Below are 56184 nucleotides of genomic sequence, written 5' to 3' on the forward strand. Positions count from 1 at the left end.
GTTGAACATCGAAAACGGCGCGGCGTTGATCGTGCCGTCAGGCCCGAGCGTCGTGACGAGCGCGATCGGACGCGGCACGATGAGGCTCGCCATCAGCTTGTAGCGCTGGTATTCGGTGATCGCCGCGAAATCAATTTCCATGTCGGTCCGCCTGGTTCGTGGCCGCTTGTCCAATGATGCCGAGCAATTGGCCGAGACTCTTCTCGCCACGCATGCGCGACGTTTCAATGCGCTCTTCGAGATCGCGCAGATGCGCTTCCATATGCGCGATCGCACCTGCCGCGTCGCGCGCCTCGATGCAATCGACGATGGCCGCATGCTCGGCATGCTCGCACGGCGCATGCCCCGGCGGTTCGTACACACCGACGATCAGCGAACAACGCGACACCAGTTCCTTCAGATAGTTTTGCAGGATCGAGTTGCCCGCCAGCGCGGCGATGCGCATATGAAAGCCGCTCGCGAGCGTCGCCCACGACGGCTGGTCGAACCGATGCATCGCGTCGTGCTCGCTCGCGAGTTGCTGGCGCAGCGCCTTGATATCCCGCGCGCTCGCACGCTGCACGGCAAGCTCGACGAGCATCCGTTCGACCGAGCGCCGCGCCTCGAAAATCTCGCGGGTTTCCTCGGGCGTCGGCTCGGCGATCACTGCGCCCTTGTTCGGCCGCAATACGACGATGCCGTCATAAGCGAGTTTTTCCAGCACGCGACGCACGACCGCGCGGCCCACGCCGAACAGCTGGCACAGCTCGGGCTCGGGCAGCTTCGTACCGGGCGTCAAACGATGATTGAGCACGCCATCGAAAATCGACTGGTAGATGCGCGCATCGATGTCGGCCTCTTCGCCACGAGCCTTTTTCGCGGTGGCCGCGCCGTCTCGCGCGCTCATGCCGTAGCGGGGCGCACGATGCCGTCCCGCTCCAGATCGTCCATATGATTCGCGATCGCGCCCGGTGTGGTGATCCATACGTCGCCTCGCGCACGCGCCGCGGCGATATGTTCGAGCGCGCGGCGCAGATGCCGCAACCTGTACGGCTGCCCGACCAGATACGGATGCAGCGCGATGCCCATCACCAGAGCCTGCGGTTGCGAACCGCGATTGGCCTGTTCGAGCATCTCGTCGAACTGGTCGACGATCATGTCGGCGAACGCGCGGCCGTCCATGTGCCGTCCGACCATCATCGGCAGATCGTTGAGTTCCTGCGGATACGGAATCGACCAGAGCGGCGCGGCGCGCGTGGCCATGCGCACGGGGCGGTCGTCGTGACACCAGTTCAGCGTGTAGCGATAACCCGTCTCGGCCAGCAGATCGGGCGTCAGATGCGATTCCGAAATCCATGGCGAGAGCCAGCCTTGCGGCGGTGCACCGGACTCTTCAGCGATCCGTTCACGGCAATGCAGAAGCAGGTCGCGCTCACCGATTTCGTCGAGGTCACTCTGCCGGTGGGCATTCGTGTGGCCATGGCCAATCAGTTCATCGCCACGCGCGACGCAAGCCGCGATCAGTTCAGGACAGTGATCGTAGAGCGCGGTGTTGATGAGCGTGCCGGCGGGCAACGCGAGTTGATCGAACAGTTCGATGCAGCGCCACGCCCCGACGCGATTGCCGTACTCGCGCCAGCTATGGTTCAGCACGTCCGGCTGCGGTGAAAGCGGCCCGAGCGCCGCACCGAGTCCTTCACCGAACGCAAAGTGCTCGATGTTGAAGCCGAGATAGACCGCGAGTCCCGCTCCGCCTGGCCAGCGGAACGCGTCGCTATCCGTGATCGGCCTGTATGCAAAACGTCCATGCGTGGCGAGCGATTGACGCGCGCGGTTCTCTGTTGCGGGCGTGTGCCGTGTGTCGTTCATGAGAAGAAACCGTGGATGACGAAAAACGCCGCGTCACGTCATGGATGAACCGGATTGGCCGGTTCATGCCCCGAGACGGACCGCTGACGCACAGTGATCGCGCAAATCCGTCCTGCTGATCGCTAACGATCGTCGCTGCAGATCGTTTGCAATATGTGCGCCAACTCGTAGACGTTAGGCCCAACGGTACGTCGGCATTGCGCGAGCGCCGCGATGCGATGGATGGCACATGTCTTGCATTTGCATCGCATCGCATAGGTGGCGTAGCTGATTTGGCGCGTGCCCCACTGTTCGCCGTTCACGAGGACACTTCCTTCATGATTCAGCCTGCTTCAACGGTGCTCGACACTCAAGCCGCCGATATCGAACTGGTCCACGTCTCGAAGCAATACGGCGATTCGCTGGCCGTCGACGCGATCGACCTGCGCATCGCCGGTGGTCAATACTGCTGCCTGCTCGGACCATCGGGCTGCGGCAAGACCTCCACCCTGCGCATGATCGCCGGTCATGAATCCGTCTCCGACGGTGACATTCTGATCGCGGGCCGTAACGTCACGCGCGCCGAACCCGCCGCGCGCGGCACCGCGATGGTATTTCAGAACTATGCGCTATTCCCGCACCTGAGCGCACTCGACAATGTCGCGTTCAGCCTGAAGATGCGCGGCATCGCGAAGGACGTACGGCGCAAGCGCGCCGCCGAACTGCTCGAACTCGTCGCCATGTCCGCGTATGCCGCGCGCAAGCCGGCACAACTCTCCGGCGGCCAGCAGCAACGCGTCGCGCTCGCGCGTGCCTTGCTGAATCAGCCGGGCTGCCTGCTGCTCGACGAACCGCTCTCCGCGCTCGACCCGTTCCTGCGCGTGCAGATGCGCGCCGAACTCAAGCGCTGGCAAAAAGAACTCGGCATCACCTTCGTCCACGTCACGCACTCGCAGGAAGAAGCGATGGCGCTCGCCGATCTCGTCGTGGTGATGAGTCACGGCCGCATCGAACAGAGCGGCACGCCGCATGAAGTCTTCAACCGGCCACGTACCGAGTTCGTCGCGCGCTTTCTCGGCGGTCATAACGTCTTCAACACGAACGGGCGCTCGTTTACCGTGCGCGCGGATCATCTGCGCGTGGTGCCGCATGGCGTCACGCCCGTGCACAACGCCGGTGGCGAGAGCGGCCTGCCCCGCATCGGCGGTGTGCCCTGCAAGGTCCGTGAAGCCGAGTATCAGGGCACGCATTTGCGCATGACGCTCGATCCGCTCGACGGCTCGCCCGAACTGATCTCGCTCGTGAGCGACGGCGATTACGACGCGACGCGGCTCGGCCCCGAGGCGCGCGTGGTGGTCTGGTGGAACGAGCAGGACGCGCATCCGCTCGCGGCCTGAGCGTTTGAACGCGGCCAGCGCGGCGCAGCGAACAAAAAATCGAATGAGCGTCAATCGAACGTCAACTGAGGAGAAAGCAATGAACGAAACGAACGGGAGTCCGGCAGCGGCAGCAGTGGACGCAACGGATGTCAAGGAAAAAGGCCTGTCGCGCCGCACGTTCATCAAGGGTGCGGTGGCGGCGGCCGGCATTGCCGGTTTTCCGTATGTGCATGCGCAGGAAAAGATCACGTTGCGCTACCTCGGCACGGCGGTCAATCAGAGCGCCGACATCGCGAAGAAATTCAAGGAAGACACCGGCATCGAGATTCAATACGTGCCGGTGACCACCGACGACGTCGCCAAGCGCATCATCACGCAACCCAACTCGTTCGATATCGTCGACACCGAATATTTCGCGCTGAAGAAACTGATTCCGGCCGGCACGCTCGCGGGCATGGACGCCAAACGCATCAAGCTCGCCGACAAGATCACGCCGGTGCTCACGCGCGGCGAAGTCAACGGCAAGAAGATCGGCGACCAGGGCACCGCGCCGAAAAAGGTGATGTTCCTCACGGGCCCGCGCTCGACCCAGTTCTCGGCGACGCCGACCGAATGGATGACGCTGATTCCCACCACCTACAATGCGGACACGCTCGGCATTCGTCCCGATCTGATCAAGCGGCCGGTGGACAGCTGGGCGGAGCTGCTCAATCCGCAGTTCAAGGGCAAGGCCGCGCTGCTGAACATTCCCGCGATCGGCATCATGGATTCGGCGATGGCGATCGAGGCGATGGGCCACATGAAGTACGGCGACAAAGGCAACATGACGAAGGCCGAGATCGACCAGACCATCAAGATCCTGATCGAGGCCAAGCATGCCGGCCAGTTCCGCGCGTTCTGGAAGGACTTCAACGAGAGCGTGAATCTGATGGCGTCGGGCGAAGTCGTGATCCAGTCGATGTGGTCGCCCGCGGTGACGAAGGTGCGCACGATGGGTATCGCATGCAAGTTCCAGCCGCTCAAGGAAGGCTATCGTTCGTGGGCTTCGGGCTTCGGCTTTCCGCGCTCGCTGCAAGGCAAGAAGCTCGACGCCGCCTATGAGTTCGTCAACTGGTTCCAGGACGGCTGGGCCGGCGCCTACCTGATGCGCCAGGGCTATTACCCCGGCGTGATCGAAACCGCGAAGACGCACATGCAGCCGTACGAATGGGACTACTGGATCGAAGGCAAGCCCGCCGCGCAGGACATCAAGGCACCGGACGGCCAGTTGCTCGAAAAGGCCGGCGCGGTGCGCGACGGCGGCTCTTACACGCAGCGCATGAGCGCGATTGCGTGCTGGAACGCGGTGATGGACGAGAACATCTACATGGTGCAGAAGTGGAACGAGTTCATCGCAGCGTGATCGAGCGTCACGCCGTGCGTTGTGTTTGCCGGTGCATCACGCGCCGGCGAACACATCGGCAAACACGGCGCCGGTTCGCCGCGTAGAGATTTCTCCGCGCGCGGCACTACAGCCGCGCACGTCAATCGATAGACACACCCGCCCATGGCAACGATCGACCTTCCCTCGCTCACGCAGGACGCGCCCGTCAAACATCGCCGCGCACCGGCATGGTTGCAGGCGACGCCGCTGTCGCTGACGTTCCTGCTATTTTTCATCGTGCCGCTGGTGATCACGCTGATCGTCAGCTTCTGGGACTTCAACGAATATCAGATCATTCCGGCGTTCACTCTGAAGAACTACGCGGCGATTTTCGACGGCTGTTCGTCGATGACCGACGTCTGCGTGACCTTCAAGACCTACTGGTCGACGCTCAAGTTCTGCGCGATCGTGTGGGCCGTGACCTTGCTGCTGGGGTTTTCGATCGCGTACTTTCTCGCGTTCCACGTCCGCACGACGAGCATGCAGACGGTACTGTTCCTCGTCTGTACGATTCCGTTCTGGACTTCCAACGTGATCCGGATGATTTCGTGGATGCCGCTGCTCGGCCGCAACGGCCTCGTGAATCAGGCGCTGCTCGGCGCGCATCTGATCCATCAGCCGCTCGAATGGCTGCTGTATTCGAACTTTTCGGTAGTGCTCGCGTTCGTGCATCTGTACACGTTCTTCATGATCGTGCCGATCTTCAACGCGATGATGCGTATCGACCGCTCGCTGCTCGAAGCCGCGCGCGATGCCGGCGCGAGCGGCTGGCAGGTGGTGCGCGACGTGGTCCTGCCGTTGTCGAAGACCGGCATCGTGATCGGCTCGATCTTCGTGATCACGATCGTGATGGGCGACTTCCTGACCGTCGGCGTGATGGGCGGGCAGCAGATCGCGTCGGTCGGCAAGATCATTCAGGTGCAGACCGGCTACCTGCAATTTCCCGCCGCGGCGGCCAACGCGATCATTCTGCTCGCCGTCGTGCTGATGATCGTGTGGGGTTTGACGCGCGTCGTCGATATTCGCAAGGAGCTGTGAAAATGCAGACCATTCGCGTCAAACATCGTGAACGCCGTCCGGCCAGTTTCTACTGGCTCGCGCTGCTGTTCGGCCTGTTCGTGCTGTTCCTGTACGGACCGGTGATCACGATTTTCATTCTGTCGTTTCAGGGCCCCGAGGGCGGTCTGACGTTCCCGATGCGTGGTGTTTCGCTGCACTGGTTCGCGGTGCTGCGCAACGGCGTCGCCGATATCGACATCTGGGCCGCATTCGGCCGGTCCGTGCGACTCGCTTTGGTGGTCACGGTGCTGACGGTGGTGTTCTCGGTGGCCGCGGGCCTCGCGTTCCGTCGAAAATTTCGCGGCGATACGGCAGTGTTCTATGTGTCGGTGGCAAGTCTGATCATGCCGTCGATCATCGTGTCGCTCGGTATCGGCCTGACGTTCCGGCTGCTGGATAACGGCGTGAAGTACCTCGCGTCGGCGTGGGGCTATCAGTCGTTTGCCGATGGCTATACGACCTCGATGGGCCTCTTCACGTCCGCGCTCGGCGCGCATCTGACGTGGACGCTGCCGTTCGGCTTGCTGGTGATGTTCGCGGTGTTCAACCGCTTCAATCCGGCTTACGAGGAGGCGTCGCGCGATCTGGGCGCGACACCGTGGCAGAGCTTCCGGCATGTCGTGCTGCCGATCATCGGGCCTTCGGTGGTCGGCGTGGCGATGTTCGGCTTCACGCTGTCATGGGACGAGATCGCCCGCACCTCGCAGGCAATCGGCGACCAGAACACACTGCCGCTCGAACTGCAGGGCCTCACGACGTCGGTGACGACGCCGGTCATCTACGCGCTCGGCACGATGACGACCGTGTTGTCGTTCACGGTGATGGGCACCTGTCTGCTTGCGGTGAAGCTGCTGGCGCGCCGGCGTACGGCGGCGGCGCTCAAATAAAAGCAGCGCGGCCGTGCATGCGAGATCCATTGCATGCGCTGTGCTAAGAATCGGCGAAATACTTCGTTGCTGGCGCCCTGCGTCCTCCCGTACCGTACTCCGATTGCGCCGCGTACGCGCTTCATTTCGGAGAACACATGTCAGCCGTTCAGTCGCAACACAGCCCGCTTCACCCCGTCGCCGACGCCGCTCAACTGTTCGGCGACGACCCGCTGACCCGCCGCTTCGCGCCGGTCTTCGCGCGCATCGCCGAAGGCGCGGTGCAGCGCGAGCAACATCGCGAACTTGCCTACGAACCGGTGGAATGGCTGCGTGAAGCCGGTTACACGCGGCTGCGCGTGCCGCAACAATACGGCGGCGAAGGCGTCTCGCTCGCGCAGTTCTTCGCGCTGGTCACGCGCCTCGGCGAAGCCGACTCGAATCTGCCGCAAATCTTGCGCGTGCATGGCGGCTTTATCGAATCGCTGCTGGAATACGGCGACGCGGCGCTGCGCGACCGATGGCTCACGCGCGTGGCCCAAGGGCAGATTGTCGGCGGCGCGGTGTCCGAGCGCACCGGCGTGACCAACAACAGCGTGCGTCTCACGCAGACCGACGGTGCGTGGCATCTCGACGGCGAGAAGTACTACACCACCGGCACGCTCTACGCCGACTGGGTGGACGTCACCGCGCACGACGGTCAGAGCGACGTGCGCGTGCTCGTCAAGGCCGATACGCCGGGCGTCGAGCGTATCGACGACTGGGACGGCTTCGGCCAGCGGCTGACCGGCAGCGGGACCGCGCGTTTCGAGCGCGTGCCTGTTTCACCCGACAATCTGTACCGCCGCTACCATGCGTGCGAACCACGCCGCAACAGCCTGCTGACCGCGTACTATCAGGCGCTGCACGTCGCCAACCTCGCGGGTATCAGCCGGGCGGCGCTGCGCGACGCAGTGACCTTCACGCAGGCCAGAACCAGAACCTTCGGGATCCCAGGCGAATCGAGCCCGCGCGACAATCCGCTCGTGCATCGCGTGGTCGGCCGCCTTGCGAGTCTCGCTTACTCGACGCAGAGCATCAGCGCAGCGCTTGCGCGTGCAATCGACGAGGTTTCAGTGGCGCGTGCCGAGGGCCGCACCGATGAGCAAACCTATATCCGCCTCGACATCCAGACCTTTCAGGCGCAGCAGATCGTCATCGAGCAAACGCTGCAAGCGGCCACGCTGCTGTTCGAAGTGGGCGGCGCATCGGCCACCAGCGAATCGCGCCGCTTCGACCGCTACTGGCGCAATGCGCGGGTGCTCGCGTCGCACAATCCGGCGATCATTCGCGAAGCCGCGATCGGTGACTTCTATCTGAACGGGAAGGCGCACAACGAACGGTTCGGCGTCGCGCGTGAAGGCTCGCCCGCTTGATGCGCTCGACTGAGTGACCCGCGTGCACTGTTCGGCACAGGACTGTGCCGGACAATGCCTTGCTTACTTCGCCGGCGGCGTCCAGATCCGGATGTCGGTCGCCTTCAGTGCAGCGGGGATAAGTCCGGCTGCGCGATACGTATCCGCGATACGCTGTTGTTCCGCCAACTGATCGCGCTGCACCGGCACGATGTCATAGCTGCGGCGGCTATTGGCGAGTTCGACCGTCGGCGCGGGAATGTTCCCCCACATCGGACCGAGAATCTGCGCGGCGTCCTGCGGATGCGCCTTGACCCATTTGCCGGTCGTGTTCAGTTCGTCGAATACGACGCGCAGCACGTCCGGATGCTTGTCCGCGAACGAGGTGGTCGCCATATAGAAGCGGTTGTATTGCGCCACCCCGCTGGAGCCGTCGGCGATCACGCGCACATGCGTATCACGCTGCTGCGCGGCGAGGAACGGGTCCCAGATCGCCCATGCGTCGATGTTGCCGCCGCGAAACGCGGCGAGCGCGTCGGGCGCTTCCAGATAGCGCACCTGAACGTCGTTGATCGTCATTCCCGCTTTGGCCAAGGTGCTCAGCAACAGGTAATTGCAACCCGAGCCTTTCGCCACCGCGACGCGTTTGCCCTTCAGGTCCGCCACCGAGCGGATCGGCGAATCCGGCGGCACGATGATCGCTTGGGCCGTCGGCGCCGCGGTTTCCTCTGCGTAGTAAGTCAGCGGCGCGTTGGCGGCCTGCGTGAAAAGCGCGAACGCATCGGCAACGTCCGCATGCAGATCCACACTGCCCGCGTTCAGCGATTGCAGCAGGCCCGTCGAGAACTCGTGCCAGCTCACGTCATAGCCGAGCGGTTTGAGCTTTTTCTCTAATGCACCGGTGCGCTTGAGCAGAATGAACAGCGTCGACGAACGCTGATAGCTGATCGAGACCGTTTCGTTGGCTTGCACGAGGCCGGCGGACAGCACCCCGCCGATCAACGTCAATGACACGCAAGCGTGCCGCAGGCGGCGAGAGCCGGAGAAAGTGAAATGCATGGATCGAATTCCCGGGAAGTTAGACGCAATCGGCGAATATATAAAAGTTCGCAGCATGTCCATAGACCGATTTCATCGAACGATATAGACAGAAATTGGAACGCGTGGCGGCGGCATCGCGCATCATTCAATGCTTTGATGCGAGTCGCAACGAATCGCAAGTCCCGCTTTTCCGTGGAGATTTCTGCTTTATGTCGACACTGCCTCCGCGCTTCGGCGTCTGGGCGCTGGTTCATGGCAGCCGCGCCGCACTGCAGGATCCCGATGAACCGTACGACGCGTCATGGGCGCGCAACAAAGCGCTCGTGCTCGAAGCCGAGCGCCTTGGCTACGACTCGGTGCTCATCGCCCAACATACGATCAATCCGCACAATCCCGACTTCGATCAGCTCGAAGCGTGGACCGCGTCGGCCGCGCTCGCGGCGTTGACCGAACGCATCGAAATCATCGCGGCCATCAAGCCTTACCTGTATCACCCGGTGGTATTGGCGAAAATGGCGCAGCAGATCGAGCACATCAGCGGCGGGCGCTTCGCAATCAATCTCGTCAATGCGTGGAATCGCCCGGAGCTGGAGCGTGCCGGCATCGGTTTCGCGGAGCACGACGCGCGTTATGCGTATGGGCGCGAGTGGATCACGGTGGTCGACGCGTTGCTGCGTGGCGAACGCACGCGTTTTCACGGCGAACACTTTAATGTGGATGACTATCTATTGCGCCCTGCCGATCCGTATCGCGAACGACCGCTCATCTACGTGGGCGGCGAATCGGAGCCGGCGCGCCAGCTGGTCGCCGACAAAGGCGACGTGTGGTTCATCAACGGTCAGCCGTTGGCGGACGTCGAAGCGCTGATCGCCGAGCTGCGCGCCCGCCGACGGCCCACCGCACATGCACCGTTGCGTTTCGGCCTGTCGGCATTCGTGATCGCGCGTGAAACCGACGACGACGCAACCCGGCACCTCGACCATCTGTTCGCACTGGCCACCAAGGATGCGCCACTGCGCGCGCAGCAGAAATCGAACATCGACCCGAAGGCGGTGATGTTCCAGACCTTCGCGCAAACGCCGCGCGTCGGCTCGAACGGCGGCACGGCGGCGGGACTGGTCGGCAGCTATGACACGGTCGCCGAGCGCATGGCCCGCTTTCACCGCGCCGGGATCGAATTGTTCATGCTGCAATTCCAGCCGTTCGAGCACGACATGCGCCGCTTTGCGGAAGAAGTAGCGCCGCGCGTGCGGCGCCTGACTCGGTGAGCGGCCGACCGGCCGCTACGGTAACGCGCGATGTCCGGCTTGATGCTTCGATGTGGCACAGTATCGTCTGCGCACGCGTAGTGCTTGCGCAGACGAACCGCCCCGACAAGCACCATGACGACACTGCCCGCCTACGAGCCCCCGGTCGACGAAAACCAGCTTCTGCTGAAATGGATTCGCCGCGCGCGCGAATCCCAGATGAGCCACTACGACATGGCCGATCTGCTATCGGCGCGCGACCGCCAGGTCGGCTGGCTGGCGACAGCCCTGACCGCGTTCGTGGGGACCGCCGTGTTCGCGTCGTTCGCGCTGACGGCGGTGTCGTTTGAACAACGGCTCTTCGTTGGGCTCGTGAGCGTCGCGGCCGTCGTCTCCGCCGCGTTGAAACTGTTCCTGCGCTACGCGGAGCGCGCGGAGAAACACCGCGCGGCCGGTGCGCGCTATGGCGCCGTGCGTCGCAGGCTCGAAGCCGTATTCGCCGGCGACGCCGACGCGCGCGACGGCCACTACCTCACCGCGATTCGCGACGAGCTCGACCGGCTTGCCCAGGATTCGCCGAACGTGCCGCCGCGCATCTTTTATCGCACCCAACGCATGCTGTCGACAAACACCCAGCGCAGCCGTGATGCGTGAGCCGTCGGTCTTCAGCCCTCGCCACTGCGGCGCCGGCATGCCGTACTGACGATCGCTTGCGTCGAACGGCCGACTGCGCGATGGTGGTTTTGCAGAAAGACCACGACGCGGCCCCGCTCCAATATTCGCTCAAAGATCGTCGACGCCGATCCCCAATTCCGCCGCCATCCGGCGCACAACTGCCTGAAGCCGCCCCACTTCATCGGCGAGGCGCTTCTGCTCGGCCTTGATCGCTTCGAACGCGGACAACGGCACCGTGTCGTCCTCGCCGCCCGGTTGCGCGATCTCGCTTGCGCTCACCTCGCCGCACAGCAAATGCATCCAGCGATGCTCGCGCTCTCCCGGCGTGCGGGCCAGCTTCACGACGCGCGGCGGCTCGCTGCCGGCCAGCTCATCGAGAAACGCCTCGACCGACGAGATGTCGGCAAAGCCATGGAAACGCGCGCTGTTCAGGCGCAATTCGGCTGCCGTCTGCGGGCCGCGCAGCAGCAAGGTGGTCAGCAAGGCCGCCGACTGGCTCGGCAAACCGAGCACGCGATTCATGTTGTGCTCGAAGCGCGGCACGCGGCTGCTGCTGCCTTCCATCACGAGGCTCAAGCGTTTCAGGCCATCGACGGCGGTCAGCACCTCGGCCTCGGTCGCGTTCATCACCGGCGCGCGGCCGGTTTTCTGATTGCAGCCCAGCGTCAGCGCGTTCAGCGAGAGCGGATAACTGTCCGGCACGGTGTGCTGCTTTTCGACGAGCACGCCGAGCACGCGCCCCTCGAGCAGCGTCAGTTCACGAATCGGGGGACGGGAAGAAGCGTCGGGAGTGGTGTTCATAGATGATGTTGCGGCATGAGTCGCCGGGTCTCGTGGATGATGCGCGTTACCGTTGCATAGCGAGGCGGCGCGTTCTGGTTGGTGGCCACTATGATAAACGCCCGCGAACGCGAAGGCGCACGAATCTCCGTAATGGACGGATGCGCTGCCCGACTCCGCCCGCGAGCCATTTTTTTCCATTGACCGATTTCCATATTCGAGATAATTTCCCTAATATGGAAAATCTGGCCGTCAGTGATACGCTCATCGACCGCCGCATCGCGCAGCGTTTGCGGGCCTTGCGCGCGGAGCGCAACTGGTCTCTCGACGAACTCGCCACGCGCAGCAACGTCAGCCGCGCCACGCTGTCGCGTCTGGAAAATGCGGCCGTGAGTCCCACCGCGAGCGTGCTAGGCCGGCTCTGCGTGGCGTACGGCCTGCCCATGTCGCGCCTGATGCGCATGGTCGAGGAGGACTTCGCGCCCCGAGTGCCACGCACCGCGCAACCGGTCTGGAGCGACGCCAGCGCGGGCTTCCGGCGCCGCTCGGTGTCGCCGCCCGCGCAGGCGCTTGCGGGCGAGGCGCTGGAATGCGAACTCGACGCGGGCGCATGCATCGCGTACGACGCGTCGCCGCGCCCCGGTCTCGAACATCATCTGATCCTGCTCGAAGGGCGGCTGCAGATCACCGTCGACGGCCAGCGCCACGACCTCGTCCCCGGCGACTGCCTGCGTTATCTGCTGTTCGGCCCGAGCGCCTTCGTGACGCCTGCCGATAGTTCGGCCCGCTATCTTCTCTTCATCGTGTGAGCCAGCATGAGCGCGATCACCATTACGTCTTTTTCCGCCGACGACCTCGTACGGCATCTCCCCGAACTCGGCGCGCTGCTGCATGCCTGCGTGCATGACGGCGCGAGCGTCGGCTTCGTGATGCCGTACGGCGTCGCCGATAGCGAAGCGTTCTGGCGCGGCAAAGTGCTGCCCTCGTTGCGCGCGGGCGGACTGATGCTGTTCGTCGCGCGCGAGGGCGACGCGATCGCCGGCACCGTGCAACTGGATTACGACACGATGCCGAATCAGCGTCACCGCGCGGAGGTGCGCAAGCTGCTGGTCCATCCCGCGTTTCGCCGCCGGGGCATCGCACGGGCGTTGATGACGGAGCTGGAGCGCCATGCGCGGCACTTGCGGCGCAGCCTGCTCACGCTGGACACCCGCACCGGCGACCATGCCGAACCGCTTTATGCCACGCTTGGCTATCAAACCGCCGGCGTGATTCCAGGCTATGCCCAAGCTCCGCACGACGAAGGGCGGCTCGACGCCACCACCGTCATGTACAAGGCGCTGTGAATGCGTGCGTGCCGCTTGCGGCAGGCATCGCCATCAGGCCGTCTTCGAATATTTGAAGGTGCCCTGCGCGCTCGCGATCAGCAGCTTGCCGTCTACCCACGCTTCGCCGCGCGAAAAGAAAATCGAGCGGCCCTGGCGTTCCAGAAAGCCCTTCGCCGTCACCGATTCGCCGAGTCCCTTGTCGAGATAGTTGGTGGTCAGCGACAACGTGAATGCATGCCGCGCCGGTTGACCCGCCGGCGCATGCAGACCCGCATAGCCCGCCGCTGCATCGAGCAGCGTGGCGATCGCGCCGCCTTGCAGCACGCCCTGACGATTGAGCTTGCTCGCGTCGATCGCCATGACCAGCTCGGCGTAACCGTCGCGCCATTGGGTCAGTCGCACGCCGAGCGATTCGAGAAACGGGTTGTCGATGGGAAAGTCGTACATGGTCGAAGCCTTTGCTGTTCAGGGTGAGGAAGGTGCGGCGGGCGCGCCGATGATGAGCCGTGAGCATTCAACGGAGCGGAGTCGGGTCCGGCGCGGCCCTAAGCATGGCCGCCCCGCCTGCAAAATTCCACGTATCTGCTAGTGTTGTTCAATTGCCGTTCATTCCGTGGAGAACCCATGTCATCCGCTCGCGCCGCGAAACGCAAGCTGCCTGGCGCACGCTGGGAGACGGGCGAAGGATCCAGCGCCGGCGCTCGCCTGAGCGATGCGCAAATCGCCGCGGAAGCGACCCGGCGCCTGGCCTGGGACTCGGCCGTCCCTGAACATAGCGTCAAGGTGAGAGTCTCACGTGGCCGCATCACGCTGCACGGCGAGCTGCAACCGCAGCAAAAAACCGCCGCGCTGGAAGACGTGGCGCGCCTGTTCGGCGTGACAGGCGTGTTGGATCACACCGTCGTCAAAGCGAAATAAAGCGGACTAAGCGGCAATGGCCTCAGCCGGCCTCGGCTCGCAACAACGCCCGGCAATGCCGCGCGATCTGCTTTTCCTCCTCGGTGTGAAGGGCTCTCACCTTGCCAGCCGCATCGCCTTCCGTCAGCCCCATGAAAGCGAGCCCGTCGCACACGCGCTGGCGAATCGCGGCGCTATGTTCGCCGATCCCGCCGGTAAACACCAGCAGATCGATCCCGCCGAGCAACGCCGCATAGCCGCCAATCGTCTTGCGCACCGCGCCCGCGAACACGTCGAGCGCGAGCGACGCGTTCGCGTCGCCTGCCGCCGCGCGTTTTTCCAGTGCCTGCATATCGCTCTCGCCGTCGGCATAACCGGCGAGGCCACTGTGACGATTGAGCAGCGTCTCCAGTGCATCCGCATCGAGCTTCTCGACCCGCATCAGATACAGCAGCACACCGGGATCGAGATCGCCGCAACGCGTGCTCATCGGCACGCCGCCGGTCGGCGTCAGACCCATCGACGTATCGATCGATTGGCCGTCGCGCAACGCGCACACGCTCGAACCGTTGCCGAGATGCGCGAACACCGCGCGTGAGGACAACTGCGAGCCGAGTTGTGTCACCAGCGATTCGTACGAAAGCCCGTGAAAGCCGTAGCGGATCACGCCGGCCTGCGCATAGCGGCGCGGCAACGCGAGTTGCGCCGCGCGCGGCGGCAGCGTCGTATGGAACGCGGTGTCGAAACAGGCGAAATGCGTCGCGCCGCCGAAAATCTTCGTCGCCTCGTCGATCAGCGCGAGCGCCGGTGGAATATGCAGCGGCGCGAAGTGCACCGCCTCCCGCAAGCGGCGGCGCACCTCGGGCGTGATGCGTTGATGCGCGCGCAGATGCGGCCCGCCATGCACGAGCCGATGCCCGAGCGCCGCCGGCTGCGCATGATGCTGTTGCGCCAGCGCCTGCGAGAGCTTGCGCAACGCATCGGTTTGCGATTCCAGCACATGCTCCTGCTGCACCAGCACGCCGCCGTCGGGCGATCCGATCCGCAAGCTGCCGTCGCGGCGGCCGATCCCTTCGGCGCTGCCCTCCAGCAGTAGGGATTCATCGTCGTCCACGTGTGCGAACAGCCCGAACTTCAGCGACGACGAGCCGCTGTTGAGCACCAGAATCGTTTGCTTCGCCGCGGCGTCCTCGGTGTGCATCGTCGCCCTCGCTCAGCTCTTCCAGGTCCAGTTGCGGATCTCTTCCTTGTCGATACCCTCGGCATGCGCATACGCGAGATGCTCGATGACCTGCCCACGCAGCCATTCCTTCGCATGATCGCCGACGCCGCGCAAGGCAGGCACGCGATCGATCACGTCGATCGCAAGCGAGAAGCGGTCCACCTGGTTGATGATCGCCAGTTCGAGCGGCGTGTTGATGTTGCCTTTCTCGTGATAGCCGTGCACATGGAGATTCTCGTGATTCGCGCGGCTATAGGTGAGCTTGTGCACGAGCGACGCATACGAATGGAAGTTGAAGATCACCGGCTTGCTGGTGGTGAACAGCAAATCGAAATCACGGTCGGACAGTCCGTGGGGATGCGCATGCTCGGGCATCAAGCGGAACAGATCGACCACGTTGACGAAGCGGATCTTCAGCGTGACGAAGCGCTCCTTCAGAATCTGTACGGCGGCGAGCGCTTCCATCGTCGCGATGTCGCCCGCGCAGGCGATCACCACGTCCGGCTCGACACCCTGATCGGTCGACGCCCAGTCCCAGATGCCGATGCCCTTCGTGCAATGCGTGACGGCCGCGTCCATGTCGAGATACTGCAGATGCGGCTGCTTGTCGGACACGATCACGTTGACGTAATCGCGCGAGCGCAGGCAATGATCGGCCACGCTCAACAGGCAGTTGCCATCCGGCGGCAGATAGATGCGCACCACGTCCGGGCTTTTATTGGTGACGACATCGAGAAAGCCTGGGTCCTGATGCGTGAAGCCGTTGTGATCCTGACGCCAGACAAGCGACGTGATCAGCAGGTTGATCGACGGCACCGGCTGGCGCCAGCCCAGCTCGCGCTTGGCTTTCTCGAGCCACTTCGCGTGCTGGTTGAACATCGAGTCGATCACGTGGACGAACGCCTCGTAGGTCGCGAACAGGCCGTGCCGGCCGGTCAACACGTAGCCTTCGAACCAGCCTTCGAGGGTGTGTTCGCTGAGCATTTCCATCACGCGACCGTCGGGTGACAGCTCGCCGCCGTCCGCGTCACCGGGTTCGGTGTCGGCAAGCCAGGTTTTCGGCGACGCCTCATAGACCGCGTTGAGCTTGTTGCTCGCGGTTTCGTCGGGACCGAACAGGCGGAAGTTCGTCATGTTCTTGCGCATCACGTCGCACAGAAACTTGCCCAGCACGCCCGTCGGCGACGTGTACGACGCGGCCGGCTTTTTCACCGTCACGGCGTAGTCGCGAAACGGCGGCATGTCGAGCGCCTTGCACAGCAAGCCGCCGTTCGCATGCGGATTCGCGCTGATGCGGCGTGCGCCCTCGGGCGCGAGTTCGCGCAGTTCCTCGACCAGACGGCCGCCCGTGTCGAACAGCGACTCGGGACCATAGCTGCGCAGCCAGCCCTCGACCAGTTTCAGACTCTTGCCATTGGTGACCGGATCGAGCACCGGCACCTGATGCGCGCGCCACGAGCCTTCCACCTTGTGACCGTCGACTTCCTTCGGGCCGGTCCAGCCTTTCGGCGAGCGCAGCACGATCATCGGCCAGCGCGGCCGCGTCGCGTCGCGATTCGCGCGCGCATGCCGCTGGATCGCGCGGATTTCGCCGATGCACTGTTCGAGCGTGGCAGCCATCTGCTGATGCATCATGTCGGGATCGTCGCCTTCGACGAAATACGGCTTGTGCCCGTAGCCGATCAGCAGCGCTTCGAGTTCCTCGCGGGGAATCCGCGCGAGGATGGTCGGATTGGCGATCTTGTAGCCGTTCAGATGCAGCACCGGCAGCACCGCGCCGTCGCGGATCGGGTTGAGGAATTTGTTCGAATGCCATGAGGTGGCGAGCGGCCCGGTTTCCGCCTCGCCGTCGCCGATCATCACGGTGACGATCAGTTCGGGGTTGTCGAACGCGGCGCCGTAGCCGTGCGACAGGCTGTAGCCGAGTTCGCCGCCTTCGTGAATCGAGCCCGGCGTCTCCGGCGTGCAATGCGAACCGATGCCGCCGGGAAACGAGAACTGCCGGAAGAAACGCCGCATGCCGGCCTCGTCTTCGCTGCGGTCCGGGTAGATTTCCGAGTAGTGGCCTTCGAGGTAACAGTGCGCAAGACTTGCCGGCGCGCCATGTCCGGGGCCGGACAGATAGATCACGTCCAGATCGAGCTTGCGGATCAGCCGGTTCAGATGCACGAGCACGAAGCTCTGCCCCGGGTCCGAGCCCCAGTGGCCGAGCAGCCGGTTCTTGATGTGTTCGGGTTTCAGCGGTTCGCGCAGCAGTGGATTGTCGCGCAGATAGATCATGCCCACCGACAGATAATTGCACGCGCGCCAATAGCGATCCATCTTGCGCAGCGTGTCGGGGTCCAGCGTTTGGGACGGAGCGGGATGCGAGCTTGCTTCAACCATGGCGTCACTCCTTGAAAAGGACTGTCAGGCAGGTTAGCGGGTGCTGCAGCGGGTGTTCGTGATGAGGCGTCGTTGTGCCGATGGCGTCGCTGGCGTCGCTGGCGTCGATGGCGTCGGAAAGGCCCGTGAAAGCGACAGCGAGGCCGCTGCATCATGCGCGGCGCAACTGCCGTGGGCCGCTCTGCGCAACTGCATCAGGCGGAATTCGCGGCTCTTTCCCGGGTGTCGAGTGTCGCCCGCGCTCGTCACGCGAGTGTGACAGACGCCGCACGCCATGGTTCGACGTTTTCGCGAATGCGCCGCAAGCGCCGGTGGAGCGATGCGCGAACGCTGTGTTGCGCTAGACTCCGAACAATCCCGATCGAACCCGGCGAGCTGACTGAACCGGCGCGTTCGTTCGACACCACCCGAACCGAATGCGCAGCGGCGGCAAGCGTCTGACACGTCCCGCCGCCCTCATCTTTGACGAATACGACCGCCATGTCCAAACGCAGCCCCGCCAAAGTGCTCGTGACCCTTGTCCTGTCGATCGTGTTGCTGAGCGCAGGACTGGCTGTCCTGATCGGCCTCTTTGGCGTCCTGGTCAAGCTGTTCGGCGCCGGCTAGCGCACCGCCGGGCGGGCATCCGCGAGACAAAATGTGTATCCTGATTGCTGTCCTGGCGCCGCCGCGGCGCCCTCATCGATAGCAAGGAGATTTCATTGACGGACCCCGCCAATACCGCCCCGCCGTCCGGGGCGCAGATCGATCCCGACCTGCTCGCACTCGCCCAGGAGGTCTTCGACCTCGCGCGGCGCGGCGATGCATCGATGCTCGCCGCAGTGCTCGAAAAAGGCGTGCCGCCCAATCTGCGTAACGACAAGGGCGACAGTCTCGTGATGCTCGCGAGCTACCACGGTCACGCGGATGCGGTGCGCGTGCTGCTCGAACGCGGCGCCGATCCGAATCTGCGCAACGATAACGGCCAAACGCCGATCGCCGGTGCCGCGTTCAAGGGCTTCGACAAGGTGATCGAGACGTTGCTCGCGCACGGCGCGGACGTCGAAGGCGCGTCGCCGGACGGCCGCACCGCGTTGATGGTGGCCGCGATGTTCAACCGCACCGCGATCGTGGACTTGCTGATTGCGCACGGCGCGAACCCGAATGCTCACGATGCGAACGGCGTAAAGGCCAGCGACGCGGCCGCGCGCATGGGAGCCGGCGATGCGCAAGCGCGCCTGAAGGCGTTGGGCGCCTGAGGCGCTGCGTTCTGCGTGTCTGCGCGTCGGTTTGCCTCTCGGTCTGCGTGCGCGCCGCCCGCAGGTCCGTGTCTCTGATGGCGAGGCTCGCGCTGCGCCCAACCGCCTACCCCTGCTCGCCCATCAACGCATCGACGTCGAAATCGGCCAGCTCACCAATCCGCTCGATGCTCACATCCGCGGGCGGATTGCTTGCAATCTCCTTCGGATCGAAAGCATAGTGCCCTTGGCGTGGAAAGACCGTTGTCAGCTTTCCTCCCCAGGCCTTCTTCATGGCCGTGAGAATCCGCAGCTTGTCGTCGATCATCACGTAATGGCGCGCCGGGTAGCATTCCATCACCTGATCGAGCATCAGTTCCTTGTGGATGTAAATGAGCACGCGTCCCTCGACTTCGTCCCACAAACCCGAACGCGCAATCTTGCGCGGCTGGAACACCACGTCGCCGTCGGAGAGAATCACCGTGGGGCCGCGCGTGCCCAGATGCCGTAGCGCATCCAGCGCACCCGGATACAGCCGGTTCGCAAACGGATACCCGATCAGGAACGACGCCATCAACAGCAGCCGCGTGTCGCGCGGATGCTCCAGCCGGTAACGCTGCAGCGCGCCCAGGTAATCGGCATAGCCCAGTTCTGCGCGCAGGTCCTCGAAGATCTCCCAGTAGCGTGTGCTGTTCTCCGCGCCGAATTCCCGGGTCATATGCGCGCGCAAATCCGCCAGCACGTGATCGTTGTCGAGCAGGGTGTTGTCGCAGTCGAACAGAAACACGACGTCGTGCGGCGTAGAGGGGGTGGCTGGCATCGCGGGGTCCTTGGCTGAAAGTGGGAGCGCTTCGGTAACGGTTGCAGTGAACTCTTCGGTGGGCGGCCCACTCAGCCCTTTGGCGCACTGCCCGGCTCGGCCGTTTTTTCGACGTGGCCGCCGAAATCATGCCGCATCGCCGATAGCACGCGGTTCGCGAAGTCCGCTTCGCCGCGCGAACTGAAGCGCGCGAACAACGCCGCGCTGAGCACCGGCGTGGGCACGCCTTCGTCGATCGCGGCCGCCACCGTCCAGCGGCCCTCACCCGAATCGGAGACGCGGCCGGTGTAGTTCTGCAGATCGGCGTCGCTGACGAGCGATCCCGCGATCAGGTCGAGCAGCCACGAGCCGATCACGCTGCCGCGCCGCCAGACTTCAGTGACCTCGGCGAGATTCAGATCGTATTGGTACAGCTCGGGACGGCGCAGCGGCGAGGTTTCCGCGTCGGCTTCGCGCGCGTGCTTGCCGGCGTCGGCGTGGCGCAGAATGTTCAGGCCTTCCGCATAGGCGGCCATGATTCCGTATTCGATGCCGTTGTGGACCATCTTCACGAAGTGCCCCGCGCCTTGCGGTCCGCAATGCAGGAAGCCCTGGTCGGCAGTGCTCCCGCTCGTCGCGGTGCGGCCCGGAGTGGGCGGCGCCGCGGCGGCGCCCGGCGCGAGCGCCGCGAAAATCGGTTCGAGCCGCTTCACGACCTCAGGCTCGCCGCCGATCATCAGGCAGTAGCCACGCTCGCGGCCCGCGACGCCGCCGCTCGTGCCGACGTCCACATAGTGAAGCTGGCGTGCGCCGAGTTCGTTGGCGCGGCGGATGTCGTCGTGATAGTAGGAGTTGCCGCCGTCGATCACGACGTCGCCGGGTTCCAGCAAGGGCACGAGTTTTTCGAGCGTCGCGTCGACGACGGCGGCCGGCACCATCAGCCACACGGCGCGCGGCTTCTCGAGTTGCGCGACGAGGTCCTGCAGCGACGCCGCGCCCGCCACCCCTTCCTGCTTCAGCCGGTCCACCGCCGCGGACTGCACGTCGTAGGCGATGCATTGCTGACCACCTTTGGTCAGGCGTCGCACCATGTCGGCGCCCATGCGCCCTAATCCAATCATGCCTAGCTGCATATCTCGCTCCGGAAGGTGGCTCGTTGCACTGCCCGATGTCGGTTCGGCGTGTTGCGGCGATGCGGTTGTTGCGCCGGGTGTTATGCCGGTGGCGGCTCTGGTGGTTGCTTCGTCGTGACCGGGTTGTTGCCGGGTTGTTGCCTCGGTGATGAATTCAACGGCGAACTCAACGGCGAACTCAGCCGCGAATTGAGCGGTGAAGCAGGCGGCATCGCATGGCCCACGCAAACCACTTTAGTCGCGTCGATGCAAGAATGCAGGACACACCATAGCCGTCTGGTTCATTCCGGCATGCGCAATGCGCATCGCCGCGCGCGTCAAAAGACGATACGCCTCTATGCAGAGACGTGGCGTGACGTAAAGTTCCTCGCGTGTGTGTTATGCACGTATATATGCCTGGCGGGCACCTCCGCGGCTGCCGATGTGCCGCAGCGCGTTCGCGTGCTTCAGCTCACTCGCCACGCGCCGTCACTCGTTGACGCCGCTTCGCCTGCAGCTTGGCATACAGCTCGCGCGCGAAGCGCTTCACCGCACGCCACATCAGCGGATAACGATACCCGGGCACCGCGAACAGCACCAAGGCACACAGCGCCAGCAAGCCGCAGAACAGAAACGTGCCGCGATAGCTGAACGCCTGCACCAGCAGGCCCGACAACACGCCCGACAGAATCGAGCCGACCCGCGCCGCGTTGAAGAACAGCGCGGTGGCGCGCCCGGGCGAGTGCGGCATCAGATCCTGCACATAGGTCATGCCGAGACACGACGTCACGGCGACCACGAACGCATTGAGCATCTGCATCGGGATCAGCACGTTGACGTTGCCCGCCAGCGACATCCCGACGAAATACACCGCATGCACCGCCGCGCACGCGGCAAGCCAGTTCGGCTTGTGCAGCGCCGACGACTTCGCGCCGAGCGCAAGCATCATCGGAATTTCCATCAGCGCGCCGAGGCCGAGCATCACCGATACGTCCAGATGCGAGCCGTTCAGGCCATGCACGATGTAGAGCGGCAGCACGATCATCGTCGCGTTCGCGGCGAGGCCGAGCAGCGTGAGCGCGGCCACCGCGCGGCCGATGTCGTTGGCCGATGCGACGCCGGGCAGGTCTTCGTGCGCGTCTTCGCCCGGCGCGGTCAGCGGCGGCACCGTGATCGACGCCGACGGCTCGGACGCCGTGTCCTCCACCGTGTGGTCGCCCAGATGACCTTGCGGCTCGCGCATCCGCCAGACGATGAATGCGCAGGTCGCGAAGCTCGCCGCCGCGAACAGAAAGAGTCCATAAAAGCTGGTGGCCGCGAGCACCAATGCGCCCACCGATGGCCCGAACACCCACGCCGCCGACAGGATGGTCCGCAACGTCGCGCTCGCGAACACGCGCTCGCCGGGGTCCGGCACCGGCAGCGCCGCGCGGCTGAACGCGAACACCATCGAGATGGCCGAGCCGCCCGCGCCGATGAAGACGATGCCGACCAGCAGCAGCAGCCGGTAATCGCGCACCACGCACAGGCACACATAGCCGAGCGCGGCCGCCACCAGCGCCGCCAGCAGCAAAGGCCGATGCTGTCCGCTCTTATCGGTCCAACGGCCGGCGAGCGTGCTGGCGAGCACCCCGCTCGCGGCAATCAGCGTCATGAAGACGCCGAGCCTGAACGGCGTCATGCCGGCGCGCTCGACGCCGAACAGCGATAGATACGGAGCGGTGAATGACATCGCCACACCGAGCATGAGGGTGGCGGCGGCCAGCGGCTTGAAGCCAGGGATACGCAGCAGGTCGAAAAAACGCGAAGTTTTCAACACGAGGGCGGTGGATCAGATGGAGCGAGCCGGGTCGGCGCAACGTGCGCCGTAAGTTCGGGGCCGGAACGACCGGGGCATTATCGACCTAGCTGGCGGGCGCGTAAACCCGCGCTGCGCCGTCCCACATGCATGTTGCACCGCGTCGTTAGAACGATGGCGGCGCGTTGACGACCGACTGTGCACGCTCGCCGCTACTTGCCGTCGGTTGCGCGCATTTGCTGCGCTTGCGCCTTGTAGTCGTAGGTCGGATAAAACTCGGTGCGATAGCCGCCCCACGCGGTCAACTCGATCGCACGGTTGACTTCGCGCAGCCGGCTCGCGGGCACGCGCAGCGTGACCACCTGGCCGATGCCCATCATCACGTACCACGACACGACTTCGATGCCCGGCGGCGGAAAGGTCTTGAAGAAGCCTTGCGCGCGGAGCTGGTCGTTGATCTTCGGCAGCGGTTTGGATTCGTCGTGGCGCAGAAAGATGGTGAGCAGAAAGGTATCGTCGGCAGCGGATGTCGACGATGCGGCCGAGGGGCCTGGAGCGCCCGCTATGGCGGGCGTGTCAGATGCGCCGGCCGCAGGCGCAGCGGCGGACTGCGCGCCGCACGCCAACGGCGCGGCGGCGAGCGACACCGCCAGCGCCACGCACAGCGCGCCCCGGCGAAACCTCCTGACGCTTCCGATCGATCTGCTTACTGTGGTTGAAAATGCAACGTGCATGAAAAACCTCCCTGAGGTAATCCAATGAAATCACTTCGGCGACTCGCTGCGCATCGCGAAGTCATCGCCCCTTCGCCCCTTCGCCGCGTCATAGCACGACGTAGCCGCGCTTTTCAAGCGTCCAGCGATGCCACCGATTCCCATAAGCGCCACAGGCGACGGCGAACAGAATCGACAGCACGAGTCCGGCCAGGTCGGCCGTTTCGCCCCATAAGCCCATGCCGAACAGGATCAGACTGACGCCCAGCATGACAAAGGCGGCAAACCACATCTTCTTCGATAACGCCCAGATGAAACCCAGCAGACACGCGCCCCAACTGAAGCCGGTCGCGACCGCGACGGTGTCGTCCGTGGCCGGATGTTGCAGATAGATCCTTGCTCCCATTTCCCTTCCCAAACGCGATGACGCGCCGCCTCGTGACGGCGCAGGGAAGATGTTTAACACGTCAACGCGCCACACATGTGAATTCGCGTGCAAACCGCGTGATCGGCCTGGCCGTTGCGGCGCCTGCGCGGCAAGCCGGCCTCGATGACGATCCCAGGCATTGCTGCTACTCTTGGTGAATCCCCGCGCAGGGACCGCCGCACCGGTCAACGTCCCTGCACTGAACAGCATTGGAGCACGCATGGCAACCCAGACAGCCTATTCATCCAAAGCCCCTTCGCGCGCCGAACTCGACGCGCTGCCGGGCGTCACCGTCGTCGAGTTCGGCACCGACTGGTGCGGTTACTGCCAGGGCGCACAGCCATCGATCGTCAAGGCGCTGGCGCCGCATGCCGGCCTTCGTCATCTGAAAATCGAAGATGGTCCGGGACGGCCCCTCGGCCGCTCGTTCAAGGTCAAGCTGTGGCCGACGTTGGTGGTCATGCGTGACGGCGCCGAAGTCGCGCGCGTGGTTCGGCCAACCGGCGCGGCGGAAATCGAGAATGTATTGACGTCGATTTGAAGCTGCGGGCAGCGTGTGACCGGCGCTCGAGTTTGAGTTCGCGCCCACTTGTCTGATTCACGTATTTTCAGATTCACGCGCCCGCCACTGCACCGAAGCCGGAGCGCCTCAAGCGCTTCGCGCCGCCACACGAACCACCTCGCTCACCCATCATGCGACAAGCGATCCATCATCTGAGCATCAAGGCCCGCACGCGCGGCCTCACCGAGTTCACCGACGAAGCGCGCCGCTTTGTCTCCGGCACAGGCATCCACACCGGGCTGCTGACGCTGTTTTGCCGCCATACGTCAGCGTCGCTGCTGATTCAGGAAAACGCCGACCCTTCGGTGCAGCGCGATCTGGAGCGCTACTTCGCGAGCCTCGCGCCCGAGGACGCCGAGCGTTACGAACACGACGCCGAAGGCCTCGACGACATGCCGGCCCATCTGCGCACGGCGCTCACCCAGGTGCAACTGTCGGTGCCGGTCGAGTACGGACGCATGGTGCTCGGCACATGGCAGGGGCTGTATCTGTTCGAACATCGCCGGCAGACGCAGCATCGTGATGTCGTGCTGCATCTGCTGGGTGAGTGAACCCGCGTGAATCGCAGGGCGAAGCGATCCAATCGCAATCGCCGTCAACTAGCGGCAATCGCGAGTCGCCGCGTGAAAGCCAGACCTCCCTGCTTAGCTTGGCGCCCCACCGAACGCCTGCCGCTGCGTCAGCGACACGAACGCCTGCGCGTCGCGCGCCGCCTGCACCACCGCCGCCATCCCGAAGAACTCGTGCGTCGCGCCGCGATAGTTGCGGTACTCGACCGCCACGCCCGCGCTGTGCAGTTTCTGCGCGAGCTTCTCCCCATCGGAGCGCAGCGGATCGATGCCGGCGGTCACGATCGCCGTCGGCGGCAGGCCCGACAGATCGGTGCTGAGCACATCGATCAGCGGACTCGTCAGATCGCTCTCGCTGTTGATCACGTTACGCACGAACCACAGCATCATCGGCTTGTTCAGCGGCCTTGCGTTGCGATTCTCCTCGTAGGAGATCGATACGATGTTGTTGCTCGCCACCGGATAGATCAGCGCCTGATGAAGCGGCATGCGTGTGCCCGTTTCGCGCGCGCGGATCGACACGTTGATCGCCAGATTGCCGCCCGCGCTCTCGCCCATGACCGCGATCCTGTCCGGCTCGCCGCCGAGACTCGCCGCATTGCCGAGCAGCCAGCGCCACGCGGCGAACGCATCGTCGTGCGCGGCCGGCAAGCGGTGCTCGGGCGCCTGGCGATAATGCGCGGACACGACGATGGCCTTGCTTTGCGCGGCCATCGCGCGCGGCGTGGCATCGTAGGTATCGAGATCGGCGATCACCCAGCCGCCGCCGTGAAAATAGAGGATCAGCGGAAACGGTCCCGCGCCTTGCGGGGTGTACACGCGCGCCGGATTCGTGCCGAGCGCACCGGGAATCTCGATGTCCGTCGTGCGCACTGCTTCGAGTTCCAGCGACGGCCTCGCGCTATACGCGGGATCGGTCAACAGCTTGCGCACGGCGTCGGCGGGCGTGGGCTGCTGCCTTGCTTCCTCGACCGAACATTCTTCGATCGGCTTCGGTTTGAGGCTCTTGAGCGCGTCGAGCACGGCTTTCATGTCGGGATCGGCGTGACCCGTGGGGTCCAGCCCGACCATACCTTTGATGGTGTCACCGAGTGTCACGGACAAGCTCCTGATGGCTAGAACGCACGATCCCATCGGAGGCTTTGAAGGTTGCGCTCGACGCCGTGCATGTGAGCGATTTCAGCAAGCGCTATACCCGTCGGAACATGCCGCAGCGGCGCGGCAACGAGGCTCCGTCAGACCCGGCGCCATGCAAACAACCAGCAAAGGCGAAGAGCGCCTCGCACCTCGGGCAACGATCAGCCGCAACCGGCCACCGCACCGCAGGTAAGCGTCTTCGCCGCGCTGCCGGTTTTACTGCCCCTTCGTGTCGCTGCTGGCATCCGCGCCCGGCATGTTGGTCGAGTCGGTCGCCGGCTTGGTCGTCTTCGAATGCTTCATCTGATGCTTCTTCGAATGCGTGGTGGTGCCGGGCGCCTGCATGTCGCCGCCTTCGCGCGTGGTGCCGGCCGTGGTGCCGCCGCTCGGATCGTTGCCCGCCGGGCCGCCACCGCCAGCGCCACCGCCACCGCCGCCTGCCTGGGCCATCGCGAGAGAGGAAGCGGCGAGCATCGTCGAAACGAGTAGTGCGTGTCTGATCTTCATGACTGTTCTCCTGTCCGGAAAGTGAGTGGGCCGCGCCGGTTGCGCCAACCGATCCGCAGGCCTCGATTTCTTTCAGCAAGGGCTATGCCGCAAGTCATGAGTCGTTTCGAACATGCCGCGCGCGGCGCGGCGCGAGCGCTTACGGTTCGCAAGCCACCAGCGCGTGCAGTTCGTCGATATTGAACGGCTTTGCCAGAATCGCCACGCCGAGGCGTCGCGCGCGTTCGAGTTCGTCGGCGTAGCCGGTCATCAGCGCGATCCTCTGCGACGGCCACGCGCTGCGGACTTTTTCCGCGAGATCGATCCCGTTCAGTTTGCCGGGCATCTGGATATCGGACAGCACGAGTTCGAAACGCGCGCCGCCGTTCAACACATCGAGCGCCTGATCGGCGGTCGGCTCATGGCGTACTTCGCAGCCGAAGGTCTCCAGCACCGCCATCACGCCGGCCGCCACGTCCTCATTGTCTTCCACCAGCAACACGACGCCGGACGGTGTCGGCGCCGGCTGCTGCAGGAGTTCGTCCGCCGTCGCCTTGCGCTCGCGATAACGCGGCAGATAAAGCCGCACCGTGGTGCCGCTGCCTGGCACGCTGTCGATCTTCGCAGTGCCGCCCGCCTGTTCGCACATCGACAGCACCTGCGCGAGACCAAGCCCGGTGCTCGAGCCGCGCAGCTTGGTGGTGAAAAGCGGCTCGAACGCGCGGCGCGCGACGGCTTCGGGCATGCCCTCGCCGTCGTCGGAACAGGCGATCACCACGTATTCGCCATCGGGCAGCAAGGTATCGCTGCCGACTAGCCGGCTGTTCTGGCAGCGAATCACAAAGCGGCCGCCGCGCGGCATCGCATCGCGCGCGTTGACGGCCAGGTTCATGATCGCGAATTCGAGGTCGGTCGGATCGGCCAGCACCGGCCACACGTTGTCGACCATGTTCAACGCGAGCTCGACGGTGTCGCCGAGCGCCGCGTCGATCAGCGGCGCAGCGGTAGGCAGCCAGCGCGCGAGGTCGACCGCCTCCTGTTTGAGCGGCTGCTTGCGCGCGACGCTCAGCAGGCGCCGCGTCAGCGCTTCGGCGGTGGCGGTGGCGCGCTCCACCGCGAGCACTTCCTTTTCGAGGTTGTTGTAATGTTTGAGCCGCGCGAGCTCCGTGTTCGCGGAGACCACCATCAGCAGGTTGTTGAAGTCGTGCGCGACGTTGGCGACCAGATTGCCGAGCGCACCCATGCGTTGCAGTTGACGGCTCGACGCCTCCACGGACAGGCGCATTGCCACTTCGCCTTGCCAGCGTTCCCACGCGCGCCGCTCGCCGGCGAGTTGCCGCAGCGAATAGAACACCAGCAGCCAGATCGCGAAGCAAGGCACGGCAGTGAGCGCCGCGATCAGCACGAAATGCCGGCGCCATGCGCTCGCGATCGACGAGATCGCATACGCGCTTACCACATAGAGCGGATAGTCGCCGACGCGGCGAAACGCAAGCAGCCGTTCGACGCCATCCACGGTCGAATGCAAACGGACGTGGCCGAACAGCTGCTTGTCGCGCAGCGCCGCGCTGAACGCACTGCGCGAGGTCGGCTTCGCGCCCGCCGGCCACGGTGGATAGCGCACCAGCAGGCTGCCGTCCTGGCGATACAGAGCCAGCACGAGCGACGGATCGCCCTCGGTCAGTTCGCGGTAGAAGCGCGAAAAGTACTCGTTACGTAGCGCCACCGACACCGCGCCGATGAACTGCCCGTCCGCGCCCGAGCGGCCGATCATCGTGGTGAACACGTTAGTCTTCGACACCGGCCCGAACATCGGCAGCGAGAAATACGGCTGCGGGCGCATCGCTTTCGCGGTCATGAAATCTTCGCGCTGACTGATCGACATGGCCGGCGCGGGATACGCGAGGCTCGACACCAGCAGGTCGCCCCGCGCGCCGAGCACATAGATCGACGACACCTGCGGAAAGTCGCCACCGACTTCGCGCAGGCGTTCGTGCAATTCGGCTTCGCGCGCGCGGATCTGCGCGTCGTCCGCGCTGCCTAGCAATTCGACGATGCGCGAAGCCATCTGCCGATTCAGGTCCATCACCTTGACGGCCTGCTCTTCGGTCACGCGCGCGAGCCGGTCGATCATGTTGTTCGAATCAGCAATGCGGCGCTGGTAGTCGAAGTAGCCGTAACCCGCGAGGCAGGCAAGCGGAAACACAATCGACACGGCCAGCACGATCAGTAGCATGCGCCGCGTCGCCGCGAAATTGCGTGATGGCATCGGGAAATCGACTGCAACACGTTCCACACGCTGCACGGCACGATCTCCATGAAATTTGAAAACAGTCCAAAAGCACAATGCCCCATACGCCTCGTACAGGCGTTTTTGCACGCGATGGGCCGCGCACGTGCTCGAGCGCTGTGTCCCTTTGTCTGGAATTTACCGCACTTCCGTCGTTCTTCCAAAGCGTCTTGAAGGCGCGGCGGGCGTCACTGCATGAGCGTCACTGCGGGCACGTGGATTGCTGAACCACCCTGCATCCCCCACGCATTCGAGCGAATTTTGCAGCGCAGCGCGGCAGGCACTCGTCCGACCTCGCCTCGCGCGCAGACACTCCATGCCAACACGTGGGCCCAACCTGTTCCGCGAGAGACCCGACCATGTCCACGACTGCCCGCCACGTCGCCCAGTTATCGCAATTGCGCGCGGACCGAGCCGAGCGCGTCGAGGTGGAGGGCGAGGCCATCCTGCTGGTGCGCGACGGCGACACGGTACATGCGTACGCCGCCGATTGCCCGCACGCGGGCGGCCCGCTCGAACAAGGCGCGCTTTGCAACGGGCGGATCATCTGTCCGTGGCACAAGGCGAATTTCGATGCCGCCACCGGCAACTTGCTCGAACCGCCCGCGCTCGTCGCGCTCGATCGTTATCCGGTCGCGGTGAGCGGCGACGACGTGATGGTCACGCCGCACAAACTCTCGCAACCGGTACGGGGCGCCGCCGCGCGCGAGCCGCACTACGCAGTAATCGGCGCGGGGGCGGCGGGTGCCGCGGCCTGCGCTGCATTGCGCGAACGCGGCTTCGACGGCCGCATCACGCTGATCGGCGACGAGCCGCATGCGCCCTACGATCGCACCGCGCTGAGCAAGTTCGTGCCGTCGTCCGAAATGGCGCCCGCCGATGTGCCGCCGCTTCTCGCACCCGACTGGCTGGAGCAGCACGGCATCGAACGGATCGTCGCGAAGGTTGCGCGCCTCGATGTCCCCGCGCGCACGATCCATTTCGAAACCGGCGGATCGCTCAGCTACGACACCGCATTGCTCGCCACTGGCAGCGTGCCGAAGCTCCCCGCGATTCCCGGTTGCGAATTGGGCGGCGTGCACGTGCTGCGCAATCTCGACGACGCTGCCGCATTGGTCGACGCGCTTGGCGACGACGCGCAACAGCCCCAGGTGGCGATCCTCGGCAGCAGCTTCATCGGCCTGGAAACGGCGTCCGCGTTGCGCAAGCGCGGCACGCGGGTAACCGTGATTTCGCCCGACAAGGTGCCGTTCGCGAAACAGTTCGGCGAGCGCGCAGGCGCGATGTTCCGCGCGTTGCACGAAGACAATGGCGTGGTGTTTCATCTCGACGCGAAGGTCGCGTCGCTCGAAGGTGAGGAAGGCAACGTACATCAGGTGATGCTCGAAGGCGGCGAGCACGTCGCCGCCGACGTGGTGCTGCTGGGCACGGGCGTCGCGCCGGCCACCGGCTTTGTCGAGGGCTTGCCGTTGCAGAAGGATGGCGGTGTGATCGTCAATGCGGGCATGCAGGCCGCGCCGGGTCTCTATGCGGCAGGCGATATCGCGGTCTTTTCCTTGCACGAGAATCAGGAGCCGTTGCGTGTCGAACACTGGCGCGTCGCGCAGCAGCACGCGCGGATCGCTGCCGGGAACATGTGCGGCGCGCGCAACCGCTATGCCGGCATGCCGTTTTTCTGGACCTATCACTACGGCAAGCGCTTCGAATATCTTGGCCATGCCAACGAGTGGGATGAGATCGTCGTCGATGGCGAAATGGAGCGTCAGCAATTCGTCGCGTTGTATCTGAAAGACGGCAAGGTGGCCGCCGTGCTCGCGTGCGAGCGCGAAGCGCTCACCGCGCGTTTGATCGACGCTATGGGGCGGGAATTGTCGCGCGATGCCGCGCTTGCGATGATCGCGGCGGAGCATGCGTCGCGCGTCGATGACCGCGATGCCGCGCCACTTCCCACATTGGATTGATTACCTGAAGGAGAAACCGTTATGACAGCACATAAGGAAAAGCACCCGCACGCCGACAAGAGTGAAAAGCAGATCGACAAAGAGGTCGAGGACAGCTTTCCGGCCAGCGATCCGCCATCCACCGGCGGCACCACCAAGATCGTGCCTGACAAGGAGGCGGCGGCCAAGGACAAATCTTCGGCAGGCAAACCAGCTCGCCGTTGAGACGTTGCGCGTCGGTCTCGACGTAGCGCATCGTCGCTGCCCGCCGCCTTCTGTCGGCGGGCATTTTCTTGCGTTTATGCATTTGCGGTTTGGCTTCTTCCGGTCCATGCCGGGCGCGGCAGGCGCAACAGGCCGTCAGCCATCGGCCATCACCACCTCCCCTTCCACCACCTTCGCCGCATCGATCCGCCGGCAAGCCGCCAGCACTTCCTGCAACGATGTCGCGTAACACGCCGCGCCTATCGCGCTCTGCAGATCGGCGCTCCACTTCTCTGTATGCTCCGCCGCCCACAAACCGACCACGATCGACACGTTCGGCATGCGCGCGCGAATGCGCCTCACCATATAGCGCAAATGCGAAGGAATGCCATCGATCTGCAAATAGAAAATGCAGACGATCCCCACATCGTCCGCGTCGAGCGTGTCGATCGACGCACGCGACGCGGCCTCGTGCGGCAGCGAACGTGCTGCAAACCCATGCTTGCCCAGCAACTGCAACAGGAGCGTCGTCGCCAGCGAATCGAGCGGCCCGCGTCCGGGAATGCACAAGACCCGGCGATTGACGGCGTGACTTGCCGCAGGAGGCTCGTTGGTCGCGCTGCTGTCCGGCGTCGTTCGCGTCGGCCCGACGGCGGCAAGCGTGCGCTGCGTTTCAAGCTCCGGCTGCGCCTCCATATCCGAGGGCGCCATCGGTCCCACCGCGCTCCAGTTTTCCTCCACCGCGAGCGGCGCCGGCTCGCGGTCTTCGTAGCCGTCCAGACCATCGACCAGATCGTTGATCGTCGCTTCGATCCGCGCCAGTTGCGGCGCGGTCACACTGCCGCGCATCACGTCGTTCGCCGCGAGCTGCAGGCCCTTGATGGCCACGTCGTCGTAATACGACGACAACGAGCAATCGCGCAGCAACGTCTCGGCTTGCTCGACCGCTTCGTCCGGATCGCCGGCCAGCGCCCGCTGGTAGAAGTTTTCGACGGGCGTCAGCGCCGGCTGGTCGCCGAGCAATACGTCGAGAAACTCCAGACGCCGCACATGCCGGCCGAGCACCAGCAGACACAAGGTGAGCGGCGTCGAGAGGATCAGCCCTATCGGCCCCCAGATCCAGCTCCAGAAAATCGCGGCCACCACGACCGAGAACGGCGACAGCCCCGTGCTGCGTCCGTAGAGCAGCGGCTCGACCACCTGCCCCACCAGCAACTCCACCGTGACGAACAACGCCAGCGACCAGAGCGCCATCGCCCAGCCAGGACTCACGGCGGCGGCGAGCGCGGTCGCGAGCGTAGCCGAAATCCAGATGCCGACATACGGAACTAGCCGCAACAGCGCGGCGAGAATGCCCCACAGGATCGGACTCGGCACGCCGATCAGAAACAGCCCGCTGCCGATCACCACGCCCACGCCCGCGTTCAGCCCGAGTTGCGACACGAAATACCGGCTCAAACGCCGCGCGGCCTCGTCCATGACCATGGTCGTGCGGTGGAGGTCGCGCGAGCCGAACAGACGAATCGCGCGGTCGCGCAGGTCGTCGCGTTGCAGCAGGATCACCACCATCACGACGAATACGATGAACGCGGTTTCGAGCGGACTGATGGCCGGCGACAGCACGCGCCGCGCGAGTTCGAATGGGGTGGGTACCGGCTCGCGCACTTCGACCGGCACGGCGGCCGGTGCATGAGCGCCGGAGGCGGCCGCCGCGCCGCGCGGCGCAACGGGCTGCGGCGGTTCGACGGTCGCGCGTTGCAAGGCCTGACCGGCCGCGCCGGCGATGCGGTCCAGCTTGCCGATCGTTACGCTGTGCACCGTTTCCATCTTGCGTTCGATGGTGGCCTGATAGCGCGGCATGCCGGCGGCGAGATTGGTCAGTTGCGTGGCGATCACGGCGGCAAGCATCGCGATGACCGATACCGACATGACGACAGCCGCAAACACGGACGCGACATGGCCCAGCTTCAGCCTGCCCAGCGAATCGACCAGCGGCGCGACGAGAAAGCTGAGCAAAATCGCGAGCGTGATTGGAATCAGCACGGCGCTCGCGAAATACAGGCACGCGACGACGGTGACGCCGACACCGAGCGCGACCAGTCCGTCGATGCCGAATGCGGCGGGCGGCGCCTGTATGCGCGTGGCGGGTCTCGTGCCGCGCGGATCGGGTAAGTCCTTCATGTGGCGGATCTGTCCGGTTGCGGGGATATTCGATAAGCTCAGGAATCCGGCGCACGCCGATGGCTTCGCGGCATGCAGGGCGCGTAAGCACCGGCATGACGATTGACTACTGGACTTCGGCGCTTCGTCGGCTGCTTCAATGCCGGCTCTTTCGTGTTTCATGACTCGCGCGCAATGCCCGGAGCGAGCACGCAGTTCCGTTACCGCTTACCTCCCCACGTCCGGTTTTACGCGCCGCATCGTCCCGCTCGTCACATGCCTAGGGTGCGGGGTCGTCGGCAATGGGCCCGCTTTCGATCGGCGGCGCTTCCTTCTCTATCTCGGCGCGTGCCTGCTCCCAATACTCGTCAGGCGTGCCCTTGGGGTCCGTAGCCTGTTGCCACAGATAGTAGGCACGCGTGCGAATCTGTTCCTCTTGAGCGGTTGTTTCGTGTTCCATTTGATCACCCCTGGTTAGACCTCGCAAATACCGACGTCGGCTGTGCCGCGCGCTCATCGCCGTGGCAATTTCGCGCGCAGCCATCAGCGAGGGAGCAAGCCCTGTACCCGCCAATATTTGGCTATGCCCGGCTATACATGGCTATTGCGGCAGCGCATCCTCGATGCGGGCGCTTCGTCAAAAGTCATCAGGAACTCACGGGCGATTCGCCTTCGTCTGACGTCAGCTGCTCTTGAAGCCGGTCGAACACGCGCTGCGTCGCGCGGCTCGGCGCTTCGAGTGCGAACAGCAGCAGCGAGCGCCCTGTCACCTGGTACGCGTCGCCCGCGCTGAACTGCGGCAACTCGGCGCGCACCGGCATGTTGGTGTCGAGCAGACAGGTCCAGTTCGCGCCCTCGGGCACCTCGGGGAGCGTGAAATTAACCACGTCGTGATGCGCGTTCAGCACCAGCAACAGGGTCGCGTCGGAGGCGAGGCGGCGAATGCCGCTCGCCTGCGCCCGTCCGTCGATCACGAGGCCGAAACAGCGCATCGACGGATCGTCCCATTGTTCGGGCGAGATATCCGTGCCGTCGGGCGACAGCCAGCGTGCGTCCGTTACGTCCAACGCTTCGTTGTATTCGCCGATCAGAAAGCGCCCGCGCCGCAACACCGGCAGACGGTGACGCAACGTGGTGAGGTTCCTGACGAACTCGGTGAGTGCGCGGCCGTCCTCGTCGATTGCTTCCCAGTCGACCCAGCTGATTTCGTTGTCCTGGCAATACGCATTGTTGTTGCCCCCCTGCGTGCGGCCGAATTCGTCGCCCGCGAGTAGCATCGGCGTGCCTTGCGAGAGCAGCAGCGTGGCCAGCAGATTGCGTTTCTGCCGCTCGCGTTGCTGGCGAATTTCGGGGTCGTCGGTCGGCCCTTCCACGCCCATGTTCCAGGACTTGTTGTCGGAGTGGCCGTCGTTGTTGTCCTCGCCGTTGGCTTCGTTGTGCTTGTCGTTGTATGAGACGAGATCGTTCAGTGTGAAACCGTCGTGCGCGGTGATGAAGTTCACGCTCGCCCACGGACGCCGCCCGCGATGATTGAACTTGTCGCCCGACGCAGTCAGGCGCGTGGCCAGATCGGCGACCTTGCCTTCGTCGCCTTTCCAGTATTCGCGCACGGTGTCGCGAAAGCGGTCGTTCCATTCGGCCCAGCCGGGCGGAAAACCGCCCACCTGGTAGCCGCCAGGGCCGCAATCCCATGGCTCGGCAATCAGCCGCACGCTGGAGAGCACGGGGTCCTGCCGGCAACTGTCGAGAAAGCCGCCGCCTTCGTCGAAGCCATGCGTTTCGCGGCCCAAAATCGTCGCGAGGTCGAAACGGAAACCGTCGACCTTCATTTCCGTGACCCAGTAGCGCAGGCTGTCGGTCACCATTTGCAGCACGCGGGGATGCGACAGGTTCAGCGTGTTGCCCGTACCCGTGTCGTTGATGTAGTAGCGCTGCTCGTCAGGCATAAGCCGATAGTACGAGGCATTGTCGATGCCCTTGAAGGAAATCGTCGGACCACGTTCGTTGCCTTCGGCGGTGTGGTTGTACACGACGTCGAGAATGACTTCCAGATCCGCCTGATGAAAGCGGTCCACCATCTCCTTGAACTCGCCTACCGAGTCGGTCGAGGACGCGAAAAAGCGCGGATCGGCCGCGAAGAAGCCGATCGTGTTGTAGCCCCAGTAGTTGGTGAGGCCTTTGTCCAGCAGATAGCTGTCGTTGACGAAAGTCTGGATCGGCATCAATTCGACCGACGTCACGCCAAGGTTGCGGATGTAGTCGAGCACGACCTGCTGGCCAAGTCCCGCGAAAGTGCCGCGCAGATTCTCGGGCACCTCCGGATGACGTTTCGTCAATCCGCGTACATGGGCTTCATAAAAAATCACCCGCTCCCAGGGCAACGCGTTGCGTTCGGGATGGGTCCACGAAAAATTGGCATCGACGACCTTGCACTTGGGCACGAAGGGCGCGCTGTCACGTTCATCGAACGACAGATCGCCATCTTCCGAGTCGAGCGTATAGCCGAATATTTCAGGCGCCCATTTGAGTTCGCCGATGTGCGCTTTCGCATACGGGTCCAGCAGCAGCTTGTTCGGATTAAAACGATGACCGTTTTCCGGCTCGTACGGACCATGCACGCGGTAACCGTAGATCGCGCCCGGCTTGAGATTCGGCACGAACACGTGCCAGACCTCATCGGTGTATTCCGGCAGTTCGATGCGTTCTAATTCTTTGTCGCCGGTTTCATCGAACAGACACAATTCGACCCGCGTGGCGTGCGCCGAGAACAGCGCGAAATTGACGCCGCTTCCGTTCCATGTCGCGCCAAGCGGAAAAGGCGTGCCTTCCGAAATGCGCGTTGAGTAGTTGGCCTGGGTAGACATAGGGGTTCCTGTGGAAGCAAGGGCGCTTGCGCGCATCTTCTAGTGTAGGCAGTGGATCGGACATGCTGGACGTTCGCTTGAGCGGCGCCCGGTCACGACCTGTCCGTTTCTGCCGACGAACAATCGGCCCGCTAAATTAGCAAAATCCGGACCTGAGGTAATCGACGCGCAACCCTGGGCGGCGCGGCGGCATGATCGTCCAGCTCGCGGCACAACTCTTGCAGCCAGCAAGCTGAAAGCTGACCGGCACTCGTGCGCTGCGGCATGGACTCGCAACGGGCACGCACCACCATGTCAGACACAACAGGGAGAACATCATGCGCAACTTAACCATCGAACCCTTCGTCGCCACCGCCCTGCTTCTTGCTGCGCTGGCGTCAAACGGCAACGCGTATGCACAAGGCGCCCCTCAGGCAATCATGGAGAAGCGCACGGACGTGGTTCAGCTCGCGAGCGGTTATCGTGCGTCGAAGCTCAGCGGCGCCGACGTGTACAACAGGAACAAGGACGCCATCGGCACACTGGACGATCTGATCGTCTCGCCGGGTGGCGGTCGCGGCACGTATGCGATTCTGTCCGTAGGTGGTTTTCTCGGCATGGGCAAGCACTTGGTCGCTGTGCCGTTCAATGATCTGCAAATCGAAAACCGCCGCATCGTCTTACCGGATGCGACCAAAAAATCGCTCGCTGCGCTGCCGGAGTTCAAGTACGCGCCGGAGTAAGCGAGCTTTATTGCATGGCCGTGAAAGCTTCGGGTTTTCGCGCAGAAAAGCTTGATGTTTGCTCACGGCCCCCGCTATATCCAACGGTGACTATCGCGAGGTTGCGCAGACAAGCAGGAAATGGCGTGAAAAAAGGCGCTTTCCGGATCGGAAGTTGCAGGCGGGAATTGAAAAAATAGCGGGCACGTATGCCCATTTTGTTAGCTTCGCGCAGACCAGGCGATGCGTTGAAGAGGCGGGGTCCACTGCATTAAGTACTTGTGCAACTGCCCCGTACGCGTTACGGCGGTCCGGCAACATGCAACGCGGCCGCCGATTCGAGCACGCGCAACAGGCGCTCGGGCGTCAACGGCTTGGCGCAATGCGCATCGAAACCGGCGGCTCTGGCTCGCGCGCGGTCGTCCCGCGAGGCGAAAGCCGTACAGGCGACCAGCAGCATATGCGAAGTCGCCGCATGAGCCCTCAGACGACGCGCCAGTTCGAGCCCGTCCAGTCCCGGCATCTTGATGTCCAGCACCACGGCGAACGGTTGCCACTCGCAGGCCATCTCGCACACAGCAAACGGATCGTCGAGCGCACGGCATTCGAATCCGTCGGCGGTGAGCAGCATCTGCAATGCATCAGCCGCTTCGCGATAGTCGTCCACCACCAGCACACGACGATGCGAGACCATCGCATACTGGATAGGTCGCCACACCACGACGTCATCGTTTTCATCCATTCTGTCGTCGACCTTCACCCTGTTCTCCTTGGTTTTTTCGTGTGCCACCGATGAGCACGTCGGAACGACGGCGCAAGATCCGCTCCCACGGCGCGAATAAAACGCATCGCTTGTCACGCGAGAGCCGCGATCGATGCCGCGCTGTCGTCAAAGCGCCGCTGCAGACGGCTTGGCGCTTGTCATCGTTCATGATGCCTGGCAGCGCTAGACAATTCGATCAGACCCATCCTACGCGAGCACGCGTACATCTCACGTGCGCGCCGTCGATGCAGCGCACTTCTCTCGTGCATGCCGCCCATGGCGCGTGCATCACACGACACTTCTTCTGCCGTTTGATTTTTTTGGCTGAATGCGACGCTGCTGCCTCTACGATAAATCGCTGTGTGCTTGTAGCTCACAGCGGCAGCGTCGGCATACACACAGAATAAGCGAGGAAGCGCGCCGAAAAAGCAGCAGCGTTTTAGGGGTTTGCGCTCAGCGGGTTATCCCGCACGATCGTCGATGAAGCCTTTGAGCATGCTCAACGTATCGGCATCGTCGATCTGTTTATCGGTACGCCAGCGCAGCATGCGCGGAAAACGCACCGCCACGCCGGACTTGTGGCGCGAACTTGCCTGAATTCCTTCAAAGCCGATTTCGAATACGAGCGTAGGCGTCACGCTACGCACCGGGCCAAACTTTTCGATGGTGGTCTTTCGGACAATGGCATCGACCTTGCGCATCTCTTCGTCGGTGAGACCCGAGTAAGCCTTGGCGAATGGCACGAGAGTGCGCACGCCATTCGCTTCGTCCCACACCGCGAACGTGAAGTCGGTGTAAAGACTTGCACGGCGGCCGTGACCGCGTTGCGCATAAACCAGCACTGCATCGACCGCATAAGGATCGACTTTCCATTTCCACCATGTACCCGATGCCTTGGTGCGGCCCACGCCGTACATCGATTCGCGCTCCTTCACCATCAACCCTTCAACGCCGCGTGCGCGGCTTTCCTCACGCAACGCCGCGAGCGTCTGCCAGTCCGGCGCGCTGACGAGGGGCGACACCCGCAACAGATCGCGCGCGAGCGTGCCGTCGACGGTAGCGGCCAATGCATCGAGTCGCGCACGCCGCTGCGCGAGCGGGGTCATGCGCAAGTCCTCGCCTTGCGCTTCGAGCAGATCGTAAGCGAGCAACGTGGCGGGCGAATCCGCGAGTACTTTCTTCGTCAGCGTTTTACGAGCGATGCGCGGTTGCAGACGCGCGAACGGCAACGGCGCGATGGCGCCCGGCTCCCACGCGAGAATTTCGCCGTCGATCACATAACCGTCCGGCAATGCTTCTCCCAATGCCGCGACTTCGGGAAAGCGATCGGTGATCAGATCCTCGCCGCGCGACCATAACCAGACATGCCCACCGCGTTTGACGAGTTGCGCGCGAATGCCGTCCCATTTCCATTCGATCAACCACTGCGACGGATCGCCGAGCGTCGCCGGATCGGCCTGCAACGGATGGGCGAGAAAGAACGGATACGGCAAGCCGAGATCACTGTCGCGCTGCGCGAGCGCATGCTCGCTTGGTTGCGCGTCGTGCTGATCGCCACTGCCCGCTTCCGGCGCGATGAGTCGCAGATAACGCGCCGCGTCCGGCTTCTGCTGCGAATCGGTCCAGCCGACCATGCGTTGCGCGATCCGTTTGTGATCGACGCCCGCCACTTCCGCGAGCGCCCTGACCACCAGTTGCCGCGCGACGCCGACCCGGAATCCGCCGCCGATCAGTTTGGTCAGCAGAAAGCGGCCGCCCCAGTCGAGTTCATCCCAGTAGCTGAGCAGGCGCGTGCGCAACTCTTCCGGCGCGACGCCCCGCAAGGTCAGCACGCGCTGTTCGATCCATTGCGTGAGGCCCAGCTCCGACGTGCGTTGCGCGGGCGGCAGGATATGCGCGATGGTCTCCGCCAGGTCGCCCACCGCGTGATACGACTCCTCGAACAACCATGGCGGCAAGCCGGCGCGCTCGCGGGCAATCTCGCTCAGAAGGCGCGTCGGGACCGACTGACGCGGCTTGCCGCCAGCGAGGAAATACGACGCCCAGGCGGCGTCTTCCGGATCGGCCACGGCGAAGTAGCTGGTCAGCGCTTCGAGCTTGTCATGCGTGGACGTGGTGGCATCGAGCGCGGTGTAGAGGGCGGCGAAGCGTTTCATGGGCTGCTCGCCGCGGCGGTTTCGTCAGCGCCCGCGGCATCGGCCTCGACACTGTCGTCGCCGTATTGCGTGTCGAACGCGCCCGCTTCGAGGCCCTGCTCGCGCAACCATCGCACCATCGGCTCGACCGAACCATGAGTGACGATCACGCGTGGCGCGCCGGTCGCTTGAATCGCGGTTTGCAGGCTCGGCCAGTCCGCATGATCCGACAGCACAAAACCGCGATCGACGCCGCGTCTGCGCCGCGCGCCGCGCAAGCGCATCCAGCCTGAGGCAAACGCGTCGCTGTAGTCGCCGAAGCGTTTGAGCCACGCGCTGCCTTGCGCCGAAGGCGGCGCGACGATCAACGCCTGCCTGAACACCGCCTTGTCTTTGGCGGGGATCTCGGCGACGAGGCCGACCGGCGGCAAGCGCACACCGGCCGCGCGATACGCGCGATTGAGCGGTTCCACCGCGCCGTGGCAGAAGAGCGGCCCGATTGCCGCATCGACGCTCGCCAGCACGCGCTGCGCCTTGCCGAACGAATAGCAGAACAGTACCGACGCGCGTCCTTCGGACGCATTGTGACGCCACCATGAATCGACGCCGTCAAACACGGTTTGCGGCGCGTCCCATCGATAGATCGGCAAGCCGAAGGTCGATTCGGTGATGAAGGTATCGCAACGCACGGGCTCGAACGCATCGCAGGTCGGATCGGCATCGAGCTTGTAGTCGCCCGATGCGACCCACACGCTCCCCGCGTGTTCGATCCGCACTTGCGACGAGCCCAGCACATGCCCAGCCGGGTGCAACGACACGCGCGCGCCGCCGATAACCAGCACCTCGCCATACGCGAGCGTCTGCAGCGAGATGCCGGGCAAGCGCGACAGCAGCACGTTCGCCCCCGCCTGCGAGGCGAGGTAATGCCGATGCCCGAAATGCGCGTGATCGGAATGCGCATGCGTGATCACCGCCCGCTCAACCGGCCGCCACGGATCGATATAAAAATCGCCGGCCTCGCAATAGAGCCCTTCCGGCCGCGCCACGACGAGGTCCGTTTCGTTCAACCCGATGTTCGATTGATATTCTGGCAGGTTCATCGAGCGGTCCCTGAAGTCCGGCGAATGGCGGGCCGGTCTCTTGCTGATATAAAAGAGCAATGAGCGCCATCGTGCGCGTCGACTCATGTCGCGCGCGTTGGCCCGAACGCGAAGCAAACCGCATTCCTGGCACGCGCCCGACGCGCGCATGGTTTGCGCTGCGTGCCTGCCTACGGTATATAACGCAAGCAGGCGCGTCGATACTGGCTGCCAGCCGGCAGAGCCCGACTCGTACCGCGAGGCCCCATGCGCACCATTCTCGACCCGCACGCGCTGTATATCGCGAAACATCCCGGCCGCTTCATCCTGCAAACGCTCAAGGCATTCCGGGCGAACCAGGGTTTGCTGCTTGCGGGCGCGGTCGCGTATTACGCCTTGCTGTCGATCGTACCGCTGCTGATTCTGATCGTCATCGCGCTCTCACGGGTGGTGCCGCAACACCTGCTGCTGGCGTCGCTCGCCCACCTGCTGCGATGGCTGGTGCCAGGGCAGTCGAATGCGCTGGTGCAGGAGCTGGCGAATTTTCTCGACCATCGCGCGGTGATCGGCTGGGTGCTGTTGCTGACCATGATCTTCTTCAGTTCGCTCGCCTTCACCGTCCTCGAAAATGCGATGTCGCTGATCTTCGTTCACCGCGTCGTGGTCCGGCGCAGGCACTTTCTGATCTCGGCGCTGCTGCCGTACTGCTACATCCTGTTTCTCGGCATCGGGCTGCTGATCGTCACATGCGTGTCGAGTGCGCTGGAAACGCTCGGCGCCGAGGGCATCGAATTGTTGGGCCTGCATGTCTCGTTGCAGGGACCATCGCGGGTGGCGCTGTATCTTCTCGGACTCGCCGGCGAGATTTTCGTGCTGACGTCGATCTATCTGGTCATGCCAGTCGGGCGGCCTTCGGTCAAACACGCGCTGCTAGGCGGCGTGGTCGCCGCCATATTGTGGGAAATTACGCGGCACGTGCTGGTCTGGTACTTCGCGACACTGTCTCAGGTCAGCGTGGTATACGGGTCGCTGACCATGGCGATCGTGCTGCTGCTCAGCCTCGAATGGCTGGCTACACTTCTGTTGTTCGGCGCTCAGGTGATTTCGCAATACGAACGATTCGGTCGCGAACCGATCGAGGCGCGGCAGCCGACAATCGAAACCGGTTGAGTCCGCGCCCCTCAACCCGGAGCACCGCTTGCAGGGCGCCGCGAAACGCATCCGCGACGCCTTTCACACTGGGTCTGACGGCGAGACTGCGGTAACATCCGTGGATCTGGGCCCGGCGCCATCGCAGGCTCCTTCGCCGCGCCATTCCCCGCAGACCTCAGGACTCGACAATGAGCATCATCCAGCGCAACAACGTACATATTTCGGGTCACGGCAAACGGATCATTGTGCTCGCGCACGGCTTCGGCTGCGACCAGACCATGTGGCGATACTTCGTGCCGTCGTTTCAAGACGACTACCGGACCGTGCTGTTCGACCACGTCGGCAGCGGCTCGTCCGACCTGGCCGCTTACAACGTCGACAAATACGACTCGCTCGATGGCTACGCCGACGACCTGATCGAGATCATCCGCGAAGTGGCCGACGAGCCGGTCGTATTCGTCGGCCATTCGGTGAGCGCGATGATCGGCCTCGTCGCCGGCCTCAAGGCGCCGCAACTCTTCGCCGCTCAAGTGATGGTCGGCCCGTCGCCCTGCTATGTGAACGACGGCGACTACATCGGCGGCTTCACGCGCGACGATATGGACGACCTGCTGCACACCCTGGAGAGCAACTACCTCGGCTGGTCGAGCACCATGGCGCCGGCCATCATGGGCACGCCGGAGCAACCGGAGCTCGGCATCGAACTGACCAACAGTTTCTGCCGCACGGACCCGGAAATCGCGCAGCAATTCGCACGCGTCACGTTTCTGTCCGATCACCGCGCGCTGCTCCCGCGCAGCACCGCGCCCACGCTGATCCTGCAATGCAGCGACGACATCATCGCGCCGCAGGCGGTCGGCGAATACATGCACCGGGTGATGCCGCGCAGCACGCTACATGTGATCGAGAACGTCGGCCACTGTCCGCATCTCAGTTCGCCCAGCGCCAGTTCGGCGGCCGTGAGCGCCTTTCTCGAGCCGCTGAGCCTGTAACGCGATGCACAGCACGGACCACCTGCAGCCGTCAGCCGACACGCTCTACGAGCACGCCGCGTGCGGCCTGCTCGTGACCGACGCCAACGGCCGTATACAACGCGTCAACGCGACTTTCTGCGGCTGGCTCGGCTATAGCGCGACGGAACTCGCGGGTGTCAAGCACATTCAGGATCTCCTGAGCGCGGGCGGCAAGGTGTTCTATCAGACCCATTGGGCGCCGCTGCTGCATATGCAAGGCTCGGTAGCCGAAGTCAAGCTGAGCATGATCCACCGCGACGGCCAGACGGTGCCGATGCTGCTCAACGCGGTGAGCCGCCGTCATGGCGAGACGAGCTACTTCGAAGTGGCGGTGCTGATCGTCGCGGATCGTCATAAGTACGAACAGGAACTGCTGCTCGCGCGGCGCAATGCCGAGGCGTCGGTGGCCGCGCATCAACTGGCGCAGAAAGCCCTGCAGGAAAGCCGCGACGTGCTCAGTCTCGCGATGCGCGGCGCGCGCATGGGTGCGTGGTCGCACGAGCCGAAGTCGGGCAAGTTCTGGTGGAGTCGCGAACTGGAAGCACTCGCCGGTTACGCCGAAGGCCGTTTCGCGGACATGGCCGGCGGCTTTTTCGAACTGATCCATCCGGGCGACCTGGCCGGACTCAACGAAGCCGTCGATCAGGCGGTGGCGAGCGCGGACGACTACGTCGCCGAATTCCGCTTCATGCACGCGAGCGGCGAGTGGTGCTGGATGGAAGGCCGCGGGCGCGCCACCTACGACCGCAACGGCGAACCGCTGACGATCTACGGGCTCGGCCTCGACATCACCGAGCGCAAGGAAGCGCAAACCGTGCTGCTGCGCCAGGCCGCGATCTTCGAGCATCTGAGCGACGCGATCGTCATCACCGATCTGCGCGGCAATATCACCGACTTCAACGTCGGCGGCGAGCGCATGCTCGGTTATCGCACGCGCGAGATTCTCGGCAAGCCCATCGCCATCTTCCATCCGCCGGAAGACGCGCTGCGCATCCGCCGCGAAGCGCTCGCCGCACTCGCCGCCGACGGTACGTGGCGCGGCGAACTCACCTTCGTGCGGGGCGACGGCACGCGCGGCGTGTGCGACACCGTCGTCAAGCCGCTCGCGAACGCGCGCGGCGACGTCTACGGCGCGGTCTGCGTGAGCCGTGACATCACCGAGCGCCGGCGCGCCGAGCGGCAACTACAGCGGCTCAATCTCGAACTCTCGAAGGCTGACCGGCGCAAGGACGAATTCCTCGCCACGCTCGCGCACGAACTGCGCAACCCGCTCGCGCCCATGCGCAACGTGCTCGAAATTCTGCGCCTGAAGGAATTCGCCGATCCGCAATTGAGCTGGTCGCGCGACGTGTTCGACCGGCAATTGCAGCACATGACGCATCTGGTCGACGATCTGCTGGAAGTGTCGCGCATCACGCAAGGCAAGCTCGAACTGCGCAAGCAGCGGCTCGAACTCTCGCGCGCGATGCAGTCCGCGATGGAAGCGGCGCGCCCTACCGTGCACGCGTTGTCGCACCACTTGAGCGTGACGTTGCCGCGCGAGCCGCTCTATCTCGACGCCGACCCGACCCGTCTATCGCAAATGATCCTGAACCTGCTGAACAACGCAGCCAAATACACGCCGGCCGGCGGCAACATCTCGCTCGCGGCCGAGCGCGAAGGCAATGAAGCCGTGATCGTCGTGCGAGATTCCGGCATCGGCATTGCGCGCGAACACCTGAACAGCGTGTTCGAAATGTTCTCGCAACTGGCGCCCGCGCTGGACCGTTCGCAAGGCGGTCTCGGCATCGGCCTCGCGCTGGTGCGCGGACTCGCGCAATTGCATGGCGGCAGCGTCGCGGCATTCAGCGCCGGGCCGGGCACGGGCAGCGAGTTCATGATCCGGCTGCCGCTATCGACAGCCGCGGCGGCGGCCGCCGACAAGCCCGCGCCCGAAACCACGCACGCGGCCGGCATGCGCGTCGTCATCGTCGACGACAACGCCGATGCTGCCGACAGCCTCGCGATGGTGCTCGAACTCGAAGGCCACGAAGTGCGCACCGCGGGCGACGGTATCGCCGGTCTGGCGTTGATCGCCGGATTCGCGCCGCAAGCGGTGATTCTCGATATCGGTTTGCCGCTCCTGAACGGTTATGAAGTGGCGCGGCGCGTGCGGCACGATCACCACGAGGCCGGCATTCTGCTGATTGCCGTCACCGGTTGGGGACAGCAGCAGGACAAGCAGACTGCCATCGACGCCGGCTTCGATCATCACTTCACGAAGCCGGTCGATCCGCGCGAATTACAGCGCGTGTTGAGCCGGCAGCAGGTTTGAGGGCGGCAGGCGTCTGCGGACATGACTGCTAAAATGGCGCGCTCATTGCCCGCCGTCACGTCATGCTCAACGACATCGCCGCAGTTTTTCGATCACCCGCCGCCACGCGGATGTCCGCGCCGATAGCCGCGCTGCGCACCGGCACCCTCGCCCATGCTTGACGAAGCCCGGATCACATGCAAGCTGGCCGCTCGCGGCATCACGCCCGACGCTCGCCAGCGCGACGCGATTGCGGCACTCGTCTCATTAGCCGGCACTCAGCGAGCACGGCAAGCGAAGGCCGGCGGTGCATCGGCATCACAAGGCGTCTATTGCTACGGACTGCCCGGACGCGGCAAGAGTCTCGTCGTCGATACGGCATTCGAGTTGGCGAACTGCCGCAAGCGGCGACTGCATTTCCACGAATTTTTGCGTGAGATGAACCGGCGGCTCGTCAGCGAACCGCGCGGCGGCGACCGCCTCGGCTCGGTATCGCGGCAATGGCTCGACGGCGTCGAGTTGCTGTGTTTCGACGAATTCCACGTGCACGACATCGCCGACGCGTTCCTGATGGGCCGCTTTCTTGATACCGCGATCGCCCAGGGCACACGCATCGTGCTCACGTCGAACTACGCGCCCAACGCGTTGCTGCCCGACCCCGAGTTTCACGAGCGTTTCCTGCCGACCATCGCACAGATCGAACGCTGCTTCACGGTGATTCATTTCGACGGCGCGCGCGACTACCGCTTCGGTGGAGAAGAGGCCGAGGTGCCGCGTTTTTTCGCGCCGCTCGACACGACGAGCCAGCACGCGCTGCGGCGCATTTTCACACACCACGAAGGCAATCGAACTGTCGAGCCGGTCACGCTGAGCGCAGCGGGCCGGCCGCTCGCGGCACGCGCGGCGGGCGCGGCGCTGCTGTGGGCGGACTTCGACGCGCTGTGCGTGGCGAGCCGCTCGCACCTCGACTATCTGGACCTCGCCGAGCAATGGCGCGGCCTGATTCTCGACAATCTGCACACCTCGCGGCTCACGCAGGCGCATACGCTGCAGCGGCTCGTCTGGCTGATCGATATTTTCTACGACCGCAAACGCGCGCTGTTCGTCGCGTCCGATCAGCCGCTCGCGGCGGCGCTCAGCGGACTCGAAGGCGCGCATGATCTGTCGCGCACGCTGAGCCGGCTTGCGCAAATGCAGTCGCGCACGTATCACAGCACGCTTGAAGGTGGCGATCACGCCGCGACGAACGACGCGATCGGGTCTTGATGCGATGACGCGAAAGCCGGCCGCTTCGCGCCTGATACACCAGTTGCGCTCTCAAACGCCGCTTCACCGCGCGCACCATTTTCCGGAATTGCGGGTGATAGGCCGGTGTGATCAACGGCCCTGACGGCTTCCACTGAAGATCGCGCGTGACAGTCACTGTCGATCCATCGGCCCGTGTGCTCAATCGTCGACTGCTGCGGATATGCGGCGTGATTATTCGTAAGCGTCGCGCACCGCTCTTTTATTTGAATCCGCGCGCCCTACGTTCGGCATCGGAAGTGGTGTCCTTAGCGGACACGACGATGTATCCGAAGCGCATTCGTGCAAATCTTGCACACCGGCGGCAACTCCTGCGCGGCACCTCATGCGCCGTATGCGAGCGCGAACCGCCTGTTCAACGGCTCGAACGCAAAGTCGGCGCCGTGCGCCGCTGACGCTGGAATGCGACCTGCTACCGCCGTTGCGGGTCCATTCTTCAGCGGATTGCCGTCCGCCTTTCTCGTCGCCATGATCAGATCAGCTTCCGTCGCCGTTGCGCTGTGCGCCGCGTGCCTCACTTGCGCGTGCGTGCACATCGGACCCGCCCGCCTCAAGGCCGACCAGGTCGACTACGCGCGAGCGCTCGGCGATGCGAAGAAACGCACGATACTTGCGGCCGTAATCGGCCTGCGTTACGGCGACGCGCCGGCCTTTCTGACCGTCAGCAACATCATCGCCGCCTATACGTTCGACACCACCGGCGGCGCCACCGCCAACGCCGGTTCCGGCAGCATGCCGAACTATGCGCTTGCGAGCGGCAGCGTCTCCTATTCGAACCACCCGACCTTCACCTTCACGCCGACCACCGGCGAAGCGTTCGCCTCCGCGTACATCAGGCCGCTCGCACCGGCGCTGGTACTGCCGCTTGCCGAAGGCGGCATTCCGATCGATCTGCTGTTGCGCATCACCGCCCAGTCGGTGGGCGGACTGCAGAACGGCAACGCGCTCGGCGGCGAGAACAGTGCAGGCGCGCCGGGCTTCTTCGAATTGCTGCAGGCCCTGCGGCGTTTGCAACTGGCGGGCGAACTGAACGTCGAGTCGCGTCAGGCGGAAGGCAAGGACGGCAAGAGCGGCCCGATGGGCGTGTTCCTCGTGATTGGCGCGACCACCAGCGGTGAGTCGTCGCAAACCGCCGCGGACGTGGCGCGCGTGCGCAAGCTGCTGCGCCTGTCGTCGAATACGCGCACCTATCAGATCGTCTACGGGCCGTCGTCGACCTCGCAAAAGGGAGACCGCATTCCGATGGTGACGCGCTCGGTGCTCGGCATCCTGACCGATCTCGGCGCGCAGGTGCAGGTGCCGCTCGAGCGTATCAGCGACGGCTCGACCAAGCCGACCGTCGGGCTGATCGGCGGCGAGACCCGGCCGACGATCATCATCCACTCCGGCAAGAACGCGCCCGGCAATGCCTATGTGACGATCGCCTATGGCTCGTCGATGTATTGGGTCGAGCGTAACGACTTCGACTCGAAATATGCGTTCACGGTCGTGCAGAATTTGATGGCGCTCGCAGAAGCCGATACGAGCAGTAAAGCGCCGGTGGTGACGATTCCGGCGAATTGACGGGGTGTCGAATGGATAGCGGGTCGTGGACTTGAGCGCGCGATAGGGAAAGTGCGGCTGCGGGCGGCTGCAACATAAAGAACCGGCGGTTGGTCGGTTAGCACACCGCCGGTTCTTCTCTCCACTCATCCCGCTTCACGCACCCGCTCGCACGTTACGCCGAACCCCGCTTCGACTGGACCCGCGCAATCTGCTGCTTCGCCGCCTCGTACACCTTCTCCGGCGTAAAGCCGAATTTCTTCTTCAGGTCGGCAAGCGGCGCGGAGGCGCCGAACGTATGCATCACCACCTGCGCGCCGAGCCTGCCGACATAGCGATCCCAGCCGAGCGTGGCCGCCTGTTCGACGGCCACCCGGGCGTCCACGTCGGCTGGCAGCACCGACTCCTGATACGCCTCGTCCTGACGCTCGAACACGTCCCACGACGGCATCGACACCACGCGCGCCGCGATACCTTCGCCTTTGAGCTTCTCGTACGCGTCGACGCACAGCGACAGTTCGCTGCCCGTCGCTATCAGGATCACCTGCGGCTTCTGCCCGGCGGGCGCATCGGCAAGCACGTAAGCGCCCTTGCGCACGCCGCTTGCGGCGGCATAGCGGCTGCGGTCGAGCGTCGGCAACGGCTGACGCGACACCACGATGCACGCGGGCCGCTTCGGATCGGACAGCGCCACGCGCCATGCTTCGGCGACTTCGTTCGCATCGCCCGGACGCAACACGGTCAGCCCCGGCACACCGCGCAGCGATGCCAGTTGTTCGATCGGCTGATGCGTCGGACCGTCTTCGCCGACGCCGATCGAATCATGCGTGAACACGTAAATGGCCGGCACTTCCATGATCGCTGAGAGACGGATCGGCGGCTTCATGTAGTCGCTGAAAATCAGAAAGGTCGAGCCGTATGGCCGCAGGTTCGACAACGCGAGCCCGTTCACCACCGCGCCCATCCCATGTTCGCGAATGCCGAAATGCAGATTGCGGCCGCCGTAGTTATCGGCTTCGAAACTGCCCGCGCCTTCGAATTTCAGATTGGTTTTGGTGGACGGCGAGAGATCCGCCGCGCCGCCGATCATCCACGGAACGCGCGCGGCGATCGCGTTGAGCACCTTGCCCGACGATTCGCGTGACGCGACACCCTTCGGGTCCGCGTCGAAAGCCGGGATGTCGCTGTCCCAACCCGCCGGCAATTCATGTGCTTCCATCTGCGCGAATTCGCGCGCGAGGTCCGGATACTTGTTCCTGTACGCGTCGTACTTCGCCTGCCATTCGGCACGCGCCGCCTTGCCGCGCGCACCGATGCCCGCGGCGAAACGTTCGTGCACGCCGTCGGGCACGTAGAAGAATTTGTCCTCTGGCCAGCCGTAGGCTTTCTTCGCGAGCGCGACTTCCTCGACGCCGAGCGCCTCGCCGTGCGCCGCCGACGTGTCCTGCTTGTGCGGCGCGCCCCAGCCGATGATGCTGTGGACCACGATCAGCGTGGGCCTGTCGGTGATGCTCTTCGCTTCGACGAAGGCCGCTTCGAGCGCGGCGGCGTCGTTCGCGTCGTCCACATGCAGCGTGTGCCAGTTGTAGCCGCGAAAGCGGCTTTCCACGTCGTCGCTATATGCAAGGTCGGTGTGACCTTCGATCGTCACGCGGTTGCTGTCGTAAATCCAGATCAGGTTCGACAGTTTCAGATGACCGGCCAGCGACGCCGCTTCATGCGAGATGCCTTCCATCATGTCGCCATCGCCGCACAGCGCATAGACACGGTAGTCGAATAGCGGCGCATCCGGCTGGTTGAAGTGACTCTCGTGCCAGCGCGCGGCCATCGCCATGCCGACGCTGTTGCCGAGCCCCTGGCCGAGGGGACCGGTAGTGGTTTCGACGCCTGTCGTCATCCGGAACTCGGGATGGCCCGGCGTCCTGCTGTCGATCTGGCGGAAATGCTCAATGTCGTCGAGCGAAACGGCGGGCGCGCCGCTCGGCTTGCCGTCGTGGTCCACGGCCTTGACGCTCGCCAGATGCAGCAGCGAATACAGCAGCATCGACGCATGTCCGACCGACAGCACGAAGCGGTCGCGATTCGGCCACAGCGGCTCATCCGGGTCGTAGCGCAAATGGTTCTGCCACAGATGATAGGCAACGGGGGCCAGTGCCATCGGCGTGCCGGGATGCCCGGAATTGGCCTTCTGCACAGCGTCCATCGACAGCGTGCGGATCGTGTTGATGCACAGCTGATCGAGGGCGGGATCGTTTTGCATGGAACACTCCTTGTTCGGCGGTTAGGAAGAAGGCCGCGACGCACTGATCGAGCGTGCCGGCGAACCGTGGGGATGGAACAGGATGACGCATGAGGAACCGCAGCGAGGCCTACCGATGATGCGCCGATGTGCGCAACTCTGCACGGGGCTTTACATGCGGGCTCGAGTATGCGGTTGCGCGGCAGGCGGCGGATCTTTCAGAGGGCTTGCGAGGGCGGCTCGTTGATCGCGCGTGTTGTCGACGGCATGCGCGCTTTGCCTCACGGCGCAAGCGCAGGCGCAGGCGCAGCAAAACGGTTACTGAAAGCGCAACGCGCGCAGCCCTTCGTATCGGCATCGGCCCTCAAGCCGCATGCAGCCAGTGTTCGACTAGCGGTCCCTGCTTGCCGTCGATCGGATCAAGCGGCGGGAACGGCAATGCTTCCATTGTCCAGCGTTCTTCCGGCGACAGCGCTTCGCGACGAATGTCCCACTGCTGCCCGTCCGGATACCCGGCCACCACCTGAAAATGCCGCTCGAACGATTGCAGACAATGACCGGTGCCGGCCGGCAGCAACAGCGCATCGCCCGCCGATATCGTCACCAATTTACCGCCCGGCCCGCCGACGATCACCTGAGCCGATCCACCGCATACGCCAAGAACTTCGTGCGCGGTCGCGTGGAAATGGTGGTAATCGAAAATGCCGTCGCGCCACTGCGGCGGCCAGTCGTTACGCTCGAACAGCATTTCGAACGCATCGGCCAGATTGCCGCTGTCCGGCGCCAATGCTTGGCGGTAAACCACGACCGGCAGCTTGCGGTTGTTCGGCACCCAATCGTGCGGCTCGAGCATGAACACTTCGTACCGGGTCTGAGCCTTGTCGAATCCGTGTTTCGAATCATTGAACATGTTGGCTCCTGTGCTTGATGAGACTTGCGACGCCGATGGTTCCCGTCGTGGTCGTGGTGGAACCTCGCGCGCGGGTAGTGCATGGCTCGCGGCCCGCGCAGCGCCAGTCCGTCCTGAAGTGATGGTTGCAGCACAAAGCGCGCCTGTCCGGCGCGCACGGCTGCGCGCGGACTTTCATGCATTGGCACACGAGCGCCGCGCGCGTGCTTTACCGCACCACGCTGCGAGTTCGCTCAGTGCCCGTCGCGCACCGCGTGCGGTGTCGCCGGATACATCGCTTGACGAAGCGCTATGCCCTCAGTGAGCGCTCAACCGCCGCCGATCCCTTGCAGCACCTTGCCCGTCCCACCGCAAACGACGCAGCGGCTACCCTCCACCTTGCCCGTGCCGTGACACGCGGCGCAAAGATCTTCGCCGACTCCGGGGACGTCGGGGGGCCCTTCGTCGCCGGGGTTGGTTGCTTCGTTATCTGCTTGCATACAGTTCTCCTCGTTTCGGTTTTCCACATTGACTGCGGTGCATGAACGCGAGCGACGTGCGCGCCGCGTCAGCTTTTACCCCGCGATTCGCGGCCGCCACCGCCCGGAGGCTCGGCATGCGCCCCCGAGCCGAGCGGCACTTCGGCCGTTTGCGCGGGCCGTTCGCTCGAACGTGGAGGATTGGTTTGCTCGTCCACGCCGGTTTGCTCAACCGGCTCGATACCGAGCGGACTTGGCTCGACGTAGTGCGTGCCGCTCGGCTTGTTGCGCGCCTTCGTTTCCGGCGACACAGTCGATGCATCGCGGCTTTCGGCGGGTTTGGTGTCCGGCATGGCGCTCTCCTTAATTGGGGCATAAGTTTGATGCAGCAACATCCGGTCCCTCTGTGCGGCGCACGCATTGAGCGCCCGAGGCAGGCGCCGGCCGCGCGAGCACCGCCTGTTGGGCACAGCCGTTGCGTCGCCAAGGCTGCAGGTCGCAGCCCGTTTTTGTAAAAAGGAGAACGTCATGACAATCACGACAATTCGTGTGTCCGATACGGAAGTGCAAGTCGAACGCACGCGATACACGTTTGCGCAAAAGAGCGACGCGGACGCGTTCCAGCGCTGCCTCGTCGATACGTCGATCGATAGTTGCTATCGCTCGCACCCGCCGTTGTCGGCACAACCCACGTTACCCGACGAGCATCCGGACGATCCGGGACGTGGCAGCACGATTTCGCCGTCACTCGGCGGCATGCCTTGAGGCGCGGGCTGTTGCGGGATGTACGCAACCGCTCAGCCGTGACGAGGTCTGCCGTTTCCCTGGCGGTGGCGCCAACGGCCATCTGCGATCAATGCGCCCTCACTTTTCCGGCGCCGCGCGATCAGCCGCCACAATCTGCCGCCCATAGTCGATCGCGGCCCGCCGCGCCTCCTCGGCGGTCGCGTAGGGGCCAATTTCCGGGGCACCGTCGAAGGGAAACAGAAGTTTTCTGTCCGCTTTTCTGACTACCTTCAGTCCACCTACGTAACGGCCGTCGCCTGTTCCGTGATAGCTCGCAAAAATCTCGAAGTCATCGTCAGCGACGTCGGCCTTGTGTCGCGCCATGGGTGTCCTCGTTCCTGCACGTTCCGTGCGCCAGATGGGTCGTGTGCAATGCGCCTTCGGTGTAAAGAGCGGCGCGTGTGCCGGGATCGAGCAATAGCCGTTCCACGCGACGCGAGCCCGCGCCTGGCACGGAGTCCACAGAGGAGGCATGAGGATTGCGCGCGTCAGCGGCAGGTGATTGGCCTGGAGAACAACGCGATGAATTTATCGAGCACCCGGATTCGGATCCGTGACGCCCGTGACGTGCACGCCGTGCGCGGGCTGCGCTTGCATACGCCGATGCCGCCCGAGATCGAGCCCGACGCACCGTCCCCGCCGGCCACCGATCCCGATCCGGAGCCCGACGATCCGGCGAGCGATCCGTCTCGCGAGCCTGAAGGCGATCCGCCGGTGAAGCCGCCGCCGGTGCGCTCTGCCGGTCGAGGGCTCAGTGAAACTCGCAGGCGTGCATCGCACCGCCATGCGAGATGACGATGTGATGCCGATAGGCTGGAGTTCGAGGTAGGGCAGCGTGTCGAAAACGATGGTTCGCAATGTCGAGGAACCGCCGTGGATTGCCGCTGACAGCCGCACGCTCAGGCGCACATTCACCTTTTACAACCGCGCGCCTCGTGGTCCCCTTGTGCCATGCCGCCCGCCTCCGCATCGCCGCCCAACCTGCAGCGATGCGCCGGGAACGCGCCGTTGACCCGCATCAGAACTGATGCAGCATGCCGACATAAGCACCGGTTTGCGACTCCCCGACGAGCGGATTCGTGTTGCTGGTCGAATCGCGCGGCGCGGCTTCGAGCGAGAAGTTCGAATTGCTGCCGTTGCGCACATAGCCGACCGTGCCGTACAGGAAGGTCCGCTTCGACAGGTTGTAGGTAGTGCCGAGCACATACATCATCGCGTGCCCGGACGGATCGTGCGCTGCGTCGCCTGCGCCATCGCCGACCTTGATGTAGTAGCCACCCGCCGTCACCGCCCAGCGCGATTGCGCGTTATAGGTAGCGCCAAGCCAGTAGTGATCCGCGGTGTCGGCGACGCCGGCTGGCGAGTCCGGCGCCGAGTAATGCGTATAGGCGGCTTGAATCTTCATCGCATCGAAATGCACGTTCGCGCCGACAAAATATTCACGCGACGCCTGAAATATGTTGCTGAAGTGGCCGTTGCTGTCGCGCAGTTCGTCGTAGATGCCGCGCACGTCGAAGAGCGGCGAATGGTAGGTCAGCATGATGCCGTCCGAGCGGCCGAATTCGCCTGGCGCGCCGCTGTTGAACGCACCCGCCTGATTGCCGAGCGAATATTGCCCCTGCACGTCGAAGCCCCAGAACACCGGACTTTTATATTCGATGTTGTTGTTGGTCTGCTGCCAGTTGCGTCCGCGCACGAGCGAGGCCGATGAAAACGCCTGCTGCACGAACGGATCGAATTCCCACACGCCGTCACTGTCGATGAACAGATTGCGCCCGGCCTGCAGCGTGCCCCATTGCTCGCTCTTCAAGCCGACGAACGCGCGCCGCGACCACAACCGCCCGCCACTGGTCGTGCCGTCCATCACCTGCAAACCAGTTTCGAGGTTGAAGATCGCATTGAGCCCGCCGCCAAGATCTTCGTTGCCTTTCAAGCCCAGCATACTGGTGCCCCAGTTGCCGCCCTCCGCGCGCCAGCGGCTTGCACTGCCGCCCGCGCCGTCGTTGATGTGATTCAGGTATTCGACGCCGCCGTCGAGGCGGCCGTATAACGACACGCTGGTTTGGCCATATGCCAGCGGGCTGACCAGCGCCAGAGCGCTCACTAACCGGGTGCAGAGTCTCATTGTTTTGCCGTGGTTTTTTCTGTCGCGATAGAGGCTAAAGCGGTGGCAAAGCGGGCTGCGGATGAATCAAAACTACCCGGTGCGGGACGCACCTTTCTGCGTGAACCGCGAACGGGAATGCCTGCAGCATCGTCATCATTTCGCTGCGCGCGCATAACCGTTCCAGTGTCTCCGTCTGTCCGGACAACTGCTGCATGCCGCGAATTCACGCCGGAGCCGCACCTGCGATGTTGTCAAACTACACACGCCATGCGTCGGAACTATAGGGGATACGCGCCGGGCAGCCTATCCGTTTAACGCAATAAATATTTGCGAGCCGCGCAACTCGACATGCATACCGGCAAGCACATTGGCGCGCCGTTCACGATAATTCGCAGGAGATCGAAAGCCGCCGAAGATAAGATAGTCGGTCATTCGGTTTGAGCCAAATCGAAATGCAATTCCGTTTATCGACCCTTCCTCTATGCCATGGACGACGCGCCCGAACTGACTGGATACGACAATGAGGACGAACACCTTGGCCTCTATCAACGCGCGACGGAAACCGGCGTGGAATGGTGGCGCGTCAGCGTGGCCGACCGGCCCGAAACCTATCGCCTCGAACATGGTTCCGCCGATGCGCGCGGCGCGGGCACGGTGGATATCGATCTGGTGGTCGACGAGGAAAATCTGCGCGCGAAGTTGAAGAAATGGCGTCGTGAAGGCTTCGCGATCGACGCGGACGATACCCCGAACGATCGCGCTGCGAATGCGCGCATCTCCTTCATGCCGGAGTTGCAGCGGGTCGCGGCGCTGATGTCGGCGGCGAAGCGAAGGCCGCGCGAAGGCACCGGCGAGACCGTGCGTATTGCCGAGGTCGAGGTGCCGTGCGGCGTCGGCGGTGCGCTGGTGCCGCCGGTCAATCCCGCGTATCTGTTCGCGGCGCGCTTTAACGACATCGTCGAAGACATTGCCGAGAATCGCCGCGTGATGCTGATCGGCCACACCGGCGCGGGCAAAACCAGCCTGATCGAACAGGTCGCGGCACGCTCGCACCACGGCGTGCTGCGCTCGAACATGAACGGGCAGACCACCGTCGGCGACTTCGTCGGCTTTTGGACTGTCAAGGGCGGCGAGACCTTGTGGGTCGACGGCGTGCTGCCCACGGCGATGCGCGAAGGCCTGTGGCTGATCGTCGACGAAATCGATTTTGCCGAGCCGTCGATTCTCGCCGCCCTCACCGCGGTGCTCGAACCGCACGGCCGCCTCGTGCTGAAGGAGAAAGGCAACGAGATCGTCGCGCCGCATCCGTCGTTCCGGCTCTTCGCGACCGCGAACGCAGTGGGCGCGATGAGTCAGTTCCGTCATCTGTATCAGGGCGCGAATCTGATGAACGAGGCGTTTCTCGATCGCTGGCGTGTGTACCTGCTCGACTATCTGACGCCCGCCGAAGAAGCCGACGTGCTGATGCGAACGCTAGCGCCGAATATGACGCGCGCACTCGCCACGACGCTCGCCGCGATCGCCGCCGACTGCCGCGCGGCGTTCGCCCGTGAGGACCTGTCGAGCGCGTTCTCGACGCGGCGCCTGCTCGACTGGGCCGAGCTGAGGCTGCGCACCGGCGACCCCGAACGCGCCGCCGCGCCGGCCATCTACGCGAAGGTGAGCCCGGAAGACGCCGCGCTGATTCGCGGCATCGTTCGCCATCGCATCGCACCGGACGGCTGAGCGGGAGCGCACACATGCACGCGAGAACGCGCCTGCCAGGCGCTGCACGCGACACGCGCGGCTTCGCGTTCGAATCGACGCTTGGCAAAGTGGCGCGCGTGCTCACCGGACAATATGGGGTGACGGTCTTGTTCAGCCCCGATGGGCCGCGCGTCGAACCTGGCCGCATCGTGAT

The 56184-nt window shown here is 64.1% G+C and carries 56 protein-coding genes (2 of these 56 only partly in view); 27 read left to right on the forward strand and 29 right to left on the reverse strand.

Annotation, left to right across the window (positions count from 1 at the left end; genetic code table 11):
• The 3 genes in view from HV770_RS16745 to HV770_RS16755 are tightly spaced (each overlapping or abutting the next) and all read right to left on the reverse strand, a layout consistent with a single transcriptional unit that may run on beyond the window.
• On the reverse strand, window positions 1–141 hold the 5' end (the start) of the coding sequence (locus HV770_RS16745) for a flavin reductase family protein (RefSeq protein WP_121322350.1). The gene continues 450 nt to the left of window position 1, outside the view; the window shows 141 of its 591 coding nt (coding positions 1–141); the start codon lies at window positions 139–141; its stop codon lies off the left edge, out of view.
• On the reverse strand, window positions 131–886 hold the full coding sequence (locus HV770_RS16750) for a GntR family transcriptional regulator (RefSeq protein ID WP_175161314.1): 756 nt from the start codon (window positions 884–886) through the stop codon (window positions 131–133). Before HV770_RS16750 ends, HV770_RS16745 begins: the two co-directional genes overlap by 11 nt.
• Window positions 883–1848 (reverse strand): polysaccharide deacetylase family protein, encoded by a 966-nt coding sequence (locus tag HV770_RS16755; RefSeq protein WP_175161316.1) that lies wholly within the window; start codon window positions 1846–1848, stop codon window positions 883–885. Before HV770_RS16755 ends, HV770_RS16750 begins: the two co-directional genes overlap by 4 nt.
• A gap of 317 nt (window positions 1849–2165) precedes the next feature.
• Between HV770_RS16755 and HV770_RS16760 the strand changes: the two genes are divergently transcribed.
• The 5 genes from HV770_RS16760 to HV770_RS16780 all read left to right on the forward strand — a co-directional run bounded on the left by HV770_RS16760 (window position 2166) and on the right by HV770_RS16780 (window position 7969).
• On the forward strand, window positions 2166–3224 hold the full coding sequence (locus HV770_RS16760) for an ABC transporter ATP-binding protein (RefSeq protein ID WP_175161317.1): 1059 nt from the start codon (window positions 2166–2168) through the stop codon (window positions 3222–3224).
• A 79-nt stretch (window positions 3225–3303) separates the two neighbouring features.
• Entirely contained in the window at window positions 3304–4608 is a 1305-nt protein-coding gene (locus HV770_RS16765; protein ID WP_175161319.1) for an ABC transporter substrate-binding protein, read from the forward strand.
• Between the two features lie 144 nt (window positions 4609–4752).
• A complete protein-coding gene (locus HV770_RS16770) occupies window positions 4753–5667 on the forward strand; it encodes an ABC transporter permease (RefSeq protein WP_175161321.1) in 915 nt (304 codons plus the stop codon).
• 2 nt (window positions 5668–5669) lie between these two features.
• Entirely contained in the window at window positions 5670–6575 is a 906-nt protein-coding gene (locus HV770_RS16775) for an ABC transporter permease (protein WP_175161323.1), read from the forward strand.
• 137 nt (window positions 6576–6712) lie between these two features.
• Window positions 6713–7969, forward strand: coding sequence for an acyl-CoA dehydrogenase family protein (locus HV770_RS16780; protein WP_246290952.1), 1257 nt, complete (start codon window positions 6713–6715; stop codon window positions 7967–7969).
• Between the two features lie 63 nt (window positions 7970–8032).
• Here HV770_RS16780 and HV770_RS16785 read toward each other — a convergent pair whose 3' ends face one another.
• Entirely contained in the window at window positions 8033–9007 is a 975-nt protein-coding gene (locus HV770_RS16785; protein ID WP_175161325.1) for an aliphatic sulfonate ABC transporter substrate-binding protein, read from the reverse strand.
• Window positions 9008–9198: 191 nt separating this feature from the next.
• Here HV770_RS16785 and HV770_RS16790 point away from each other — a divergent pair, with 191 nt between their 5' ends.
• Window positions 9199–10257 (forward strand): LLM class flavin-dependent oxidoreductase, encoded by a 1059-nt coding sequence (locus tag HV770_RS16790; RefSeq protein ID WP_175161327.1) that lies wholly within the window; start codon window positions 9199–9201, stop codon window positions 10255–10257.
• A 114-nt stretch (window positions 10258–10371) separates the two neighbouring features.
• Window positions 10372–10890: an SLATT domain-containing protein gene (locus tag HV770_RS16795; protein WP_175161329.1), complete on the forward strand. Its 519-nt coding sequence runs from the start codon at window positions 10372–10374 to the stop codon at window positions 10888–10890.
• Between the two features lie 129 nt (window positions 10891–11019).
• Here HV770_RS16795 and HV770_RS16800 read toward each other — a convergent pair whose 3' ends face one another.
• Window positions 11020–11712, reverse strand: a complete 693-nt coding sequence (locus HV770_RS16800) for a YceH family protein (RefSeq protein WP_175161331.1) — start codon at window positions 11710–11712, stop codon at window positions 11020–11022.
• A gap of 215 nt (window positions 11713–11927) precedes the next feature.
• On the opposite strand from HV770_RS16800, the gene HV770_RS16805 reads away from it, so the two are divergent.
• Both HV770_RS16805 and HV770_RS16810 read left to right on the forward strand, forming a co-directional pair.
• Complete coding sequence (locus HV770_RS16805) at window positions 11928–12500, forward strand: helix-turn-helix domain-containing protein (protein ID WP_175161332.1); 573 nt, start codon at window positions 11928–11930, stop codon at window positions 12498–12500.
• Window positions 12501–12506: 6 nt separating this feature from the next.
• Window positions 12507–13037 carry a GNAT family N-acetyltransferase gene (locus HV770_RS16810; RefSeq protein ID WP_175161335.1) on the forward strand — a complete coding sequence of 177 codons (531 nt, stop codon included), beginning with the start codon at window positions 12507–12509 and terminating at the stop codon, window positions 13035–13037.
• Window positions 13038–13070: 33 nt separating this feature from the next.
• Here the strand turns inward: HV770_RS16810 and HV770_RS16815 are convergent, their stop codons facing one another.
• Window positions 13071–13466, reverse strand: a complete 396-nt coding sequence (locus tag HV770_RS16815; RefSeq protein ID WP_175161337.1) for a PaaI family thioesterase — start codon at window positions 13464–13466, stop codon at window positions 13071–13073.
• Window positions 13467–13643: 177 nt separating this feature from the next.
• On the opposite strand from HV770_RS16815, the gene HV770_RS16820 reads away from it, so the two are divergent.
• Window positions 13644–13937: a BON domain-containing protein gene (locus HV770_RS16820; protein ID WP_175161339.1), complete on the forward strand. Its 294-nt coding sequence runs from the start codon at window positions 13644–13646 to the stop codon at window positions 13935–13937.
• 22 nt (window positions 13938–13959) lie between these two features.
• Here HV770_RS16820 and HV770_RS16825 read toward each other — a convergent pair whose 3' ends face one another.
• A complete protein-coding gene (locus HV770_RS16825; protein WP_175161341.1) occupies window positions 13960–15117 on the reverse strand; it encodes an acetate/propionate family kinase in 1158 nt (385 codons plus the stop codon).
• 12 nt (window positions 15118–15129) lie between these two features.
• A complete protein-coding gene (locus HV770_RS16830; protein WP_175161343.1) occupies window positions 15130–17523 on the reverse strand; it encodes a phosphoketolase family protein in 2394 nt (797 codons plus the stop codon).
• A 480-nt stretch (window positions 17524–18003) separates the two neighbouring features.
• On the opposite strand from HV770_RS16830, the gene HV770_RS39430 reads away from it, so the two are divergent.
• Complete coding sequence (locus HV770_RS39430; protein ID WP_281366221.1) at window positions 18004–18129, forward strand: hypothetical protein; 126 nt, start codon at window positions 18004–18006, stop codon at window positions 18127–18129.
• Between the two features lie 95 nt (window positions 18130–18224).
• Window positions 18225–18761 (forward strand): ankyrin repeat domain-containing protein, encoded by a 537-nt coding sequence (locus tag HV770_RS16835; protein ID WP_175161344.1) that lies wholly within the window; start codon window positions 18225–18227, stop codon window positions 18759–18761.
• Window positions 18762–18867: 106 nt separating this feature from the next.
• Here HV770_RS16835 and HV770_RS16840 read toward each other — a convergent pair whose 3' ends face one another.
• From HV770_RS16840 to HV770_RS16860, 5 genes are all read right to left on the reverse strand, one after another.
• Complete coding sequence (locus HV770_RS16840) at window positions 18868–19560, reverse strand: HAD family hydrolase (protein ID WP_175161346.1); 693 nt, start codon at window positions 19558–19560, stop codon at window positions 18868–18870.
• A 71-nt stretch (window positions 19561–19631) separates the two neighbouring features.
• Window positions 19632–20672 carry a phosphogluconate dehydrogenase (NAD(+)-dependent, decarboxylating) gene (gene gnd / locus HV770_RS16845; protein ID WP_175161348.1) on the reverse strand — a complete coding sequence of 347 codons (1041 nt, stop codon included), beginning with the start codon at window positions 20670–20672 and terminating at the stop codon, window positions 19632–19634.
• A gap of 451 nt (window positions 20673–21123) precedes the next feature.
• Complete coding sequence (locus HV770_RS16850) at window positions 21124–22470, reverse strand: sugar efflux transporter (protein WP_175161350.1); 1347 nt, start codon at window positions 22468–22470, stop codon at window positions 21124–21126.
• Between the two features lie 191 nt (window positions 22471–22661).
• Window positions 22662–23183, reverse strand: a complete 522-nt coding sequence (locus tag HV770_RS16855; RefSeq protein WP_246290954.1) for a hypothetical protein — start codon at window positions 23181–23183, stop codon at window positions 22662–22664.
• 88 nt (window positions 23184–23271) lie between these two features.
• A complete protein-coding gene (locus HV770_RS16860) occupies window positions 23272–23568 on the reverse strand; it encodes a DUF2628 domain-containing protein (RefSeq protein WP_175161354.1) in 297 nt (98 codons plus the stop codon).
• A 241-nt stretch (window positions 23569–23809) separates the two neighbouring features.
• Here HV770_RS16860 and HV770_RS16865 point away from each other — a divergent pair, with 241 nt between their 5' ends.
• Together HV770_RS16865 and HV770_RS16870 are read left to right on the forward strand one after the other, a co-directional pair.
• Window positions 23810–24130, forward strand: a complete 321-nt coding sequence (locus tag HV770_RS16865; RefSeq protein WP_175161356.1) for a thioredoxin family protein — start codon at window positions 23810–23812, stop codon at window positions 24128–24130.
• 152 nt (window positions 24131–24282) lie between these two features.
• On the forward strand, window positions 24283–24702 hold the full coding sequence (locus HV770_RS16870) for a secondary thiamine-phosphate synthase enzyme YjbQ (protein ID WP_175161358.1): 420 nt from the start codon (window positions 24283–24285) through the stop codon (window positions 24700–24702).
• Between the two features lie 93 nt (window positions 24703–24795).
• On the opposite strand, the gene HV770_RS16875 is transcribed toward HV770_RS16870, so the two are convergent.
• From HV770_RS16875 to HV770_RS16885, 3 genes are all read right to left on the reverse strand, one after another.
• Window positions 24796–25818, reverse strand: a complete 1023-nt coding sequence (locus tag HV770_RS16875) for an alpha/beta hydrolase (protein WP_175161360.1) — start codon at window positions 25816–25818, stop codon at window positions 24796–24798.
• Between the two features lie 255 nt (window positions 25819–26073).
• Entirely contained in the window at window positions 26074–26364 is a 291-nt protein-coding gene (locus HV770_RS16880; protein ID WP_175161361.1) for a hypothetical protein, read from the reverse strand.
• A gap of 139 nt (window positions 26365–26503) precedes the next feature.
• On the reverse strand, window positions 26504–28648 hold the full coding sequence (locus tag HV770_RS16885) for a hybrid sensor histidine kinase/response regulator (RefSeq protein ID WP_175161363.1): 2145 nt from the start codon (window positions 28646–28648) through the stop codon (window positions 26504–26506).
• A 344-nt stretch (window positions 28649–28992) separates the two neighbouring features.
• Here HV770_RS16885 and HV770_RS16890 point away from each other — a divergent pair, with 344 nt between their 5' ends.
• Both HV770_RS16890 and HV770_RS16895 read left to right on the forward strand, forming a co-directional pair.
• Entirely contained in the window at window positions 28993–30594 is a 1602-nt protein-coding gene (locus HV770_RS16890) for an FAD-dependent oxidoreductase (RefSeq protein WP_175161365.1), read from the forward strand.
• A 21-nt stretch (window positions 30595–30615) separates the two neighbouring features.
• Window positions 30616–30798 carry a hypothetical protein gene (locus HV770_RS16895; protein WP_175161367.1) on the forward strand — a complete coding sequence of 61 codons (183 nt, stop codon included), beginning with the start codon at window positions 30616–30618 and terminating at the stop codon, window positions 30796–30798.
• Between the two features lie 135 nt (window positions 30799–30933).
• On the opposite strand, the gene HV770_RS16900 is transcribed toward HV770_RS16895, so the two are convergent.
• The 3 genes from HV770_RS16900 to glgX form a co-directional block, all read right to left on the reverse strand.
• Window positions 30934–32958 (reverse strand): AI-2E family transporter, encoded by a 2025-nt coding sequence (locus HV770_RS16900; protein ID WP_175161369.1) that lies wholly within the window; start codon window positions 32956–32958, stop codon window positions 30934–30936.
• Window positions 32959–33217: 259 nt separating this feature from the next.
• Window positions 33218–33397 carry a DUF2934 domain-containing protein gene (locus HV770_RS16905; protein WP_175161371.1) on the reverse strand — a complete coding sequence of 60 codons (180 nt, stop codon included), beginning with the start codon at window positions 33395–33397 and terminating at the stop codon, window positions 33218–33220.
• A gap of 187 nt (window positions 33398–33584) precedes the next feature.
• A complete protein-coding gene (glgX, locus tag HV770_RS16910) occupies window positions 33585–35801 on the reverse strand; it encodes a glycogen debranching protein GlgX (protein WP_175161372.1) in 2217 nt (738 codons plus the stop codon).
• 317 nt (window positions 35802–36118) lie between these two features.
• Here glgX and HV770_RS16915 point away from each other — a divergent pair, with 317 nt between their 5' ends.
• Window positions 36119–36523, forward strand: a complete 405-nt coding sequence (locus tag HV770_RS16915) for a PRC-barrel domain-containing protein (RefSeq protein WP_175161373.1) — start codon at window positions 36119–36121, stop codon at window positions 36521–36523.
• A 280-nt stretch (window positions 36524–36803) separates the two neighbouring features.
• Here HV770_RS16915 and HV770_RS16920 read toward each other — a convergent pair whose 3' ends face one another.
• From HV770_RS16920 to HV770_RS16930, 3 genes are all read right to left on the reverse strand, one after another.
• Window positions 36804–37244 carry a response regulator gene (locus HV770_RS16920; RefSeq protein ID WP_425497445.1) on the reverse strand — a complete coding sequence of 147 codons (441 nt, stop codon included), beginning with the start codon at window positions 37242–37244 and terminating at the stop codon, window positions 36804–36806.
• 482 nt (window positions 37245–37726) lie between these two features.
• Window positions 37727–39421, reverse strand: a complete 1695-nt coding sequence (locus HV770_RS16925; protein WP_175161375.1) for an ATP-dependent DNA ligase — start codon at window positions 39419–39421, stop codon at window positions 37727–37729.
• On the reverse strand, window positions 39418–40500 hold the full coding sequence (locus HV770_RS16930; RefSeq protein WP_175161376.1) for a ligase-associated DNA damage response exonuclease: 1083 nt from the start codon (window positions 40498–40500) through the stop codon (window positions 39418–39420). Before HV770_RS16930 ends, HV770_RS16925 begins: the two co-directional genes overlap by 4 nt.
• Window positions 40501–40746: 246 nt before the next feature.
• Between HV770_RS16930 and HV770_RS16935 the strand changes: the two genes are divergently transcribed.
• The 6 genes from HV770_RS16935 to HV770_RS16960 all read left to right on the forward strand — a co-directional run bounded on the left by HV770_RS16935 (window position 40747) and on the right by HV770_RS16960 (window position 47805).
• Window positions 40747–41649, forward strand: a complete 903-nt coding sequence (locus HV770_RS16935) for a YihY/virulence factor BrkB family protein (RefSeq protein WP_175161377.1) — start codon at window positions 40747–40749, stop codon at window positions 41647–41649.
• Between the two features lie 170 nt (window positions 41650–41819).
• Complete coding sequence (locus tag HV770_RS16940) at window positions 41820–42623, forward strand: alpha/beta fold hydrolase (protein ID WP_175161378.1); 804 nt, start codon at window positions 41820–41822, stop codon at window positions 42621–42623.
• Window positions 42624–42627: 4 nt separating this feature from the next.
• Complete coding sequence (locus HV770_RS16945; protein WP_175161379.1) at window positions 42628–44958, forward strand: hybrid sensor histidine kinase/response regulator; 2331 nt, start codon at window positions 42628–42630, stop codon at window positions 44956–44958.
• A gap of 153 nt (window positions 44959–45111) precedes the next feature.
• The gene (zapE, locus tag HV770_RS16950; RefSeq protein ID WP_175161382.1) at window positions 45112–46203 is read left to right on the forward strand and encodes a cell division protein ZapE; all 1092 of its coding nucleotides are present in this window, start codon (window positions 45112–45114) and stop codon (window positions 46201–46203) included.
• A 146-nt stretch (window positions 46204–46349) separates the two neighbouring features.
• A complete protein-coding gene (locus HV770_RS16955) occupies window positions 46350–46637 on the forward strand; it encodes a hypothetical protein (RefSeq protein WP_175161383.1) in 288 nt (95 codons plus the stop codon).
• A gap of 73 nt (window positions 46638–46710) precedes the next feature.
• A complete protein-coding gene (locus tag HV770_RS16960; protein ID WP_175161606.1) occupies window positions 46711–47805 on the forward strand; it encodes a hypothetical protein in 1095 nt (364 codons plus the stop codon).
• A 154-nt stretch (window positions 47806–47959) separates the two neighbouring features.
• On the opposite strand, the gene tkt is transcribed toward HV770_RS16960, so the two are convergent.
• From tkt to HV770_RS16980, 4 genes are all read right to left on the reverse strand, one after another.
• Complete coding sequence (gene tkt / locus HV770_RS16965) at window positions 47960–50044, reverse strand: transketolase (RefSeq protein WP_175161385.1); 2085 nt, start codon at window positions 50042–50044, stop codon at window positions 47960–47962.
• A 343-nt stretch (window positions 50045–50387) separates the two neighbouring features.
• A complete protein-coding gene (locus HV770_RS16970; protein ID WP_175161386.1) occupies window positions 50388–50933 on the reverse strand; it encodes a cupin in 546 nt (181 codons plus the stop codon).
• 308 nt (window positions 50934–51241) lie between these two features.
• Window positions 51242–51412 carry a hypothetical protein gene (locus tag HV770_RS16975; protein ID WP_175161387.1) on the reverse strand — a complete coding sequence of 57 codons (171 nt, stop codon included), beginning with the start codon at window positions 51410–51412 and terminating at the stop codon, window positions 51242–51244.
• A 68-nt stretch (window positions 51413–51480) separates the two neighbouring features.
• Window positions 51481–51744 (reverse strand): hypothetical protein, encoded by a 264-nt coding sequence (locus HV770_RS16980; RefSeq protein WP_175161388.1) that lies wholly within the window; start codon window positions 51742–51744, stop codon window positions 51481–51483.
• A gap of 175 nt (window positions 51745–51919) precedes the next feature.
• On the opposite strand from HV770_RS16980, the gene HV770_RS16985 reads away from it, so the two are divergent.
• Window positions 51920–52156, forward strand: coding sequence for a hypothetical protein (locus HV770_RS16985; protein ID WP_175161389.1), 237 nt, complete (start codon window positions 51920–51922; stop codon window positions 52154–52156).
• A gap of 99 nt (window positions 52157–52255) precedes the next feature.
• On the opposite strand, the gene HV770_RS16990 is transcribed toward HV770_RS16985, so the two are convergent.
• Window positions 52256–52501 (reverse strand): DUF6723 family protein, encoded by a 246-nt coding sequence (locus HV770_RS16990; protein WP_175161390.1) that lies wholly within the window; start codon window positions 52499–52501, stop codon window positions 52256–52258.
• A gap of 198 nt (window positions 52502–52699) precedes the next feature.
• Between HV770_RS16990 and HV770_RS16995 the strand changes: the two genes are divergently transcribed.
• Window positions 52700–52972, forward strand: a complete 273-nt coding sequence (locus tag HV770_RS16995; RefSeq protein WP_246290956.1) for a hypothetical protein — start codon at window positions 52700–52702, stop codon at window positions 52970–52972.
• 223 nt (window positions 52973–53195) lie between these two features.
• Here the strand turns inward: HV770_RS16995 and HV770_RS17000 are convergent, their stop codons facing one another.
• On the reverse strand, window positions 53196–54302 hold the full coding sequence (locus tag HV770_RS17000) for a porin (protein WP_175161391.1): 1107 nt from the start codon (window positions 54300–54302) through the stop codon (window positions 53196–53198).
• A gap of 285 nt (window positions 54303–54587) precedes the next feature.
• A complete protein-coding gene (locus tag HV770_RS39435; protein WP_281366222.1) occupies window positions 54588–54716 on the reverse strand; it encodes a hypothetical protein in 129 nt (42 codons plus the stop codon).
• A gap of 54 nt (window positions 54717–54770) precedes the next feature.
• Here HV770_RS39435 and HV770_RS17005 point away from each other — a divergent pair, with 54 nt between their 5' ends.
• A complete protein-coding gene (locus HV770_RS17005) occupies window positions 54771–56009 on the forward strand; it encodes an AAA family ATPase (protein ID WP_175161392.1) in 1239 nt (412 codons plus the stop codon).
• Between the two features lie 14 nt (window positions 56010–56023).
• Window positions 56024–56184 carry the start of a cobaltochelatase CobT-related protein gene (locus tag HV770_RS17010; RefSeq protein ID WP_175161393.1) on the forward strand. Its footprint extends 1603 nt past the window's final position, so 161 of the gene's 1764 nt are visible here — the first part of the coding sequence; it begins with the start codon at window positions 56024–56026; its stop codon lies beyond the right edge, outside the window.

Origin of the sequence: Paraburkholderia fynbosensis (assembly GCF_902859935.1) — a bacterium.
In the GTDB taxonomy this organism is placed as follows: Bacteria; Pseudomonadota; Gammaproteobacteria; order Burkholderiales; family Burkholderiaceae; genus Paraburkholderia; species Paraburkholderia fynbosensis.

Bases quoted from the DNA above. Each gene is read 5' to 3' on its own strand.
- HV770_RS16785 (WP_175161325.1), bottom strand. From the start codon at position 9,007: ATGCATTTCACTTTCTCCGGCTCTCGCCGCCTGCGGCACGCTTGCGTG.
- tkt (WP_175161385.1), bottom strand. From the start codon at position 50,044: ATGCAAAACGATCCCGCCCTCGATCAGCTGTGCATCAACACGATCCGC.
- HV770_RS16750 (WP_175161314.1), bottom strand. From the start codon at position 886: ATGAGCGCGCGAGACGGCGCGGCCACCGCGAAAAAGGCTCGTGGCGAA.
- HV770_RS16755 (WP_175161316.1), bottom strand. From the start codon at position 1,848: ATGAACGACACACGGCACACGCCCGCAACAGAGAACCGCGCGCGTCAA.
- HV770_RS16920 (WP_425497445.1), bottom strand. From the start codon at position 37,244: ATGGATGAAAACGATGACGTCGTGGTGTGGCGACCTATCCAGTATGCG.
- HV770_RS16995 (WP_246290956.1), top strand. From the start codon at position 52,700: ATGAATTTATCGAGCACCCGGATTCGGATCCGTGACGCCCGTGACGTG.
- HV770_RS16830 (WP_175161343.1), bottom strand. From the start codon at position 17,523: ATGGTTGAAGCAAGCTCGCATCCCGCTCCGTCCCAAACGCTGGACCCC.
- HV770_RS16855 (WP_246290954.1), bottom strand. From the start codon at position 23,183: ATGCACGTTGCATTTTCAACCACAGTAAGCAGATCGATCGGAAGCGTC.
- HV770_RS17005 (WP_175161392.1), top strand. From the start codon at position 54,771: ATGGACGACGCGCCCGAACTGACTGGATACGACAATGAGGACGAACAC.
- HV770_RS16815 (WP_175161337.1), bottom strand. From the start codon at position 13,466: ATGTACGACTTTCCCATCGACAACCCGTTTCTCGAATCGCTCGGCGTG.
- HV770_RS16925 (WP_175161375.1), bottom strand. From the start codon at position 39,421: ATGAAACGCTTCGCCGCCCTCTACACCGCGCTCGATGCCACCACGTCC.
- HV770_RS16930 (WP_175161376.1), bottom strand. From the start codon at position 40,500: ATGAACCTGCCAGAATATCAATCGAACATCGGGTTGAACGAAACGGAC.
- HV770_RS17000 (WP_175161391.1), bottom strand. From the start codon at position 54,302: ATGAGACTCTGCACCCGGTTAGTGAGCGCTCTGGCGCTGGTCAGCCCG.
- zapE (WP_175161382.1), top strand. From the start codon at position 45,112: ATGCTTGACGAAGCCCGGATCACATGCAAGCTGGCCGCTCGCGGCATC.
- HV770_RS16940 (WP_175161378.1), top strand. From the start codon at position 41,820: ATGAGCATCATCCAGCGCAACAACGTACATATTTCGGGTCACGGCAAA.
- HV770_RS16895 (WP_175161367.1), top strand. From the start codon at position 30,616: ATGACAGCACATAAGGAAAAGCACCCGCACGCCGACAAGAGTGAAAAG.
- HV770_RS16770 (WP_175161321.1), top strand. From the start codon at position 4,753: ATGGCAACGATCGACCTTCCCTCGCTCACGCAGGACGCGCCCGTCAAA.
- HV770_RS16880 (WP_175161361.1), bottom strand. From the start codon at position 26,364: ATGAAGATCAGACACGCACTACTCGTTTCGACGATGCTCGCCGCTTCC.
- HV770_RS16840 (WP_175161346.1), bottom strand. From the start codon at position 19,560: ATGCCAGCCACCCCCTCTACGCCGCACGACGTCGTGTTTCTGTTCGAC.
- HV770_RS16790 (WP_175161327.1), top strand. From the start codon at position 9,199: ATGTCGACACTGCCTCCGCGCTTCGGCGTCTGGGCGCTGGTTCATGGC.
- HV770_RS16990 (WP_175161390.1), bottom strand. From the start codon at position 52,501: ATGGCGCGACACAAGGCCGACGTCGCTGACGATGACTTCGAGATTTTT.
- HV770_RS16890 (WP_175161365.1), top strand. From the start codon at position 28,993: ATGTCCACGACTGCCCGCCACGTCGCCCAGTTATCGCAATTGCGCGCG.
- HV770_RS16960 (WP_175161606.1), top strand. From the start codon at position 46,711: ATGATCAGATCAGCTTCCGTCGCCGTTGCGCTGTGCGCCGCGTGCCTC.
- HV770_RS16900 (WP_175161369.1), bottom strand. From the start codon at position 32,958: ATGAAGGACTTACCCGATCCGCGCGGCACGAGACCCGCCACGCGCATA.
- HV770_RS16935 (WP_175161377.1), top strand. From the start codon at position 40,747: ATGCGCACCATTCTCGACCCGCACGCGCTGTATATCGCGAAACATCCC.
- HV770_RS39430 (WP_281366221.1), top strand. From the start codon at position 18,004: ATGTCCAAACGCAGCCCCGCCAAAGTGCTCGTGACCCTTGTCCTGTCG.
- HV770_RS16800 (WP_175161331.1), bottom strand. From the start codon at position 11,712: ATGAACACCACTCCCGACGCTTCTTCCCGTCCCCCGATTCGTGAACTG.
- HV770_RS16760 (WP_175161317.1), top strand. From the start codon at position 2,166: ATGATTCAGCCTGCTTCAACGGTGCTCGACACTCAAGCCGCCGATATC.
- gnd (WP_175161348.1), bottom strand. From the start codon at position 20,672: ATGCAGCTAGGCATGATTGGATTAGGGCGCATGGGCGCCGACATGGTG.
- HV770_RS16970 (WP_175161386.1), bottom strand. From the start codon at position 50,933: ATGTTCAATGATTCGAAACACGGATTCGACAAGGCTCAGACCCGGTAC.
- HV770_RS16915 (WP_175161373.1), top strand. From the start codon at position 36,119: ATGCGCAACTTAACCATCGAACCCTTCGTCGCCACCGCCCTGCTTCTT.
- HV770_RS16985 (WP_175161389.1), top strand. From the start codon at position 51,920: ATGACAATCACGACAATTCGTGTGTCCGATACGGAAGTGCAAGTCGAA.
- HV770_RS16975 (WP_175161387.1), bottom strand. From the start codon at position 51,412: ATGCAAGCAGATAACGAAGCAACCAACCCCGGCGACGAAGGGCCCCCC.
- HV770_RS16980 (WP_175161388.1), bottom strand. From the start codon at position 51,744: ATGCCGGACACCAAACCCGCCGAAAGCCGCGATGCATCGACTGTGTCG.
- HV770_RS16825 (WP_175161341.1), bottom strand. From the start codon at position 15,117: ATGCACACCGAGGACGCCGCGGCGAAGCAAACGATTCTGGTGCTCAAC.
- HV770_RS16865 (WP_175161356.1), top strand. From the start codon at position 23,810: ATGGCAACCCAGACAGCCTATTCATCCAAAGCCCCTTCGCGCGCCGAA.
- HV770_RS16775 (WP_175161323.1), top strand. From the start codon at position 5,670: ATGCAGACCATTCGCGTCAAACATCGTGAACGCCGTCCGGCCAGTTTC.
- glgX (WP_175161372.1), bottom strand. From the start codon at position 35,801: ATGTCTACCCAGGCCAACTACTCAACGCGCATTTCGGAAGGCACGCCT.
- HV770_RS39435 (WP_281366222.1), bottom strand. From the start codon at position 54,716: ATGACCGACTATCTTATCTTCGGCGGCTTTCGATCTCCTGCGAATTAT.
- HV770_RS16860 (WP_175161354.1), bottom strand. From the start codon at position 23,568: ATGGGAGCAAGGATCTATCTGCAACATCCGGCCACGGACGACACCGTC.
- HV770_RS16820 (WP_175161339.1), top strand. From the start codon at position 13,644: ATGTCATCCGCTCGCGCCGCGAAACGCAAGCTGCCTGGCGCACGCTGG.
- HV770_RS16765 (WP_175161319.1), top strand. From the start codon at position 3,304: ATGAACGAAACGAACGGGAGTCCGGCAGCGGCAGCAGTGGACGCAACG.
- HV770_RS16905 (WP_175161371.1), bottom strand. From the start codon at position 33,397: ATGGAACACGAAACAACCGCTCAAGAGGAACAGATTCGCACGCGTGCC.
- HV770_RS16810 (WP_175161335.1), top strand. From the start codon at position 12,507: ATGAGCGCGATCACCATTACGTCTTTTTCCGCCGACGACCTCGTACGG.
- HV770_RS16870 (WP_175161358.1), top strand. From the start codon at position 24,283: ATGCGACAAGCGATCCATCATCTGAGCATCAAGGCCCGCACGCGCGGC.
- HV770_RS16805 (WP_175161332.1), top strand. From the start codon at position 11,928: ATGGAAAATCTGGCCGTCAGTGATACGCTCATCGACCGCCGCATCGCG.
- HV770_RS16780 (WP_246290952.1), top strand. From the start codon at position 6,713: ATGTCAGCCGTTCAGTCGCAACACAGCCCGCTTCACCCCGTCGCCGAC.
- HV770_RS16945 (WP_175161379.1), top strand. From the start codon at position 42,628: ATGCACAGCACGGACCACCTGCAGCCGTCAGCCGACACGCTCTACGAG.
- HV770_RS16795 (WP_175161329.1), top strand. From the start codon at position 10,372: ATGACGACACTGCCCGCCTACGAGCCCCCGGTCGACGAAAACCAGCTT.